Here is a 49,984-nt window from a genome sequence, read left to right on the forward strand (position 1 = left end):
AAAGTGGTGAGGCTCGATATCTTTTGCAATCACAGCAGGAAGAGCTGTTATACCAGCTCTGTTCTTAGCCACAAAATCAACGGCTTGTTGCCATGTACTGACTTGATGTTCATGGCTTATCGATTCATTTTTATCAATGCCTAAATATTTAAGCATTAAGGTACGTGCCCCAGTTCCGCGTTTATAGACGATACCATTCAAGTCTGCCTGTCTGCGTAAATTCTCGATACTCAAATCTGGGTTAGTACTGTGGCTGATTAGCTCATATCCAACTTGATAAATTGTCTCTGAGCGAGTCGCAAATAGATCTCTCTGTGGTAACAATAAAAGTGGCATGGCAATATCAACTTCATTGTTTTGCAGCATTTTGATAAGCCGTGCTTGCGGTACAGTGATTACGTCGTAGTTGCTATCAAGTTGATTGATAACGCAGCTATAGGCTGATTTTAATTCACCGTGAAATTGTTTGCGTGAGTACTTTAATGACTCGCCATTTTCACTTGATATACCAATTGTTATTTTTGCAAAACAAGTGTGAGTGCAAAACAGTACAAACAGGATAAGAGGGGCAGTAATAGAGCCTTTTAAGTCCATTTAATAAATCGAGAGGGTGAAACTTGAGTGAAATTTACCAGTTTAAATAGAACTGGACAAGGTAAGGGGCTTACAGTGCAAATACATAAAAATCTAAGTGTTTTATTGAGGTATTAATTAATTTTCTTAATAAACAAAGGGGTGGAGCTGTAAGTTGGTTGCTTACAGCTCGATTTACCTGATTATAATCCTGCTTTTTTAGCGCGAGCAGTGTGTAGCTTTTTGTAACTTTCGATTAAACGAAGGTGTCTATCTAAGCCCTCAAGTTTCATGCTGGTTTCTGTTAAACCATAGAACATTACATCGCCGTTGATTGAGCCAACGACTGCATCCATCGTTTCTTGACCAAACATACGGGTGAAGCTATGAATGTAATCTTCAATCTCAAGGTCATCGCTGAGTGCAACTTCTAACGTTGCATGCATTGCTTGGTAGAATAGGCCGCGTTCAACAATGGTATTGTCGTTATACTGTAAGAATGCTTCAACAAGCTCCATTGCTGCTTCTAAATCACCAAGTGCTAAGTAAATAAGTAGCTTCAGCTCAAGAATCGTTAACTGACCCCATACTGTGTTTTCATCAAACTCAATGCCAATTAAGGTTATGATATCTATGTAGTTATCTAGTTCACTTTCTTCTAAGCGCTCAACTAAATCCGCAAGTTCATCTTCTGATAAACGATGTAGGTTTAAGATATCTTCGCGGAAGTTAAGTGCTTTATTGGTATTGTCCCAAATCAAGTCTTCCACAGGATACACTTCTGAATAATCAGGCACTAAAATACGGCATGCAGTACCAAGGTCTGAGAACTCAGCAATGTAAGCTTCTTTACCTAAGCTTTCTAAAATACCGAATAAGCTCGCTGTTTCTTCCTCATTGCTACCAGAGAAGTCCCATTCAACAAAATCATAATCGTGTTTAGCGCTGAAGAAGCGCCATGAGATCACGCCAGTTGAATCAATAAAGTGCTCTACAAAGTTTTCCGGTTCAGAAACTGCCATACTATTGAACGTTGGCTTAGGTACATCGTTTAAGCCTTCGAAGCTTCTGCCTTGTAATAACTCAGTTAAGCTGCGCTCTAACGCAACTTCAAAGCTTGGGTGCGCACCAAAAGAAGCAAATACACCGCCTGTTTTAGGGTTCATGAGTGTTACGCACATCACTGGGAACTGACCACCTAGCGAGGCATCTTTTACTACAACAGGGAAACCTTGTTCTTCAAGACCATTAATACCCGCAACAATACCTGGGTACTTGTTTAAAACCTCTTGAGGTACGTCTGGTAAAACAATTTCTTGCTCAATGATTTGGCGCTTAACTGCACGCTCAAAAATTTCAGATAAACACTGTACTTTTGCTTCGGCAAAGTTGTTACCAGCACTCATACCATTACTTAAGAATAAGTTTTCAATTAAGTTTGACGGGAAGTAAACCGTTTCACCGTCTGACTGGCGAACATAAGGAATAGAGCAAATACCACGTTCTTTATTACCAGAGTTAGTATCGATTAAGTGTGAGCCACACAGCTCACCATCAGGATTATAAATTTCACGGGTATAATCATCTAATATGCCCTCTGGTAGAGAGTCATCATCAGTCAGAGCAAACCACTTTTCATTTGGGTAATGAACAAATTCGCTATTGGCAATGTCTTCACCTAAGAATTGATCATTATAGAAGAAGTTACAGTTTAAGCGCTCAATAAATTCGCCCAAAGCTGAGCATAGCGCGCTTTCTTTGGTTGCACCTTTACCATTGGTAAAACACATAGGCGAGGCTGCATCACGAATATGAAGTGACCATACATTTGGCACAATATTACGCCAAGAAGAGATTTCGATTTTCATCCCTAACTCTTCAAGGATGGCCGTCATATTTGCGATGGTTTCTTCAAGGGGTAAGTCTTTACCTAAAATAAAGGTATTACTGTCATCACCTGGTTTTGCCATCAACATTGCTTGCGCGTCTGCTTCGATGCTTTCAACAGTATCGATTTTAAATTCTGGGCCAGTTTGAATAACACGTTTTACTGTACAACGCTCAACAGAACGTAAAATACCCGTGCGGTCTTTCTCAGAAAGGCTTTCTGGTAACTCAACCTGAATTTGAAAAATTTGGTTATAGCGGTCTTCTGGATCAACGATATTGTTTTGCGCCACACGAATACCATCTGTCGGGATATCGCGTGAATTACAATACACTTTAATAAAATAAGCCGCACACAATGCAGAAGATGCTAAAAAGTAATCGAATGGACTAGGTGCAGTGCCATCACCCTTATAGCGAATAGGTTGGTCTGCAATGACAGAAAAATCATCAAACTTGGCTTCAAGTCTGAGGTTGTCGAGAAAATTAACTTTAATTTCCATTAAAAAATTCCACCTTTGTGCGCGTTGTTATCTAAAGCTTTGTTTGCCAGATAAGCGTTTTCAACATAATAGGCGTAATTATCTGCTTTTTCGAAGTAATAGTCTTGGGTAAATCGAAAAAAAACTAATTTTAATGCAATAAGTTTCTGGTTGGGTAAGGAGTAGGCGATAACAAAGCTGTTATCGCTAAAAATTAAACACTCGAACCGCGAATAATTAAACGCGGTGGTAAAAGGGTATTCTCTACATCTTCACCACGAATAAGTTTGAGCAGGTTATCGACCAACATTTGTCCGGCGAGTGTGGTGTCTTGCTGAACGGTGGTAAGTGGTGGATTTACAAAGCTGGCAACAGCAATGTTATCAAAGCCAACAACGTGTACATCATCAGGAACCTTGATTTTTGCTTCTTTCAAGGCGCGAATAGCACCAATAGCAATAAGATCACTGGCGGCAAACAATGAGTTAAAACGAATGTTATTTGCTATGAGGGAACGAGTCGCGTGATAGCCAGATTCTTCTGTCGAAATCGCATTCGCCATTTTACGTTCGTTTAAAGCCACGCCTTTGGCTAAGAATGCATCTTTAAAACCTTGGTAGCGAGCAAAAAACTCAGGGCTATGATCAGAAGCATCACCGATAAATGCACAATCAGTTCTACCGGTTGCAAGTAAATGCTCAGCTGCTAATTTACCACCGCCGTAGTTATCGCAGCTGACCGTTAAATCTGGGCGGTTGTCTACGCTGGCACCCCAACAGACAAACTTAGTGTGTTGGTCAATTAAGGTTTTAAATTTAGGTTGGTAATCAAGGTAATCACCATAACCAAGCAGTATTAAGCCATCTGCACGGTGGCTGTCCTCGTAATCGGCTTGCCAATCAGAGCTGCTCGACTGAAACGATACCAGTAAGTCGTAGCCTTCTTTTGCACAAGCTCTTGTAATACTGCCCAGCATCGCTAAAAAGAAAGGGTTTATCTGTGATTCATCCGAAGTGGGATCTTCAAATAATAACAGGGCGAGGGTACTACTTTGTTGAGTTCTTAAATTACTGGCATTTTTATCAACTTTATAGTTGAGTTGTTTTGCTACCTCATGAACACGTCGACGCGTTTCTTCGTTGACCAAAGGGCTATTTCGCAGCGCGCGAGACACGGTTGACTGCGACACACCCGCATAATGTGCAATGTCAAAAGATGTCGCCTTACCTTTCATATGGTTACCAAATAACAGAAGTAGTAATTGCCATTTTCGGCTATTTAATATTTTTTTCAAGCTATTTGTGACAAGTGGCGTGTGTGTGGCTGTTCTGTACACAGCTAGGCATTTTTTATGCGTATATAAATGCTTTTTCGATACTTAATACGCAGGTTTTATCAATAAATACGTATGCATGCACAAATAATGAAAATTTTTATTGATCCTAATCTGACACCGGTGTCATAATGTCACTGTTTTATCATTTTGTTGTCAAAACGTATTTGGCTGCCCATTCATTTGGGCAGCATTTTTTTAATACAAAAGATAGCTTCTTTGAGGCAATGACCCAAAGTTTAGCAGACACAGTGGCTTTGCCATTGAAAACTAGAACAATAAGCGGCAACTAGCTTAGACAAATAGAGAAAACATCATGAACACACAGACAACTACAGAATTCGCTCCTATTCTTGTTGCCGATATCGGCGGCACTAACGCTCGTTTCGCTTTAATCACTGACTTTAATGCACAAACTAACCAGTTTGTTATCGAGCACAATTTAACTTTTCCAAGTGCAGATTTTGGCTCTTTAGAAAGTGCGATTAACCAGTACTTCAGCCAGATTTCGTTTCTTAAGCCAAGCCGCGCATGTTTAGCGGTAGCAGGCCCGATTAAAGCAGGCCAAGTTCACTTAACAAACCTTGGCTGGCACTTTAACGTTGCAGATTTAAAAGCAGAGTTTTCATTTGAGCAACTTGAAGTAATCAACGACTTTGCAGCATTTGCTTATGCGGCGCCTTATTTAGATGATTCGCAAAATATGGCTGTTAAAGCAGGCCAGGCTGATGAAAATGCGAATATCGCAGTTATGGGGCCAGGTACAGGTTTTGGTGCTGCGTGTTTAGTTCGTACATCACAAGGCAGTGCTGTACTTAGCTGCGAAGCAGGGCACATTACCCTTGCAGCAGTGACAGAGTTAGACCGCCAGTTAATCACTGAGCTTAAAAAGCAGTTAAATCATGTATCTGTTGAGACCGTGTTCTCGGGCCCAGGTATCGCGCATTTATACCGAGCTATGGCAGCGGTAAAAGGTGTTGAAGCAAAGAATCTAGATGCTGCACAAATTAGCGAGCTTGCAACCACTGGTCAGTGTGAAGTCTGTGATGCAACACTCAATCAATTTTGTGACTGGATTGGCAGCGTAGCAGGGGACTTAGCCCTGACATTTGGCGCATTAGGTGGCGTATTTATTGGCGGTGGTATTTTACCTCGCATGCAACAACGTCTATTATCTAGTCGATTTGTTGAGCGTTTTGCAGACAAAGGCATTATGTCGCAATATACTTCACAGATCCCCGTTACGCTTGTAACACAAGACAACATTCCATTCATTGGTGCTGCTGCGTGTATACATGTTAAAAGTAACGCGTAATTAGCAGTTGGATGTAGAGCGGATGAAGAAAGTAACCATCAACAGTGTCGCCAGCTATGCCGGTGTATCGAAAAAAACAGTGTCTCGCGTGCTCAACAATGAGCCTAACGTGAGTGATGCAACGCGCGAAAAAGTACTCAAAGTATTTAAAGAGCTTGATTACACACCAAACCCAATCGCTCGTGGTTTGGCACAAAACCGTAGTTTTATTATTGGTTGCTTGTACGACAATCCGAGTAAAAGCTATATTACCCGTGTGCAAACCGGTGCTTTAGCGGCATGTCATGAGCTTAACTACAACTTATTGATCCACCCATGTGAATTACGCGGCGAAGAATTAATTAGTAACATTGAGCAATTAATTCAAACCTCACGTTTAGACGGCATTGTACTGACCCCACCATTTTCTGATTTTCCTGAACTTGTAAGCTTTTTAAAGTCGAAAAAGATCCCGTATGCTCGCGTCGCATCTGCGGTACTTGAAGACGACTCTATTTCGGTAAGAAGTAACGACGAGCAGGGGGCTTTTGAAATAACAGAGCATCTTATTAAGTTGGGTCATAAAGAAATTGCCTTCATTAAAGGTCACCCTGATCACAGTGCGACAGAGCAGCGTTTTAAAGGTTATCGAAGAGCGCTTGCGTCAAATGGTATTGAGTTTGATGAACGCTTAGTTGAAGAAGGTAACTTCAGTTATCACTCTGGTGTTGATAGTGCCCGTACAATCTTAGATTTAAACCCTCGCCCAACAGCAGTATTTGCATCAAATGATTACATGGCAGCGGCGGTATTAAAGCTTGCTACGCAAATGCAGTTAAGAGTGCCAGATGATATTTCTATTGCTGGGTTTGATAACGCACCAATTGCACGTCATATCTGGCCAGGGTTAACGACCATTGCACAACCAGTTGAAGAAATGACTCAGCAAGCAGTTAAGCAATTGATCACTCATATTGGTGATCCACAAGAGTCGCCTTATCAAGTAACCCTTGAAGCAAAACTCATTACTCGAGAGTCGACAGCAGCAATTAAATAAATTTCATCTTGTTTTTTCACAGTAGCCCGAGAATGAGTGACGCGTTTTCGGGCTTTTTTATTTAGGACTTAAAAATTTCATAAAAACGTTATAAGTAGTTGTTTTTAAGTAAAACAAACCTCAAAGCTTGTCTTGTCTATAGGCCTTTGATAGTGGTACTTCACATGAATTCTACTCATATTCTACTAAAATTAAATTGTTCATTATTTGGTCATTTAAAAAAATTAAACTAAATTTAACAGATAAGGTTGACACCGGTGTCACAGTCATGAGTTAATACAGTGACACCGGTGTCAGGTTGGTTGTGAGAGACAGCCTGTCAGCGTACCTTTGAACGGGTAAATCAAAGTTGCTCAGTACAATTATTTTCGTGGAGTCTGTAATTGTTACTGAGCCTTTATCCTCTAACTATAGAGATGAGTCGAATTTATATGTTGCATCCTCGTATTCAAGAAGTCACCGAACGCGTTATCGAACGCAGTAAAGAGACCCGCCAAGCTTATTTAGAGCGAATCGCGCACGCAAAAAAACAAACAAGAGTTCGTGCTGGTTTAGGCTGTGGTAATATTGCACACGTTATGGCTGCTTGTAGCAGCGATGACAAAGCTCGTTTAAAATCAGACGAGCAACCAAATCTAGCTATCATCAACGCTTATAACGATATGCTTTCTGCGCATGTTCCTTACAAAGACTATCCAGAAATCATCAAAAGCCTTGCCACTAAGTTTGATGCTACAGCACAGGTTGCTGGTGGTGTACCTGCTATGTGTGACGGTGTTACACAAGGCCGTGATGGCATGGAGCTTTCATTGTTCTCGCGTGACGTGATTGCAATGTCTACTGCGGTTTCTTTATCGCATGACGTGTTCGACGGTGTTTTCTGTTTAGGTGTATGTGACAAGATTGTCCCTGGACTTTTAATTGGTGCCTTATCATTTGGTCATTTACCAACGTATTTCTTACCAGCCGGTCCAATGCAATCGGGTATCCCGAATAAAGAAAAAGCACGTGTTCGTCAAAAATTTGCACAAGGCTTAGTAAGCCGCGAAGAGCTTTTAGAAGCAGAAAGCGCATCGTATCACAGTGCCGGTACTTGTACTTTCTACGGTACCGCAAACTCGAATCAAATGTTAATGGAAATCATGGGCCTACATTTACCAGGTAGCTCTTTCATTAACCCTTACACAGAACTACGTGATGGCTTAACAGGTCATGCTGTGGAAACCATGTTAAAGCAGCTAATCGAAACAAAAGATGCTAACTGCCTTGCAGACGTAGTAAGTGAAAAAACAATTATTAATGGTTTAGTTGGCTTGTTATCAACAGGCGGCTCAACAAACCACGCAATCCACCTAGTAGCTATCGCCAAAGCAGCGGGTGTAATCCTTACGTGGAAAGACATGGCTGACTTATCAGAAGTTGTGCCACTTCTTACACGTATCTACCCGAACGGCTCAGCAGATGTGAACCACTTCCAAGCAGCCGGCGGTATGGGCTTCTTAATGAAGCAACTACTTAGCAAAGGTTACTTACATAACGACGTGAAAACGATTGTGGGTGATGGCTTAGAAGCATACACCACAGAGCCAATGCTAGATAAAGATTCATCAGTGATCATGACTAACAGCACTGGCCCAAGCAAAGTTAAATGGGTAGCGTGTCCAGAAAAATCACACGATGAAGAAGTGTTACGTCCGATTGATAACCCGTTTAGCAAGCAGGGTGGTTTACAGCTTCTTACAGGTAACCTTGGTAAAGCTGTTATTAAAGTATCGGCAGTGGCTGAGTCACACCAAGTTGTTTCTGCGCCAGCTAAAGTATTTAGCTCCCAAGGAGAGTTACAAGAAGCGTATAGCCGTGGTGAATTAAACACAGACTTTATTGCTGTAATTAAAGAGCAAGGTCCAAAAGCGAAAGGCATGCCTGAGCTTCACAAATTAACGCCAGTAATGGCAACACTACAAGACCAAGGCTACAAAGTGGCGATTGTGACTGACGGCCGTATGTCGGGTGCATCAGGTAAAGTTCCTGCTGCAATCCACTTAGCACCAGAAGCGGTTGAAGGTGGTGTAATCGCAAAAATTCACGAAGGTGATTTAGTGACGCTTGATGCACCAGCGGGTGTATTGAAAGTACACGTAAGCGATGAAGAATTAGCAAAACGTGAATTACAACTTAGCCAACCAAGCCAAACATATGGTACAGGCCGAGAGTTATTCGCAGGTTTCAGAAATATAGTAAGTAGTGCAGACCTAGGCGCAAGTGCCTTTGGTTTAGAATAATAATACGCCGTTACTGGGCTATGAGGAACAAACAATGAGCATTGAGAAAATTTTATCATCGGCACCTGTGGTACCGGTTGTTGTTATCGAAAAACTTGAAGATGCAGCACCCCTTGCACGTGCGCTTTATAACGGTGGCTTAAAAGCACTAGAAATTACTTTACGTACGCCGATTGCGGCAGAAGCTGTAAAGCTAATGAAAGAAGCCGTACCAGAAGCATACGTTGGCACAGGTACCGTGGTTGATAAAGCGACATTTAATGCATCTGTTGAAGCCGGTGCTGACTTCATGGTTAGCCCAGGTGTAAACGACGAATTATTAGCACTGGCTAAAGAAACTGATATTCCATTTTTACCAGGTTCAGCAACACCAAGTGAAGTAATGAAATTAGCAAGCCATGGCTTTAAGTTCTTAAAGTTTTTCCCTGCAGAAGCAGCAGGTGGCACTGCAATGCTGAAATCAATTGGTGGCCCTTTACCACAAGTAACTTTTTGCCCTACCGGCGGAATTAGCCTTGAAACAGCACCGAACTACCTGGCACTTAAAAACGTAATCTGTGTAGGTGGTACTTGGATGCTAGATAAACAACTTATTGAAAACAAAGACTGGCAAGCCATTGAAGCGCTTGCTCGCCAAGCAAGTGAAGTAAAATAATTAACGGGAGATATTAGAATGATTAATGTTGCAATTAATGGCTATGGACGTATCGGTCGTAACGTATTACGTGCCCTTTATGAGTCAGCTCAAAACAACGAAATCAAAATCGTTGCAATCAACGATTTAGCACCAGCAAATGTTAACGCGCATTTAACTCAATTTGACTCAGTACACGGTCAATTTTCTCAAAAAGTAACACTTGCTGAAAACACCATGCTAATTGGTAATGATGAAATTACCCTTACACAAGAGCGTGATCCAGCAAACCTTCCTTGGAAAGCTCTAAACGTAGATATCGTTTTAGAATGTACTGGTTTATTCACTTCACGTGACGCAGCGGCTAAACACATTGAAGCGGGTGCTAAAAAAGTAATCGTTTCTGCACCAGGCACGGACATGGATGCAACAGTTGTTCATGGTGTTAACAGCGAAGTATTAAACGCTGACAGTAACATCATTTCAAATGCATCGTGTACAACAAACTGTTTAGCGCCAATTGCAAAAGCAATCAACGACACAGTAGGTATCGAGCAAGGTAGCATGACAACAATTCATGCTTACACAAACGATCAAAACTTATCTGACGTTTATCACCCAGACTTATACCGTGCACGTAGTGCAACTCAGTCAATGATCCCAACGAAAACAGGCGCAGCTAAAGCGGTTGGCCTAGTGCTTCCTGAACTTGCGGGTAAACTTGACGGCATGGCAGTACGTGTACCAACAATCAACGTTTCTTTAGTAGACTTAACGTTTGTTGCTAAGCGTGAAACAACTGCAGCAGAAATTAATGAAGTCGTTAAAGCTGCATCAGAAGGTGCAATGCAAGGTATTCTTGAATACAACGAACTACCGCTTGTTTCTATCGACTTTAACCACAATCCTGCGTCTTCAATCTTCGATTCTACCCAAACTAAAGTAGATGGTAAGCTTGTTAAAGTGATGGCTTGGTACGATAACGAGTGGGGTTTCTCAAACCGCATGTTAGACCAAGTTAAAGCGCTAGGTCAGTTCTTATAATAGAACAGTAAAAGTTTAAGCTTTATCCAACAAAGCCACGTTTATCGTGGCTTTTTTGGTTTTTGCTGGATAAAAGCATTTATTCACAGTATCTTGTCTTTAAATATTTTTAGGGACAGATGATGAATAAATTTTTAATACCTTTATGCCTCTTGTTAGTGTCTTGCTCATCAACACAAGATAAAAACCTACCCGATTTTAATATTCCCAAAGATGTGATAACAAAAGCAAAAGACGACTTCAGACGATCTGATGATAAAATTTTATTTATGATGATGGTTAATCAAGCGGGTGATGTAGTCAAAGTCAGTGTATTGGATAATAAGCTGCAAAATAAGCAATTCTTAAATATGTTTAAAAAGAATATGTATAACCTTAAATATCCAAAAGCTCAGCAAGGGGACCCTGAATTTAGAGAATTCATTTTACCATTTGGTGTAAAAACTGAAGTAGAATTCTATGGTTAATCCCAGTTTATGAGGAAATAATGAAAAAAATCTTATTAACTACTTCACTCTTTGTAATGTCGTTACTGCCTAGTTATGCTTCAGCATCAGAAGAAGCTCAGCAACTTGCAGTGTGTTTAACTGATTCACTAAATGGTAAAGAACGGAAAAATCTCGCTAAGTGGATTTATCTGGGTATGTCGACGCATAGTATAATTAAGCCTTTCGCGAACGTTACAGAGCAAGATATGGATGACACTAATCGCTATGTTGGTGCGTTAGTTACGCGTTTATTAACTGAAGACTGTCCAAAGCAAGCTAAGGCGGCGATAGAAGTCGGCGGTCAGGGAGCAATGGAAAACGCATTCGGTATTGTCGGTGAAGTTGCAATGCAAGAGTTAATGGCTGAGCCAAGTGTGGGTAATGCTTTAGGTGCATTTGATAAATACCTTGATCAAGATAAGTTTGATAAAGCATTTCAGTAGTACTAATAAAATTGCATACGAACATATCAGATTCAAAAGGTTGCAATTCTTCAAATGGTAGAATTATCCTTTTGAATATCGAAGGTAACGAACTTTTGTATTCGTTACTTTAGTTTGCTCTAGCAATTTTGCAAAAAATATTATTTTTCAGGTTTTTCTACATGTGAATAGACAGTATCGAGGGAATTCCCATCTTGCACCATATTTCTCTTGTATATCATCATTAGGATAAATCTCATCAAATCTTTCAATTATAAAACCTGACTCAATCAATTTGTTAAAGTAGTCCGACAAAGGTCTGTGGTGATATGGAACATCATAAATTGTATTTTCTTGATCTTTAGTAATTTTAAAAGAAACATTTTTTGTAATTGGAGTTATGTAATTATATTCATTTCCAAAAAAACCTTTATATGAATTATAAAAGCAAGGGTGTGGAATCGAAAAAATAAAACTAGCACCTTTTTTTAAGTGGACTTTTATTGATTCAAAGAAACTAAAAATATCATCAACCACGTGTGCAACAAGATGAGAAAATGCAAGCTCATAAACCTTATCTCTTTTCAAGTCAAAGGAAGTACAGTTAAAAAGCCTTATATTTGTATCTGATAAGACATCCTTTGCTACATTATACATTCCTAATGATGGTTCAATTGCTGTTACACTCAGGCCTATAGTGAATAATTCTTTAGATAGATGACCAGTCCCAGCTCCGACTTCTAGGATCTCAGCTGGTGAAAGCATTTTAATTTGATTTATTAGGAGAGGCTTAAATACTTCATTGAAAGTTAAATCTAATCCAGATTCAATCTGTTCTTTTCGTATTTGTGCAGAATTACACCATCTATGAGGCATGTGATAACTCCTTTGACTTTCTTATTATATCTTTTGCCATCGCTATAATTTGAGGGCCAGAGTTATTGTCAAAAATTGTAATTTCATGATCCGGATGAACACCTCGTGCTATTGCTAATTTTTCAGCCCCACTGCGTTCCCCATTAACTAAAGTAAATCTAGCTTCTGGAGAAAACTTTTCATTTGTGACAATAAAAGTAGCTCCCTTTAAATTATCTACTAGAGGTGTATTAACTTCCTTGGGCGTGATGATTTCAATTCTAATACCATTATCGATTTTCTCTTGGAGAATCTTTAATAATTTCTGATCTCCCGCCAACCAAGATACTCTATTACTGACTATCGTAGCGCTTGTTCCAGTTGATATAAAGCTCTCCATAAATTTAATAGTGTCATTTGGCTCTTTATCTATTTGGCTGTCAGGAAGGTATTTAAGACCTTTCTTTGCTAGAACCAATACTACCGCTACTATTTCTAAGATTACAGAACCTATTAAAAGTTCGAGATGAGGCAATTCATTCTGGTTAGAAAAAAACCATACATATGCTATACCAATAATAGCCATTAGAGCTGTAAGACCAGTAATAGTCAAAAATAAATAAAGAGTTCTCCTTACTAGAGCCTGCATTAACTTTTCTCCTAAGTATTAGTATTTATAACCAAAATGTTCTATATCTTTCTCATAGGCAACTTCAATAAGCTTTTTACTAAAAGGTGTATAATACTTTCTATAATTTTGATGAGTTGACCTGTTTGTATGTGGTAATTTTGCATTAACCCCAATTTTATTGCATACGATACGAAAGTCTTCATTTAATTTTTCAAATTTTCCTACAAAATTAACTGCAATCTTTTCAGAAGAATCACAAATCATATTAAATTGTAAAATTCTTTCCTCAGATACTCTCCATTCTATATATTCATCAAAGCACTCAAATTTTGACATCCAATCATATGCATAATGTTCTGGTCTTTGACGAATATAAAAGTAGTTTGACACCTGAATATCCCAAGGGTTACGTACAAACGAAAAGCTAAAGTACTTACTAAAATTCTCATTCCCGATGTAATTGATTATTTCTTTCAGCGATGCATGCTTTGGGATTTGGGTTTTATCATTGTTAGTGTAATTGGAAAGTGATTTTCGAACACTTGTACCACCCGCTTTCCAAATGTGAACAAAAATAAACTTGTGAGTATTAGATATAAGCATTATTCCCTCTGAAGCAATTGTATTGGCTTAATTCATAAAGCTCTTAGAGAGCCAATTTGTATTTCCTTTTTTATCATCCAATAAGATTTATTATTGATGATCTTGGAAAAATATGTTTATTCAATAGTTACTGTAGAGGGGGTTTTTAACTAATGACATATGAAATTTCCTTTTTATATTCCTTGGTAAGAATTTCTCTTTTTCTTAAAGGTGAGTTAGTTCTTATAAAAATGCTTATTTATATTATTAATCTATTTAAAGCTGTATTGTAAAATAAAATTTAGTGTTAATAACTTAGTCAACTTAAAATTTCATGAGGGTAAGGATGTTTAATAAAATTAAACTTTTATTCGTTAATAAGCTGTATAGGTCAATTGCATTGGTTTTAGTCATTTGGCTGGAATAAAGCTTTATCTGTTAAGGCTAAAAACGCTTTCTTGAACTTTGAAAAACATAGTTTGTGCTATAGGCCAAAGGCTTCATACATTATTACAATGCCTGCATTGGTTATTCATTACCTACCTGAACGAGTTATCGTTATGGGTTTTCTGAGCTTGGTATCAATTTGTTGTGTACACATGTTCGTGATGGCTTAGCGTATATTTGTTCCTAAATTCTTCTGTGTTAAGCTGAAAAAAATTGATAAATGGATTTTTATAGCATGGCACGTCTTTATCATCGGCTATTTAGGGCTGAGCAGTTTTAAGTGGGTGAAGGGATGTTAAAGCAGCAGGTGTTTCCGTTTAACAAGCAAAAATAAACCCTCACAGAGGCTTTATTTATAATTAACGACACTCATAATCGCGAAACTAGCTCAGAAAGGCGAGGGCGTTTGTCTGATTTGAGTCCTAAGCACTCTTGAGCTATGTCAGCAAGCATTTTGGTAATGTCGTTCTGTTCTGTGACTACAGTCAGTAAATCATCGATGAAATAACCAAGGGCACGTACTTCAATGCCTTCTAATAGCAGCTGTTGATTAGGCGTCAGCATTGATAAGTCAGTTGCAGCACCAAAGTCACCAAATAATAACTCGCCATGTGAATTGATCATGCTGTTATGGGCATAAATGTCACCATGGCTTACTTGTTTTTGATGCAAATGGGCAAGGGTACTTGCCATTTGCTTGACGATTTTTAGCACCATTTCTGGCGCGTACTGGCAGTTGTCTTCGAATGTGTCTCGGGTACAAGTTGCAAGGGAGGGCGGCAAACCAAGATTCGTGAACTCTTTACTGATAAGCTCCATCACTAAACCAAGTTGTATCTCTTCATCAACATAGCCTAATGCTTTAATGAGATTTGGATGCTCACTTCAATGTTGATTCCTTTGGGCTAAAAGGTAAAAGGCCAACTGGGTTGGCCTTTTTAATTAAAACTGTGCGTTGTGGTAAACGTTTTGTACGTCGTCACAGTCTTCTAGCATGGCTAAAAAGCGTTCCATGACTTCAACGTCTTCACCTTCAATGGGGGCTTCTACTTGCGGCACAAAAGCAATTAGATCTTCGTGGAAATCAGTAATTCCCATTTCTTCAAGTGCTGTACGGGTATTGTTGTACTCAGTATGTGGAGCGAATACAGTCACTTTACCGTCTTCAACTTCTACATCTGTTACATCAACATCAGCCATCATTAGTGCTTCTAAAACAGCCTCGTCATCATCACCATCAAATACAAAAATAGCGAGGTGATCAAATAAGTGTGATACTGAGTTTTGCGCACCAATTTTTGCATTCGCTTTTGTAAAACAAACACGTACGTCAGCAAAGGTACGTTTGTTGTTGTCGGTTAAACAGTCAACAATGATCATACAGTTGCCCGGGCCGTAACCTTCGTAGCGAGTTGCTACGTAATCTTCGCCGCCACCGCCTTTGGCTTTATCGATTGCACGCTCGATTACATGCGTAGGTACTTGGTCTTTTTTAGCTCGCTCAATTAAGCGACGAAGCGCTAAGTTGCCATCGGGATCAACACCACCATTCTTAGCGCAGATATAAATTTCTTTTCCGTACTTTGAATAAACTTTGGTTTTTGCACCCGCAGTTTTTGCCATTGAGTCTTTTTTGTTTTGATAAGCTCTGCCCATCTGCGTGTTGCCTTTTTGTTATAGATAAAAATAAAGCGGTTATTCTAATCATTTAAACTACTAGTTAACAGTGTTTATTCTTCGCTTTGCTGTAACTGCCACATTCGTGCGTATTCACTATTCGCTGCAAGCAGTTGATGGTGCTGACCTTGCTCAACAACCTGTCCTTGTTTCATAACAATAATTTTGTCTGCGTCAGTAATTGTTGATAAACGATGCGCAATGACTAAGCTGGTATGTCTTTGTGCAACTTCACGCATCGCGCTGAGAATGGCTTGTTCTGAATGCGAATCTAGCGCCGATGTTGCCTCATCAAATAATAAAATGGGTGAACCCTTTAAAATGGCTCTGGCAATTGCAATGCGTTGTTTTTCACCGCCTGATACTTTTAAACCGCGTTCACCAACAAGGGTTTTATCGCCTTTATCTAGGCTGGCGATAAATCCATCTAAATGGGCAAGGCTTATGGCTTGATCAATTTCATCTTCGCTTGCCGTTGGATTTCCGTAAGCGATGTTTTCGCGAATGCTGGTATTAAATAGCACGGTATCCTGCGGTACGATGGCAATTGCTTGGCGCAAACTTTCAAGTGTCACTGTGTTGATTGCTTGCTCATCGATATAAATTTTACCTGCATCAACATCATAAAAACGGTAGAGCAGGCGGCTTAGAGTACTTTTACCTGCGCCACTGGCACCCACAATCGCCACTTTGCTGCCAGAAGTAACCTCAAAGCTTAAGTTATTTAAAATTGGCCTTTGTTTGTCGTAACTAAACGACACATTTTCAAATCGAATAGCAGCTTTGGTTGCATTTAATGGTTTTGCATCTTTGTCATCGCTAATGGCGGCTTTTCGATTTAACAGCCCCAGCATATTTTCAAGGTCAGTCAGCGCACGGCGTATCTCACGATAAACAAAACCTAAAAAGTTAAGTGGTAAAAATAACTGGATCATATAAGCATTGATCATTACAAGCTCACCTATTGTCAGCTCTTTATTGACCACTGAGCTGGCACCGAGCCACATTAGCGCTGTTATAGCCGTGGCTATAATAAGTGCTTGTCCTGAATTAAGCGCAAGTAATGATAAACGATTTTTAAGCCTTGCTTGCTCCCATTTAGCTAAAAAGCCGTCGTAGGTGCTCGCTTCATAGTGTTCATTGTTGAAGTACTTAACGGTTTCGTAATTTAGTAAGCTGTCGATTGCACGGGTGTTTGAGTTGTTATCGGCAGCATTTGCTTCACGAATAAATCGGTTACGCCACTGAGTTACAATCACAGTAAAAGCAATGTAACTAGCAACCGCAATTAATGTGACCAGTGCAAACCAAGGTGAAAACAAGGTTGCAAAAATAATGGCTACTGTGATTATTTCAAATAGGGTTGGCACAATATTAAACATCAAAAAGCGCATTAAAAAGCTGAGGCCACTTGTGCCACGCTCTATATCGCGACTGATACCGCCTGTTTGCCTGTCAAGATGAAAGGCAAGTTCTAAACTATGCAAGTGTTTAAATACTTTTAAGCCAATATGGCGCATTGCGTGCTCAGTAACACGGCCAAATAACGCATCGCGTACTTCACCAAAAAATACACTGGCAAAGCGCAGCAAACCATAAGCGATCAGCAAGGCAATAGGAACGCTTAATAGCGGGTTGATACTCGCATCAACCGCGTCAATTATTTCTTTTAGTGCCCAAGGCATCAGCAATGTGGCGCCTTTTGCAGCAATAAGCGCTAAGACGGCTAAAATAACCCGGCCTTTAAAGGTCATTAAATAGGGCCAGAGTGTTTTTATGCTTTGTGATAGGTTCATTGCATCAGGCGATCTCGTCACCTGTTCTTTGCGGCTCATTCCACGCATGGGGGTCTCTTAAAAATCAATTTGATAAAAATAGGCAAAAGCTTTCGTGTTTTAGGCAAGTGTAATTTGTTAATTTACCTCTATACTGAATGCATTATACACAAGCGCATTAGCAAATTAGTTAAATGCATGAGTAAAACACGAAGAAAACTAAGGAGTAAGCATGAAAACCGTCGGTTATGCAGCACATGATTCTGAAAAACCATTAGAGCCGTATCATTTTGAACGCCGTGCACTTCGTGATGAAGATGTATCAATTGAAATTCTATATTGTGGCGTGTGCCATTCAGACTTACACACCGCAGAAAACGACTGGGGCTGGACTCAGTACCCAGTGGTACCAGGCCACGAAATCGTTGGTCGCGTCCTTGAAGTAGGCAGCGGCGTTACTAAATATAAAGTGGGCGATAATGTTGCTGTGGGTTGTATGGTTGATAGCTGTTTAAGCTGTGATCAGTGTCATAACGGTGAAGAGCAGTTTTGTCGCGAAGGTATGGTAGGAACTTACTCAGGACAAGACCGCATTAGTGGTGAACTCACTCAAGGTGGTTATTCAAAACACATTGTGGTGCGTGAAGAGTTTGTACTAAGTGTGCCTGAAGGCTTAGACCTTGCTAAATGTGCACCAATTTTATGTGCGGGTATCACAACCTATTCGCCACTACGCACTTGGAATGTCGGCCCTGGTAGCCGTGTTGGTGTGATTGGTTTAGGTGGTTTAGGGCACATGGCAATTAAAATCGCAGCTGCAATGGGTGCACATGTTACGGCGATTAGCCGTAGTGATAAGAAAAAACAGCAGGTTTTATCTTATGGCGCAAAAGATTTATTGGTATCGAGCGATGAAGATGCCATGCAAGCGCATGCAAATCAATTTGATGTGATCATTAACACTATTCCGGTAAAACACGACTTTACGCCGTATATTCCGCTTTTAGATATTGATGGTACGCAAGTATTGGTTGGTCAAGTAGGTGAGCTTGAAGAGACTAACTCAGTGCCATTATTAATGGGGCGTCGCCGTGTTGCATGCTCATTGATTGGTGGTATAGCGCAAACTCAAGAAATCTTAGATTTCTGCGCGTTACATAATATTTTACCTGAAGTTGAAATGATCAAAATGGACCAAATTAATGACGCTTTTGATAAGTTAAAGCAAGGTGATATGGCCTCACGCTTTGTTATCGACATGTCATCATTAGAAGTTTAACAAAGTTAAATTACTAAGCGGGCCTAATTAGGCCCGCTTTTGTTTTAGTCACTTTTATTTAAGTAATACCTTGTGTTTTATTTTTTTACCCCCATTATACCCACGGTATCTACTTAATTTATTGGTCAGTTCTTGTTACGGTTTTTTTCAGTCATTATCTTGCTATTTACTGTGTTCTTTAGCGCACAGAGCATGGCTATGCCTGACACTCACTCACACTTTGCTGCGACGAAATTGTTCCAAGTCGAGCTGACTAAAACCCCAGTTATTTCCCAAACTCATACAGTTGAACATCCTAAACCGGTAGAGCCATCGGGGTTTGATACCTTAGTGCCGCGTTTAACTGCCAGTAATTCATCATTATTTCTTTATCACAGTCAGGTTGATCCTGATTACGAGCTATTAATTGAATTCTTTGCTGAAGACTGGAGAAAAGAGCACTTTTTAGCGCCGCCAGGTGCTGTGCGTATGATCCCATGGTTTGCATTAGCCACTCAACGTAAATCCCGCATTAGTGGTTGGAAAGACGCTAATCTTTTGTACAAAGCCAATACGACCTACCATAGCTAAACGACTTCCTTCGTTACTTTTTATTTTTTGGAATTAAATTTTTACCGGCTGACAATGCCGGAAGGAAGTCATGTATGTCACATAAATCTAAGCCGGCGCTATGGCGTCGACTAAAAATGAGTTATGTCGCTATGATAGCGGCGTGTATTTTATTAGCGGTTAGCGCACTACCTAACCTTTACCCTAACAAATCTTGGTTGCACATTAGCTTGCCAGATCAAACAGTGACGCTGCAAAGTGTGACAACGTCACTAAATCAACACGGTTTTGAAGTGACTGAAGCCAATGATAGCCAAGCAAAACTGGCTATTTTATTAGCTGAGCCGACTCAAAGTGCCAATGCGCTGAGTTTTATAAAAACGCAATACCCTCAGCTAGAGGCTAAAATTGTTGAGCATGCGACAAGCCCTCAATGGCTTCAGCAGCTGGGTCTCTCACCGATTAAGTTGGGACTCGACCTAAATGGTGGGGTGTTATTTGTGCTTGATGTTGACCTAGATAAAGCAATGCAAGAGCACTTAAACAGTGTGTATCAACAAACTAAATTGACGCTTCGTAAAGACAAAATTCGTGGGATCCGTGCAAGTGAAGTAAAAGAAGGGGTTGAACTACAAATTTTACCAAGTGGCGAGGATCAACTTGCAGGACTTGTCTCAACGTTACAAGCTCAATTCAAAGGCCTGATGGAAACTAAATCAACAACGAATAACCTAACCACGGTATTACTGCATTTTAATGAGCAAAGCCAAAACGAATTCAATAAACAAGTTATGGCGCAAAGTTTAACAACCCTGCGTGGTCGCATTGAAGAGCTTGGTATCACTGAGGCGGTAACGCAAAGACAAGGTAAGCAGCGCATTCGCATTGAGTTACCTGGTGTGCAGGACCCATCAGAAGCGAAACGTATTATTGGTGCAACTGCGACCCTCGATTTTTATCAGGTCGTCGAAGTAGGTGGTAAAGCGTTTAATGTACAAGGCGGTGGCGTTGTTAATTTAAATCCGATGGCTATTTTTTCAGGTGATCACATTAATAATGCCAGTGTTGGCAAAGATGAATGGGGCAAGCCTTTAGTTCAGCTCAGTTTAGATTCGCAAGGTGGCGATGCGATGTCTACTTTTTCGAAGCACAACATAGGTAAGCCAATGGCCACGGTGTATTCGGAATACTCACGTGATGCAAATGGCGACGTTGTTAAAAAAAGCGAAGTGATCAATGTGGCAAACATTGCCCAGCATTTAAGTTCTCGTTTTAGCATTACTAATATGAAAAGCTCTCAAGCAGCCTACGATTTAGCGCTTTTACTACGCGCAGGGTCGCTCACAGCGCCAGTGACAATCGTTCAAGAACAAACCATAGGCCCAAGCTTAGGCAGTGAAAACATTGAGCACGGTTTAGCTGCGTTAATGCTGGGTATTGGTATTACCCTTGCGTTTATGGCGCTTTGGTATCGTCGCTTAGGGCTGATTGCCAATATTGCTTTATTGCTTAATCTAACGGCTTTAGTTGGTTTAATGTCGTTATTGCCGGGGGTTGTGCTGACCTTACCGGGTATTGCAGGGCTTGTTCTGACGATAGGGATGGCAGTTGATACCAATGTGATTATCTTTGAGCGAATAAAAGAAGAGAAGCGTAAAGGTCGACCTACATATCAAGCGATTGAACAAGGCTATAACCAAGCATTTACGACCATTTTTGATGCCAATGTGACTACGATGATCACGGCAATTATTTTATACGCCATTGGTTATGGGCCGGTGAAAGGCTTTGCAATCACGTTAGCGCTTGGGCTATTAACCAGTGTCTTTACTGGCGTTTATATTTCAAAAGCGCTTAGCCAAACACTCTACATTAAACTAACTAATTTGACGGGGGCTAAAGCATGAGCTGGTCAACATTAACTACAGCGAGTAAAGCACGCGTTTTAGGGCTAGTTCTAAGCTGTGTTTTAGTCATCGCGAGCCTAGGTGTTTTATCTGTAAAAGGACTAAACTTTGGCCTTGATTTTACAGGTGGCTACATCACTGAAATCAACACAACGTCAGTCACGACAATTGCTGATTTAAAGGCAAAGTTAAGCCCAGAGGTTGCGAGTAAATTAGCTATCAGTAAAGCGGGTGAATATCACTTTGTTTTAAGAGAAGCACCAGAGGCTAGCAAAGCGAGTACTTGGCAAGCAGAGCTGAATGAGCAAGGCGTCGACTATAGCGTATTATCTAGCTCATTTTTAGGCTCACAAGTGGGTGATGAGCTTTTTGAACAAGGCTGTTTAGCTTTATTTGCAGCGCTGATTGCAATTATGGTTTATCTTGCCGTGCGCTTTGAATGGCGACTCGCAGTAGGTTCGGTGGTTGCACTGTTACATGATTTAATCTTAGTGCTTGGCTTGTTTTCCTTACTTGGGCTTGAGTTTAATTTAACCGTGCTGGCGAGTTTACTGGCTATTATTGGCTATTCATTAAATGACTCAATTATTGTTGGCGACAGAGTCAGAGAGCTTTTACGTATTCAGCCAGACAATCAACGCATTAACACCCATGTTGTGATTAACGATGCAATTGGTTCTACCTTAACACGTACGTTGATCACCTCAGGCACAACACTTGCGACCATTGCCTGTATTTGGTTGCTTGCTGGTGCTGCATTAACGGGCTTTGCCATTGCGTTATTTGCAGGCATTGTGGTGGGAACCTTCTCATCGATTTGTATCGCCGCTACCTTGCCGCAGTTATTGGGGTTAAGTTCAGAAAATTACACCCAAACACTGGATGATAAAACCAAAGCCTATATGGATATGCCGTAAGTCAGTTTTATAACTTACTTTCATCAGCCGCTATTTTTCCATAGAATAGCGGCTTTTCTGTTTTAACTGCTTTGATATGAATAAAACACACGTAATTGAACATTTACGCTTTGCGCTAGAGGCACAACTGCAAAACGCCAAAGCAGCGGCAAAAGCGGCTCATGACGCTGCAACTCACGAAGAAAGTGTCGCTGAAACTCAATACGATACCTTGGGTTTAGAGGCTGCTTATCTAGCGCAAGGGCAAGCTGAGCGAGTTAATGAATGCTACCGTGACATACAAGCATTCAATACAGTGTTTAAAGAAAGCGAATTTAATAAGGTTCGTGAAGGTGCATTAGTGTGTCTTACCGATGAGAAAGATAACGCCAAATGGTTTTTTATGGGCCCAAGTGCTGGTGGCTTAGAGGTCACCGTAAAAGAGCAACCGATTTATGTTGTAACCCGAGAAGCGCCGTTAGGTAAGCAATTGATTGGAAAGTGCCTTGATGATGAAGTTGAACTCTCTATTGCTGGCAAAAAACAGTTGTACGCCATAGAACAGTTAATTTAATTATTGGTATTTTTAATCAGTAAATTTCATCTTCAAGTAAAAAATATCTCGTTGGTCACAAAGCAAAAAAACCTCTATAAATCACATCAAGCTTAAGGCTTATACCAATACGCTTAATTCCCAATTATTGCGTATTGGTATTTCAAGCACCCATCTAGTTAAGTGAAGTTTAGCCTCATGCGTTCACTTAATTGGCTGGGTGTTTTTCATTTTATCTATGGCTTAATTTAGGAAAAGTCGTGTTTAAAACCTTGATTGTGGTTGATAACAATGAGCAACGTATTGCTCAAAATTTCGAAAATGTCATTACCTTTGACACCTACTTACGTGATTACCCAAAACATAATGAGCCAAAAACACGCATTTTAAACTTGTGTGATACAGGGCAGTATTTAAGTAAAGGTTATTATTGTTCTTTGCTTGCTGAAGCAAGAAAGCACCAGGTATTACCAAGTGTAAAAACAATTAATGCGCTACGTAGCGATGAATACAGCACGCGTCATAAAGCGCTTGCTGGTGGCACTGTATTTTTTGGTCACACAGATAAAGAACAGCAAAGTAAAGCAACCAAAGCATTATTCTCGCAATATCCTGCGCCTATTTTGGTGTGTGATGAGCAAGGTGTTGTAAAACAAGGCACAATTGCATCATTAGATGACACAGGCTTTACGGAGTTTGTAAAACAACTCAGTAGCTTTACTGAGTCTGTATGGCGTATTCACGATAAAAAACGTCGTTACCGTTGGGATATGGCTATATTGGTTGATCACCAAGAAAAGGTGCCGCCAAGTGATAAAGATGCCATTGCTAAATTTATAAAAGCAGCCGCTAAGCACGGTATTTATGCTCAAGCACTGACATTTGATGAAATTACCAATATTGCACAATTTGATGCGTTATTTATTCGTCAAACCACAGCCATCGACCATCCAACCTATCGTTTAGCGAGTAAAGCACAAAGCTTAGGGCTAGTGGTCATTGATGATGCAGAATCGATACTGCGCTGTTGTAATAAAGTGTATTTGCACGATGCCTTTAATTATCAAAAAGTGCCGAGTTTAAAAACTCACGTTGTGGCTGATACAAGTGAAGAGACAATTGAAATTTTAGAAGCAAACTTCAGCTACCCACTGGTATTAAAAATGCCAGAAGGTTCTTTCTCAAAAGGCGTATTTAAAGTTACCAATCGTGATGAGTTAGTTGCTAAGTTAACTGAGCTGTTTGAGTTCAGTGCACTGGTGCTTGCGCAAGAGTACATGTACACCGAATACGACTGGCGTGTCGGGGTGTTAAATGGCCGTGCAATTTATGCGTGTCGTTATTTAATGGCCCGTAATCACTGGCAAATTTATAACCATGATGCAAAACGCTTCTTCTCAGGTGGTTTTGAGACCTTGCCAACCTTTGAGCTACCTAAAGTGGTACTTGATGCAGCATTAAAAGCCTGTAAAACAGTGGGTAAAGGTTTGTATGGTGTTGATGTTAAAGAGCATCAAGGTAAAGCATACGTGTTAGAAGTGAATGACAACCCAAGTATCGACCATAAAGTCGAAGATGCCTATTTAGGTGATGAGCTTTATATGATCATTATGGATGAGTTTAAACAACGCCTAGAAGCACGAGGCCGCGGTTAATGAACGCATCTGTTTGTCAAATCCGCTTTGCACAGGCCACGGATTTGACAGCTCTTGTAGCCATTGAAGAGCAAAGCTTTAGCCAAGATAGATTAAGTAGCCGTAGTTTAAAACGCTGGATCAGCGCAACTCACGGCTTATTGATGGTGGCTGAAGTAGATAATCAACTAGTTGGTTATGGTTTAGTGTGGTGTCACAAAGGGACGCGCCTTGCCCGGTTATATTCACTGGCGGTTTTGCAATCGCAGCAAGGCAAAGGGATTGCTTCACAGATACTTCTTGCGCTTGAAAATGAAACGGCTAAACGGGGCCGTTTATACATGCGCTTAGAAGTTGCGGTAAACAACCAATCAGCAATTCGCTTATATGAAAAACTGGGTTATCAGGTGTTTGGTCATTACAGTGATTATTATGATGACCATAGTGATGCCCATCGAATGCAAAAAAACATTCGTCGTAATATCGAATTTAATGCTGATAAACACACGCCTTGGTACCAGCAAACTACCGAATTTACCTGTGGCCCAGCGGCGTTATTAATGGCAATGTCATCATTGAATGATACCGCAATGAGCCAACTCAAAGAGCTGGATATCTGGCGTGAAGCCACGACTATTTTCATGACTTCAGGGCATGGCGGTTGTCACCCTCTAGGGTTAGCACTTGCAGCAATGAAACGTGGTTTTAAAGCCGATGTTGTTTTAAATACCCGTGATACCTTGTTTATTGATGGTGTAAGAAGTGAAAAGAAAAAAGCCATTTTGCATACCGTACACAATCAGTTTGTAGCCGAAGCGATAGCTGCAAAACTGCCAGTACGCTATCAAGAGTTAACCTTGGCTACCATTGAAGATTGGCTTGCTGAGGGTAAAGCGGTGGTGTTATTGATCAGCACTTATCGATTTGATGGTAAAAAGTCACCCCATTGGGTGTGTGTAACGCATATTGATGAGCATTGCTTGTATGTGCATGACCCGTTTTGTGAAAACGAAAAACAATTGGCGATTGATTGTCAGCATGTACCAATAGCCAAAGCCGATTTTAGCAAAATGGCTAGTTTTGGCTCATCACGGCTCAGTACAGCGATGGCCTTTTATTTATAATTTTGATTGTTAGTTTGATTTGGAAGTGCAGTGACACTGAGTAGTTTATTTGATATTGCCCCTTATTCTTGGTCAGCAATTGGTAGCGCCGCTTTTTGCGGCGCAATTATTGGTATGGAGCGTCAATTACGTGGTAAACCTGTGGGTATTCGAACTTCAGCGCTCATTGTGTTGGGTACTTATTTGTTTCTATCAACAGCGTTTATGTTGCATGGCGAAGATATTGATCATTCACGTGTAGTTGGCCAGATCATTACTGGTATCGGCTTTTTAGGTGCAGGGGTGATGCTTGCAAAAGATGGTGCGGTAGTTGGTGTAACATCTGCTGCAACGATATGGGTATTAGCATCAATTGGTGTTGTTATTGCCACCGACAACTTACTAGCTGCAATAAAACTATCGGTGCTGGTGGTGGGTATTTTATATGGCGTAGATGTACTTGAAGCTAAGTTTAAGAGCTTAGGGCGCGGTGTACATGCCCGTGTAAAACGTTATTCAAAGTTGTATTATCGAAAAGAAAAGTGAAGTCTATGAACCGTTTTCCTGCAATGCTGAATATGCTTATCAAAAATGGCTATGCCATAACAGGCTATGAAGACAGAGGCAGCCCACAAACTAGTAAGATTTTATTTACGAAAGACATTTAAACTTATTAGCTTACTTTGGCAAACTAATTAAAAAATGGGCGCCTACATCACTTTCTTGTACGCAAATATCGCCTTGCAGTTGTTGGCTAACTATTTTCTTCGCTATGCTGAGGCCAAGCCCTATACCTGATTGGTTGTTTTTACCTTTATAAAATGGGGTGAAAATTGAGCTTAGTTCAGTGCTGCTGATACCGGTGCCGTTATCTGTGTAGTGAATTTTTAACACCTCATCAAAATCAAAAATATCAATTTCTATTAAAGGATCTGTAATATTGTTGAATGCATGCTCAATTGAGTTTTGCAATAGAATAAACAGCACTTGCTTGAGTAAGTCTATATCAACTTCAAATTGGTTATGCGGGTTTTGATAATTAATATCTAATTTGATATCGCGATGTTTTATTTGCTCTTCTAAGTGCTTATACAATGACTCAGAGAGTTGCTCTAACGTCATGATTGTTTTACTTGATTGTGATTTGGTATACAACAAATCTTGTAAAATACGTATCTTATAAGCAGATGAAGTTAAGTTCCTGTCAAGTAGTTCATTGGTATTTATCAGTGTCTCTAAAGTATTTTGCAGTGCTTGTTGACTAAGCTGTTTTTTTATCAGTCTGGTTTGTGTTTCTTTGACAGCAAGCCGGGTAACATCAACTGCTGTAATACAGTTACCAAGTGGTGTGTTGAGCTCGTGGGCTATTCCTCTAATTAAAGTGGCCAGTTCAGCAAATTGTTGTTGTTCAAACGCTTGTTTTTGCTGATGCAATAATTTCAGTTGGGTTTCGAAGCTTTGCTTAATGGTTTCGAGTAGCTTTATCACGGACTCGTTGTATTCATGGGGTTTGCTATCAAGGATACAAATTGTGCCAAATGGGGTGGTGTCTCCTGCACATATTGGCAAACCTAAATAAGAAATCATATTAAGCTTGATATCAGGGTTTTCTTTCCAGTCTTCATCAATAAGTGCGTTGGGAATATTCAGTAATTTTTGGGTTTTTACGACATGTTCGCAATAAAGGCCTGAGTCATCTAGCTCTTCACTGTCACCAATTCCATAAGGGTTATCTTGGTTATCGTTTTTTGAAAACACACTAATAATATTATTTTCTACCTTCATTACTAAGGCGACGGGCACATCAGCAAACAAGGCTAAAACTTCGAGGGTTTTATTCCAACTTTGCACTAACTCATCATAATCAAGCTGATACATTTTTAGACTCAAACAAATACCTATACAACTGACTAAAAGCTTAGTAATAATTTTTAATTCAGCAACTTAAATATGATTAATCTGACCTTGGCTTAGAACATTTCCGGCATTTTAGCTTTATCCAAATAGTTTTCGTCTAACGACTTTGCGATATTCACTAGGTGTTTGTGAAAGCACTTTCTTGAATACCCGGGTTAAGTGACCTTGGTCGTTATAACCAACTTCCAGTGCAACTTCTTGAATAGACAAATTTGAAGAGGCTAATAACTCTTTTGCAGTTTGTACCCGCAACTGTTGCCAATACTCCACAGGAGTTTGGCTGGTGGCTTGGCGAAAACGGCGAGTAAAAGTACGGTAGCTTAAACTAAATTGTGCTGCAATTTCTTGCAGAGTCAGTTCAGAGGTTAAATTGTTTTTTAGCCAAAATTGAATTTGTGCGATGAGTTCATCTGGGTGTTTATCGACGGCACCCTCAAGGTAGCGCTGATCTTCATAGGGCTTACGAATTTCATGGGAGAAATTACGCTCAACATGTTGTGCCGCTTCTCGTCCGTAATATTGACTAATAATATGCACAATAACATCGGCAAGGGCATTTAAACTCGCAACTGTATACATGCGCTCAGACTGTGTGATGAAAAAGTCAGGCTTAAGCTGCACTTTAGGGTAGTCACGTTTAAATTGCTCTGCGTAATGCCAGTGAGTGGTAGCAGGGTGGCCATCCAATAAGCCTGCTTCTGCAACTAAACAATTACCAGTGCCTACACCAATGATATGACTGCCTTGTTGCCAAGATTCACCGAGCCAGTTCACCAAACTTTGTTGTTTGCTCACCACAGGACGCGGGTTTCGCCAAATCCCAGGCACAATAATCAAGTCACTAACAGGCGCTGTGACGGTTTCGCAATCGGGCATAATTGAAAGCCCAGTACGATTAGGGATCGCTTTTAAACTACTTGCCACTAAATTGATGTTTAGAGGTTTAAATTCGTTCTGCTGACGATGGCTTTTTGCAAAGGCCTCACCAGCTCTGAGCATTTCGATAGGCAGGGTTAAACTGGTTATTAATAAATGAGGATAAACCAAAATACTAATTTCAATGGCTTTTACTTGTTGAAGTTTCGTCACTCAAATTGCTCCGACCAGTTGTTTTTGGCCTGTTGTGCATGTTATTTGGCTATTTAAGCATAAAGCGTGTTAATTAATCCATTTAAACTTGGCTTAATTCTCATAACACGTTTTCTCAAGGTTTTTTATGACAGCATTACCCGTTATTGTTGGTATGGGTGGTATTAATGCCGCTGGCCGCACTTCTTTTCATCAAGGTTATCGTCGTATCGTGTTAGACAGCTTGGACGCTAAAGCCCGTCAGGAGACATTTTTAGGCTTAGCGACATTAATGAACTTAGTCACTCTTACTGAAGGTGTACTTAAAGATGCCCAAGGCAATACCATTGCCGAATCAGACATCGAAGCTAAGTTCGGTGAAGAAATTTTAGCTGGCACACTTATTCGTAAAATTGAAAAAAACCACTTCGATGTGGATGCGACTCCATGGCAGCAAAGAATGACGTTAACAGCGTCAGGTGAACAGCAGATTGTTTTTGAAACGCGCCGCCGTGATTTACCAACTCCAGTACCAAGTGCTTGGCAGGTTGAAGAATTAACTGATAAAAAAGTTAAAGTCACAATTAGTGCTGATCTTGCTATTAAACATGACAGTACGCGCGATAATCCAATTAAAGCGGCCGGTCAATTACCAACAGGTTTTGAACCTTCGGCTATGTATAACAGCCGTTATCAACCAAGAGGCTTGCAAGCGACTATCTTTGCCGCAACCGATGCGATTCGTTCGACAGGTCTGCCATGGCAGCAGGTAATGAATAGCGTTGAGCCTGATCAAATTGGCACTTACTCAGCTTCTGTGGCTGGTCAAGTTGATGATGAAGGATTTGGTGGACTTATTCGTGCGCGCCAGCAGGGCGACCGTGTGAGTACAAAACAGCTTGCACTTGGCTTAAACACCATGTCGACTGACTTTATCAATGCTTATGTAACAGGCAATGTGGGCACAACCTTTACTACATCAGGTGCATGTGCAACGTTTTTATATAACCTGCGTGCAGCTGTAAACGATATTCAAGCGGGTCGTACGCGTGTAGCTATTGTGGCGTCTGTTGAGTGTGCTATTACACCCGAAATCGTTGAAGGTTTTGGTAATATGAGCGCACTTGCAAATGAAGAGGGCCTAAAGCGCCTTGATAATACAGATGTGGTTGATCATCGCCGTACCAGCCGTCCATTTGGTGAAAACTGTGGTTTTACAATTGGTGAAGGCGCACAAGTTGCTATATTAATGGATGATGCATTGGCATTAGAGTTAGGCGCTGATGTGTTAGGCAGCGTTGCAGATGTGTTCGTCAATGCCGATGGTATTAAAAAATCAATTACAGCCCCGGGCCCAGGTAACTACATCACGATGGCAAAATCTGTTGCACTAGCAAACAGTATTGTTGGCCAAGAGGCGGTACAAAAGCGTAGCTTTATTTTGGCACATGGCTCAAGTACACCACAAAACCGCGTAACAGAATCACTGATCTATCATAAAGTGGCAGAAACATTTGCAATTGATAATTGGAAGGTTGCTGCGCCTAAAGCGTATGTTGGCCATACCATTGCTCCAGCTAGTGGTGACCAATTAGCTATGGCATTAGGTGTGTTTAGTCACAATATTATGCCGGGTATTACGACAATCGATAAAGTGGCAGATGATGTGTATAGCGAGCATTTAGACATTCGTACTGAACACTATCAATGTGATGCAATGGATATTGCCTTCATTAACTCAAAAGGCTTTGGTGGTAATAACGCAACGGCGACTGTGTTATCACCGGCAATTACATTAAAGATGCTTGCAAAGCGTCATGGTGATGAGGTTATGGCGCAATATCAAGACCGTCATACTCAGGTAGCCAAAGCGCAAGCTGACTATCAACAACACGCTGATTTAGGTCATTATGAGCTAATTTATCGTTTTGGTGATGGCCTAATTGATGAAAATGGCATTGAAATTAGTGAAGATTCAATGACAATCCCAGGTTTTGATAAAAAAGTTTTATTATCAAAACCAAACCCTTACCAGGATATGTTTTAAGATCAAGGCATGTTTAAGCACATTCTTGACAGCAAGGCGCTTTTAAAGCGCCTTTTTTAGTGCTATAAATGTTCCTATCTAAGGGATTTGGAGCCATTATCATGATTAAATTCACTAAACTCGCAGCACTTTGTTCACTTATCGCATTACCAACACACGCTTTAGCGCGAGACGTCAATGACTTAGGTGTTGATGTTCAAGCTGCTACCTCTGCCTATATTGTTAAAAATTCAAACAAACGTTACCCAGGTAGTTATAACGGCTCTCGTCTAGAAGGCTGGGCATTAATGTCTTATGTGGTTGATACACAAGGTAAGGCAAAAGACATTGAAGTGATCATGGCATCTGATACTCGGGGTAGTGAAGAAAATGCAGAGAAATACTTAACCAACTTAGAGTTTGCACCTGCCACAAAAGAAGGCAAAACCGTAGAAGGGGGTTACCTGTTTTCATTTGAAGTAGGTAAGTATTTTAATGGTTACTCAAATGATAAAGCGAGCCGTGGTTTTATTAATGAATACGATGAAATCAATAAAATGCTGCAAGCAAAAGAGTTTAAAAAAGCTGAGCAAGCATTGGCTGAGTTATATAAAGACCATACTAAAAACACCTCTGAACAAGCATTATTTGCATGGTTGAAAAGCCAATATTATTATCATCAACAGCAATGGTTTGGCTTTGATGAGCAGTTGTCTGTAGCCTATTTACTGCGAGCTAAGTTACCAACAGATATACAATATTTAGTCGCTAAAAGTGCTCTACAATGGTACAGCTTCAAGGGCGATTTTAATCTTGCTTACAATGCTATTTATGCGTTAGATAATATCGAGGGTAAACAGTTTTCAGAAGAAAACAAACTTGCCACTATCAAGCAAATTGATGACCTATTGGCGCGAACACCGCAGATTAATTCACAAATCAATGTTTCAAAAGATAAGCTGTCATATTTATCTTTATCTCGCGGTTCAATCAAAATTGAAGGCGCGAGCGATGTTTCTAAATTACAGATCCGCTGTGCAGATCAAGTCATTGACCTTGAAGCAAGTGAATCGGTTAATTATGTCATTGATGAGCAAAGCAGACGTTGCGGTTTATTAGTAAAATCTGCAAGCCCTGCTGAGATTAAAGTTAAACAAACTGGCTATGCCATAGTTAACTCAAAATATGACGCGAGTTAATTGTTTACTTTAAGCGCTTAACATATCTTAGTGTTACGAAATTAATCAACGCCATTAAAAAGGCGATTTCGTAACGACTAAATGCCACAGCAATGCCAATAAGTCCCATGTTCCAAATACTGGCTGCTGTGGCTGTTCCATAGGTAGAGTTTTTGTTCTTCAAAATGGCGCCACCGCCAATAAAACCAATACCCGTGATAATCCCTTCGAGTACTTTTGATTCTGCCTCTGAACTTGTTAAAACAGACATGCCCACTAATGCATAACCACATGATGCAACAGCGACTAATGGAAATGTTCGTAGACCTGCACCATTACTGGTTTTTTCTCGATCAAAAGCCATTGGAAGGGCAAGTAAATAGGCAATACCTAGATGAATTAAATTATCGAGAATTTCGTACCAATCAATATTAAAGTCCATGCTTTGTTCCTTGCTATAAAGATTATGATAGTTTTGCAATTTCAATACCCGATCAGCAAATTAAATAAAATGAGGAAACTAGGGACATGTAGCCGGGTATTTAAAAACATGCCTTGCTATAATTTGCGATTTTTACGCAGTGCTATGTCATTTTTTCAGCCTTTTGGCTGTTTGAATTTCAGCCATGCTAACAGTATGCTAAACACGCTGACAAAATAGGCTTCACATTGAAACATTCCATCTCCTCTCTTGAAAAAACCGCGCTTGCACTGTGTATGTTTGGTGCACTGATTGCTGTGATTTTGCCTGATGTTATCACTGAGCAAGTTCAGCCGTTTGTACAAATGCTGTTAAAATGGAGTGGTAGTAGCTTTTTCTTATTGGTGAACTTTTTATTGTTTGCCATCATTATTTTAGCCATTAGCCCACTCGGTAGCCGTAAAGTAGGTGGTGAGCAGGCTGTTGTTGAGTATTCAAACTTTGGCTGGTTTGCCATGTTGTTTGCAGCAGGAATGGGCTCTGGCTTGGTTTTTTGGGGCGTAGCAGAGCCTGCGTTACATTCTCTCGACCCACCACTTAAACAAAGCTTATATCCAGATAGACTAGCCAGTAGCCTCGCTTTAACCCTAGTGAATTGGGGCGCTCATGCTTGGGCACTTTATGCTGTATTTGCGTTAGTGCTTGGGGGATTAACACAATACAGTGGGAAGTCAGGAGATATTTGTGCCCCTGTTTTAACTGCGCTCGGTAATCGCATTGATAAGTCTGCAAAATTTACTGTGTCGTTTATTGTAAAGTTAATTGCGATAATCGCTATTTTTTTTGGTGTCGTCGGCACCATAGCAAACTCGACTTTACTGATCAGTAAAGGTGTTGAAATAGAGTTGGGGGTTACTTCAACTTTATTAGTGGGTTCATTAATCGTTTGTTTGTTAGCAGTTATTTATTCGCTGTCGGTTAAATTTGGATTACGACGCGGGGTACAGTCACTAAGTATATTTAACGTACTTCTAGCATTTAGTCTGCTTTTTTGGTTGCTACTAGTTGTGCCAATTGAGCCTATTATAAAGATTGCTTTAGATGGAACCGGCTACTATTTACAGTTGCTTGCAACTGGCACTTGGCAATTTGATAGCCAATTAAAAGCGCCGGACTGGGCGGCTCATTGGACATATAACTATTATTTTTGGTGGTTAGCGTGGGGGCCATTTGTTGGTGTGTTCCTAGCCAAAATTAGCCAGGGGCGTAAAGTTTGGCAATTTATTTTGGCGGTTGTGTGTATTCCAACTTTAGTGACTATTATTTGGTTTGCGACCTTTTCGGGGGCAGCAATTGAATGGGATAGACTTAACCAAGCGGGCATTTTAGTTGCTATAAAACAAGATTACAGCCAAGGCTTATTTGTATTTTTTAATCAACTAGACTGGCAAGGAACCGTGTTTATTTGGTTAAGCTTATTACTACTGTTGATATTTGTTGCCACATCCGCTGACTCTGCGATTTTAGTCATAAGAGAGCTGGTTGACTCTGAGCAAAGTAACCGTGTGACACTCTACGCATGGTGTCTAGCACTATTCATATGTAGCTTTGCATTATTGCTGCTACAAGATGAGCCATTAAATCGCAGCGTTGCAATTCTAGGCGCTTTACCTTTCTTGTTAATATTCCTATTGCAGTTAGTTGGGTTTCTAAAAGAGTTTATTCGCGATATTTGTGATTAGTCTACAGTTTTTTACAGTTAAATTACCCGTTTGTTATTATGCTTAGAAAATAAGCTTAAGTGTATTGGAGGACCGATGCTTAAATCTTTGTACGTAATACTATCTCTTAGTTTACTCAGTGGCTGTACTGCAGTTGGCTTAGTTGCAGATGGAATTGGCGGGCGCGCTAGTCAAGCACAGCCGGCAAGCGCTTATGCAGATATAAAAGATAATGACCGAGTTAACTATGGCATGACTATGACGATGCTAGGTTATGAAATCGACAAAGCGATTATTGAAGGCCTAGAGAATGGTAGCAAAGATAAGGATGTTGAGCTTAAATGTCGTCAAATTAGTCGCGCAGTAAAAGAATGTGTTGAGGTTAAAGCTGAGCCAAAAAAAAGACCTACGTTAATGGATAGTTTTAACAATGAAGATTAGCTTTTCAAAACTTGTTATTTGCTTAGTTAGCTACCAATTAGTGGGGTGTACAGTGGCGGGGTCAATAGTCGATGGCTATGCAAAAAACTCACAACCAACAAATCTTGCAACTACAAATGCAAATCAAACTAACAGTACTGTAACCGATGCTGAAGGCTTTTCATTCGCAAAGTTAGGCTTTGAAATTGATAGCGCTGTTATTGGTTTACTCAAACCAAAAGAACAACAACCGCAATTAGTTTGCAGGCAAATTACACGTAGTATTAAAGAGTGTGAGGAAGTTAAGCCCCCACACTAAAAATTAAGTATTAATCACAGATACTTTTGATGAAACATCAGGTGTTCGTCAATAAAGCTGCTGATAAAGAAGTAACTATGATCATAACCCGCGTGCATGTTGATCTCAGCTGGGTAATCTTTTTCGTTTACGACAGCAAATAAGTTCTCAGTTTTGAGTTGCTCAGTTAAGAAGTTATCGGCCTCACCTTGATCAATACGCATCGGTAAATAATCATCAGCGACGGCATTTTTCATTAATTCACAGCTGTCGTATTCAAGCCAACTTGCTTTATCACTACCTAGGTAATTACTGAACGCTTTTTCACCCCAAGGGCAATTAATCGGGTTCACAATCGGGCTAAAAGCACTGGCGCTGACGTATTGTTTAGGGTTTTTAAGTGCAATCATCAATGCGCCGTGACCACCCATAGAATGACCAGCAATGGCTTTTTTGGTCGTCACAGGGAAGTGCGCTTCAATAAGTGCAGGTAACTCAGAAACCACATAGTCGTACATGTTGTAGTGCACATTGTAAGGCGCTTGAGTCGCATTGACATAAAAACCAGCACCTTGACCAAAATCGTAGTTTTCGTCGTCAGGCACATTTTCACCGCGCGGGCTAGTATCTGGAGCGACAATCGCAATACCTAGTTCAGCCGCTTTTTTAAATGCTCCGGCTTTTTGCATAAAGTTTTCATCTGTACAGGTTAAACCTGACAACCAATACATCACTGGCACTTTATTCGTTTCGCTGGCACCTGGCGGTAAAAAAATCGCAAAGCGCATAGCACAATGTGTGCTGCTAGCTTGGTGGGTATATTGTTTATGCCAGCCACCGCTGACTTTTGTTGAGCTTATGTTTTCTAGCATAACCAAATCCTTGAAACAAAGGCGCTAGGTATCAACCTAGCGCTAAATTAAAGATTAATAATGAATAACTGAGCGGATGCTCTTACCTTCGTGCATTAAGTCGAAAGCTTCATTGATATCTTCAAGTTTCATGGTGTGTGTGATGAAATCGTTTAACGCAAACTCACCGTTCATATAGCGCTCAACAATCTCTGGTAATTCAGAGCGACCTTTAACGCCACCAAATGCACTACCGCGCCATACACGACCTGTTACTAGTTGGAAGGGACGAGTAGAGATCTCTTGGCCTGCACCTGCAACACCAATGATTACTGATTCACCCCAACCTTTGTGACAACATTCAAGAGCAGAGCGCATTACATTAACGTTACCGATACATTCAAATGAGAAATCAACACCGCCGTCAGTCATTTCAACGATAACTTCTTGGATTGGTTTGTCGAAGTCATTTGGATTGATTAAATCAGTTGCACCTAGTTTAGTAGCAAGATCAAACTTACTGGTGTTGATATCAACACCAATGATACGGCTTGCACCCGCCATTTTTGCACCGATAATCGCCGATAAACCGATACCACCTAAGCCAAAAATAGCGACTGTATCGCCTTTTTGAACTTTTGCTGTTTTAGTAACAGCACCCATGCCGGTTGTTACACCACAACCAAGTAAACAAATTTCTTCAAGAGGCGCTTCTTTGCTTACTTTAGCAAGTGAAATCTCTGGTAATACAGTGTACTCAGAGAAGGTAGAGCAACCCATGTAGTGATAAATTGGTTGACCATCTTTATAGAAACGCGTTGTGCCATCAGGCATTAAACCTTTACCTTGCGTTTCACGTACCGCAGAGCATAAATTTGTTTTGCCCGATTTACACATTTTACACTCGCCACATTCAGCAGTGTAAAGAGGAATAACATGATCGCCTACTTCAACATGTGTTACACCTTCACCTACGGCTTCAACAATACCGCCACCTTCATGGCCAAGGATTGCTGGGAAAATACCTTCAGGGTCTTCACCAGATAAAGTAAATGCATCGGTATGACAAACACCTGTAGCAACAATCTTTACAAGCACTTCGCCTTTTTTAGGCATCATTACATCCACTTCTTCAATTGATAGTGGTTGATTTGGACCCCAAGCGATAGCCGCTTTTGATTTGATAAAATCAGTCATAACGTTCCCTTATAGTTGTTGGAAGTAAGTATTAAACTTAGTCTATTTTATTTGTTTCTCAATGAATGATAATCTTCGTTTTATTAAAACACTTTTACAGTATGGTAATAATGAATCGTTGGCACGGAATTGATGAGTTTTTAGCGGTAGCAGAAACAGGCAGTTTTACAAAAGCAAGTAAACTACTGGGTATGTCAGTGGCCCATGTAAGCCGGTATGTGAGTCAATTAGAAGAGCGATTAAACACACAATTGTTAACCCGAACAACCCGTAAAGTGGTGCTAACGCAAGAAGGGCAGGTGTTTGCGCATCAAACTAAACAATTACAGCATGCCATGGATGATGCCACGGCACTGCTTGCAGAGCAGCAACTGACACCAAAAGGTAGTATAAAACTAACAGCTCCTGTGATGTATGGTGAAAGTTTCATCATGCCTGCGGTACATTCGTTTATGCAAAAGCACCCAGATATTGAAGTGATCAGCCATTTAAGCAATGAACAAGTCAATCTACTAGAAGATGGGTATGATCTCGCTATTCGCCTTGGTCATTTAAAAGATTCATCTTTAAAAGCACGGCGCATTAGTCAGCGCAGGCTTGTTATTTGTTGTAGCCCTGAATATATCAATAAATTCGGCCAACCACACAGTGTGAGTGAATTACATCAGCACAATTGCCTGATTGGTAATAACAGTTACTGGCGGGTAAAAGAGCAGGGCCAAGACAAGCACATCAAAGTGGCTGGATGTTTAGCCTGTAACAGTGGTTGGGCATTGGTTGACGCTGCAATAAAAGGGTTAGGCATCGTGCAATTACCAGATTACTATGTCAATGAACACCTAGCCGATGGCAGGTTGACTGCTGTTCTTTCGAATGTTGCACCGGCACCTGAAGGGGTATGGGGGGTGTATCCACCAAGGCAGTTTATCGCAACCAATGTAAAAGCATTACTTGACCATTTGGTTGCTACTGTTCAAGTATCAGATTTATAATTATTTTTTACAATTTCGCGCATCCCATGCTAGCTAAATCTATGCTAATATGAGCGCATATTTAGCCCTTGGAATACCCATAATTTATTATGTTTCAACCTGTTAGCCTTTTTATAGGGCTGAGATATAGTCGCTCCTCAAAGGGCAATGCCTTTATCTCATTTATTTCATTTTTCTCTATCGCGGGCATTGCTATTGGTTTAATGGCCTTGTTTACAGTCAGCTCAGTAATGAATGGCTTTGAAAATAACCTTAAAACCAACATGCTTGGTTTAATTCCCCATATTGAAGTATCAGCCGAAGATAATTCGAAAGAAACCATGTTGCAGTTAAAGCAGCAACTAGCAAATTCTCAAGATGTTAAACAAGTTAACCTATACCGCCATGGCGAAGCCATTTTACAAACTAACCAAGATTTGCACGGCGTATTGTTACAAGGCCTTTATGATGAAGGAAGCTCCATCTATAACGTAAAAGATAAAATTGTTGCCGGCAATTGGTCACAAGTGATGGACAGCAACTACCATATTGCAATTAGCCGCTACTTGAGCCGCAAATTGGGTATTTCTCTTGGGGATAAAGTACGGGTGATCATGCCTAATGCCAGTTCGTATACCCCACTTGGTCGAGTACCGAGTCAGCGCTTGTTTACCGTTGCTGCCCTGTATGAAACACAGTCTGAAATTGATATGTCATTGGCATTTACCAGTGGCTATTCGTTAGGCAGAGTTTTAAAACTAGCAAAATCAGCAGCACCCAATTTGAGTGTATCGCTTTATGAACCATTTGCTGTTGAGCAAGTATTGCAATCTCAGTTAGCTATTTTAAACGATTACACTGTGACTGATTGGCGAGCTAGCCAAGGCACATTATTTGCCGCTGTGGCAATGGAAAAGCGCATTATGTCGATGTTACTTGGCTTAATCGTGCTCGTTGCAGTGTTTAATATCGTTTCAGCATTAACCATGATGGTCAGCGAGAAGCAAAGTGAAGTCGCTATTTTACAAACACTGGGCTTAACTCCGTTACAAGTACAGCATGTGTTTATGATCCAAGGCTTATATAACGGCCTTATCGGTACCAGTATTGGTGCGTTACTTGGTGTGCTATTAAGTAGCAACATTAATGAATTATTGAATATGTTAGGCATCAATTTACTAGCGGGCGTGAGTTTACCCGTTAAATTTGATGTTATGAGTTTGAGTTTTATTGCCGCAGGGAGTATTGCGATGAGCTTTTTAGCTACCTTGTATCCTGCCAGAAAAGCTGCAAAAGTGAATCCAGCAGAGGTATTACGTTATGAGTGATTTAGTTATCAATTGTCAGCAGTTAAATAAAGTATATCAAGATGGCGATAACGAGGTTGCGGTATTAAAAGGGGTTGATTTAGCACTTAATCAAGGCGAAATGCTAGCTGTTGTAGGGAGCTCTGGCTCAGGAAAAAGTACCTTATTGCACATATTAGGCACCTTAGATAACGAAAGCTCAGGCAAGGTTGAAATTAAAGGTCAGCAGGTTTCTAAATTAAACCGTAAACAACAAGCCAGTTTCAGAAATGAAAATTTAGGTTTCATTTATCAATTCCATCATCTATTAATGGAATTTACTGCCATTGAAAATGTTGCAATGCCATTATTAATTAAAGGCTTAAGCGCAAAAGCGGCAACCGAAAAAGCCCGTCACATGCTAGATAAAGTAGGGTTATCTCATCGCAGTGAACATAAACCTTCGGCGTTATCAGGTGGTGAGAGGCAGCGGGTTGCAATAGCACGTGCATTAGTAACCGAGCCTGCTTTGGTGCTTGCCGATGAACCAACCGGTAACTTAGATAAACAAAACGCAATTAAGATTTACGATTTAATTAAAGAATTAAATACTAGCTTAAAAACCAGTTTTGTTGTGGTAACCCATGATTTAGAACTTGCAGATAAACTAGGCAAAATTGCCTATTTAGATGATGGTAAACTCGCAATTAAAGAGTCTCAGCATGTTGCTTAGTGCCTTTATTTCAAAACGCTTTCGTGCCCATAGTGGCCAAAAAGACGGACAAAATGGTTTTGTTAGTTTTATCGCTAAAGCATCGACAATCGGCATACTTTTAGGTGTCGCTGTGCTAATTGTTGCTTTATCAGTTATTAATGGTTTTGAGCAGCAGCTAGTACATCGCCTTTTATCGGTTGTACCTCAGGTTGAATATGTTGCCCCTAACAAACCAATCAGTAATTGGCAGTCAAAAGTTGCTCTACTACGCTCTCAAGCCGGTGTAACAGGTGCTGCGCCGTTTATTAGTGTCAACGGCATGGCGCAATATAAAAGTGAGTTAAAAGCAGTTGAAGTGCGTGGTGTAAGCCCTGAATTTGAAAACCAAGTGTCGGCGTTAAACCAATTCACAGAAGGGCGCTTAGTTAGCCAGCTACAACAAGAAGATGTGCTTTTAGGCCAACAAATCGTTAACCGATTGGGCCTTAAAATTGGCGAACCAGTTACCTTATTAATCCCACAGATAAACCAGCAAAGTAACACTTTATTGGCTCCAAAGCGTGTTAGCTTGAATCTTGCGGGTATTATAAAAATGGGTGGCCCAATTGATGAAACAGCGGCTTTCATTCGCCTTGATAAAGCGCAAAGCGTGTTGAGTTTTGAGCAAAACCAAGTAACTGGTTTACGATTACAAGTAGCTGATGTGTTCGCGGCCCATCAAACAGCGATGCGTGTTGGGCAAGTTATACCAGATTATGTCTATGTATCGAGTTGGTTTAGAACTCAGGGTAGCTTATATCAAGATATTCAAATGGTTCGTACTATTGTGTATATCGTGGTGTTTTTAATAATTGCGGTAGCGAGTTTTAATATTGTTTCGTCTTTAGTGATGGAAGTACGTGAAAAACAGGCAAACATCGCAATTTTAAAAACCATGGGCGCACAAGATAGCACCATTTTAGCAACCTTTGTGATGCAAGGTTTTACACAAGCTTTAATTGGTGTGATCTTAGGCACAGTTATCGGTGTAATGCTTGCGTTAAACATCAGTGAACTGTTCACTTGGGCAAGTAACTTATTTGGCGATAACCCGTTACAAGGGGTTTATTTTATTGAGTTTTTACCCAGTAAATTAGTTTGGCAAGATATTGTTATCACGGTGATTGTTACCTTTGTTCTCGCTATTTGGGCTACCTTATATCCTGCGTGGCAAGCAACCCGAGTTGACCCTGCAAAAGTACTGGGTAATTAAGGAGTGTTTATGGATAAGCAAAGGATTATCGATTTCTGGTTTAATGAATTAGGACCAGAAGCTTGGTATCAGCAATCAGATGAAGTTGAATCAGCAAGCTGAGCAATTGTTTAAAGGCATGAGTAATTATGAATTTGAACTAAAGCACAAAGTGATTATTGATAGGTTTGGTCGCTACCCACATCGCAATAAAGTTTTAGGTCGTGAATCAACCCCTGAAGAGCTGCAATTTTTAACAGAGCCTAACTCTTCTTTCTGAGTTGATTGAATAGTACGCAAGTAAATTTAAATGCTCTTTGATTGCCCGTAAACACTTGCACAGCGCCATTTTAAACCTTAAAGTGTCAGAAATGTTGTAAAAGAGTAACCACCATGGAACAAAAACAAGCAAGACCATTAACACCAGAAGAACAAGCCGAAGCGCAAAAACAAAGTGTTATTTGGCAAAGAGAATGTTTCCAAAATGCACAAAAGCATTTAGCTGAAAAAGGCGTTATTCCGCAAACTGTTGTAGAAAAAGAAAGCCGTTTTATTGCCCCATTAGTAGCGATTTGGAAATTTAAAGCACAAAACGGTAAGAGCTATTGGGTGATCACCGGTCGTTTACCTACCGATCACGCTGAAGCAAGTGCAGCAAACAATGCACGTGAAGTATTACGTTATTTCTCTATGCAGTGGCAGATGAAGGCTGATCAGCTAATGCAATCAGGTGCGGTAGATAAAACTAAAGTTGATTTTGCTAACCTGTTAATTAACCGTGCTCACGGTTTATATGAGCTATTTGAAAAAGAAGAAATGTGGCAAAACGAGCCTGCATAACTTCTAATAAAAAAGCTGAATAATGTTATTCAGCTTTTTTAATTAACATATACCTTAATGCACCAAAGTGAATGGCCGCGTATCAAACTGCTTAATAGGGCAGAGCATTCGTTGCCTTGGAATACCAGCCTCCATAAATACTAAGCCATCAGCCGAAAAGCCATTTCGTTTAAATCTATCTACTTCGTTCAATATGCAATTAATGCTGACGCAATCACAGCCTTGCTTTTCAGCCATGCCTACTAAGTAATTCAATAATGATTTGTAAACCGAACGGTTACGATGCTCAGGTAAAACGGCAATACGGCCAATGAGGCCATCACTACATAAACGCCCGGTTGCAACCGGGCATTTACACTCATCTGTAACGAGTACGTGGTGTGCTGTTTTATCTAGGTGATCAAACTCTATGTGTTTAGGGATATGTAATTCGCATACAAATACCCGTTCTCGGATTTGTTGTAAGAGTTCCTTGTCGATACTCCATTCAACTTCATCTATATGATAGCCCATAAACACACGCTCCTAACAAAACCAAACACCCTCATTTAAAAGTGTAGTAAAGGTTTTCAAGAAAATGTGATTATTTTTTGAACTATTTATATCAGCAGAGGTCAAGCAGGTTTGATCTGTGAGCTTTGTTATTAATTCAAGGTCAGTTAAATCATGCATATAATTAACACCATTAATACTTAAAAGTATTTTATCGTCAATTACTTGATAAATGGCACGGGTACCACCTAAACGCTCAAAAACAACGTCTTCATCTTTGAGTAAGTCATTTACGTCATCTAGTGTATATGGCTCCTCTAAAGGCGCTAAATCCATGTCATGTTTTGGCTGACTCATACTGTTACCAAGCCAAGTCTTGAATACTGCGTCATCATTAATCGCAGCAATCATAAGTTGCTTTACTTTTTCCGCTTCAGTTTGGTTAAGTTCACCTTTAGATGAACGCAACTTAAGCTCTGCATCACCATATCGTTGATTACCAAGCTCAGTATCGATGAGGTGATCGGCAAATTGTGATAATAAATCGCGTTGGTTTGGCGCTCTAAAACCCACAGAGTAATTAAGTGCATTTTCAACTGCGTAACCTTCATGTGGGCAACCCGGTGGAATATAGAGAATATCTCCCGGCTCTAACACACAGTCGATCACGGCAGGAAATTGCTCAACTTGTAACAGGCTCTTATTTTGTGCAAATTGCTTTAAGTTCGCATCAGGTAAACCAACTCGCCAGTGGCGTTTTCCTTCACCTTGAATAATAAACACGTCGTATTGATCTAAATGCGGACCCACGCCACCACCCGGGGTAGAGTAGCTGATCATTAAATCATCGATACGCCAGTTTGGAATAAAGCGAAATGGCTCAAGTAGTTGCGCTGCATCGCTATGCCAATGGTCAACTGCTTGCACCAGTAATGTTGAGTGCTTTTCAGTTAGCAAGCTAAAGTCTTCAAAAGGACCATGGTATGCTTGCCAATCATCTGAGTGATTGGTCACAATACGTGATTCAATGCTTTCCTCCATGGCAAGACCGGCCAATTCTTCGGGCTCAATCGGATCTGCAAAATCCTTGAAGCCTTGCTTTATAAGTAATGGTTTTTTCTGCCAATACTCAGCTAAAAATTGCTCTTGGGTTAATGAATTGATGGTTAATTGATACATAACGTGACCTAAGCGAATTGATATAAAAAAAGCGAAAGGAAGGCCTTTCGCTTTTTTAAGTCTTAATTTGAATTTAAGCTAAGTTGTCGATGAACTCAACAGCACGACCAATGTAATTAGCCGGAGTTAATTTTTTCATTTCTACTTTTGCTTCTTCAGGTAACTCAAGACCATCGATGAAATCAGCCATGATTTCTTGGTTTACGCGCTTACCACGAGTAAGGTCTTTAAGTTTTTCATATGGCTTTTCGATACCATATTTACGCATAACCGTTTGGATTGGCTCTGCTAGTAATTCCCAGTTTTGGTCTAGTTCTGCTAATAAACGCTCTTCGTTTACTTCAAGCTTGCTAACACCTTTTAATGTCGCTTGGTAAGCGATAAGTGTGTAGCCCATACCAACACCTAGGTTACGTAACACTGTTGAGTCAGTTAAGTCACGTTGCCAGCGAGAAACAGGTAGTTTTTGCGCAAGGTGAGTAAAGATAGCGTTAGCAATACCTAAGTTACCTTCAGAGTTTTCAAAATCAATCGGGTTTACTTTGTGAGGCATAGTTGATGAACCAATCTCACCTGCGATTGTTTTTTGTTTGAAGTGGTTAAGTGCAATGTAGCCCCAAACGTCACGGTCAAAATCAAGTAATACAGTGTTGAAACGTGCAACTGCATCGAATAACTCAGCAATGTAATCGTGTGGCTCGATTTGTGTTGTGAACGGGTTGAATGTTAAACCTAGGCTCGTTACGAACTGCTCAGCGTGGCTGTGCCAATCGTAATCTGGGTATGCACTTAGGTGAGCGTTGTAGTTACCTACAGCACCGTTGATTTTACCTAACATTTCTACGTTAGCAATTTGGTCACGTTGACGCTTTAAGCGCATGTAGACGTTTGCAAACTCTTTACCCATTGTAGAAGGGGTAGCTGGTTGACCGTGGGTACGTGTCATCATTGCAACTGACTTGTACTCAACTGCTTTTTCTTTTAATGCATTTAGAAGTTGGTCACAGTATGGAAGTAATACTTTGTCACGCGCTTCGGTAAGCATTAAACCGTGAGACAGGTTATTGATGTCTTCTGAAGTACATGCAAAGTGAATGAATTCGTTAACTGCGTTAAGCTCTGCGTTATCAGCTACTTTTTCTTTAAGTAGGTATTCAACTGCTTTTACGTCATGGTTAGTTGTGCGCTCGATCTCTTTAACGCGTGCTGCATCAGCTTCGCTAAAGTTATCAACAATGGCATTAAGTAAAGCATTAGCCTCGTCGCTAAATGCCGGTACTTCTTTGATTGCGCTAGCTGCAGATAAAGCTTGTAACCAACGAACTTCAACAGTTACACGGTATTTGATTAAACCAAATTCGCTGAAAATACTGCGTAGTTCCGTGGTCTTGCTGCCATAGCGACCATCTACCGGAGAGATAGCGGTTAACGCTGAAAGCTCCATAATGACTCCTAAATTGTCTAGTTTGAACGATAATTAAATTGATTGTTTAGCAATGGCGAGGATTTTTCTTTTTGCAAAGAAAAAGTGACGGCGTTTACCGCCCATTTGTCGCCATAACACGGCACTACGAATTCCGGCCAATAATAGGGCACGAATTTTGTTTTGCGTGAGCTGCTGTTTTAATAACTCTGGCTTGCCATACACTTGAATACGATGCCCAAGGGGGCTTAGCACCGATGAGTAAATATCAGCAAGCGCTGCTACTACAGTATCATCTGTGATAGCAAAGTGGTCGAGGCGACGTTTAACATCATCAATGCGACGACCTAATTCATTTAAGCTGTTTTGTTTTGAACTTAATGCACGTTCTAATTGCATTAAACCACCCACATATTTTACGATTTCGACGTCTTTGTCTGCGCCGGCAGAAAGCTGTGCAATCAAAATGCGATAGCCTTCACGTAAATTATGTTTACCCTGATACACGTCTTCAGGGCTATTTGGTGATGTTTCGACAATACAGTTTAGTAATTTTTCTAATTCGTGATCACTGCCTTGGCCAAATTGCGCAACTTTTTGTACTTGTTTAGCAACTTGACACATGGCAGCTAAAGCCATGACTTGGTGCTCTGTCATTATTTGATCACCGAATCAATAATACCACCACCTAAACAGACTTCGTCAGCGTAGAATACGGCTGATTGGCCCGGTGTCACTGCTTTTTGTGGCTCATCAAATAATACGCGTGCCATACCATCTTCACCAACAAGTAAAGTACAGCTGATATCTTCTTGGCGATAACGAGTTTTAACAGTACAGCGTGTGGTCCCTTTAGGGCCTTCGCGGTCAACCCAGTGAAGCTGGTTTGCATTTAAACCATTGCTGTACAGGCGAGGGTGGTCTTTACCTTGACCAACTACTAATACGTTACGATCAACGTCTTTATCAACTACATACCAAGGTTCACCCGAACCTTCTTTCATGCCGCCAATTAATAGACCTTTACGTTGACCAAGTGTGTGGTACATCAAGCCTTCGTGCTCACCCACTTCATTGCCATCGGTATCTTCAATTTTACCTGGCTGTGCTGGTAAGAATTTTTGTAAGAAGTCTTTAAATTTACGCTCACCAATAAAACAGATACCGGTACTGTCTTTTTTATCGTGAGTGATTAAGTCTTGCTCTTCAGCGATGCGGCGTACTTCAGGCTTAGCAATATCGCCAACAGGGAAAAGTGTTTGCGCAATATGCTCATGGCTTAGAGTGTATAAGAAATAGCTTTGATCTTTGTTGTCATCAAGGCCACGACACATTACAAATTTATCACCGCGCTTTTCACGGCGAACATAGTGGCCAGTAGCGATGTAATCAGCACCAAGTGCTTGTGCTGCAAATTCTAAAAATGCTTTGAATTTGATTTCTTTATTACACATGATGTCTGGGTTTGGTGTACGGCCTGCCTTGTACTCTGCTAAAAAGTATTCAAACACGTTGTCCCAGTATTCGGCTGCAAAATTTACAGTGTGAAGCTCAATACCTAGCTTATCGCACACAGCTTGTGCGTCTTGTAGGTCTTCAGCTGCAGCGCAATATTCATCATTATCGTCTTCTTCCCAGTTTTTCATGAACAGGCCTTCAACTTGATAGCCTTGTTGCTTTAATAAATACGCTGATACAGAAGAATCAACACCGCCGGACATACCCACGATGACTTTAATGTGACTATTTTCGCTCATAATATTCGCTGTCATTTTTTAACTGCTATGGAAAGGCCGATATTATATACCCAAACCACCTCAAGATGCGAGTTTCAGTTGGAATTAAAAGCGATTTAGGCAAGGCATTGATTGCAAGTAATAGTGGTTTGGGCATAGCAAACTTTTAGACACCCAAACCAGCCAAAATCACAGTGGTTATTGGTAAATCAAACTAAGTGGGTAGGCTTTACCAGCTAAATGATCTTCAATGCATTTTAAAACCAGAGGGCTTCTAAGCGGCAGGCTTTTAATTTGCTCAAGGCTAAACCAATCTGCGCTAAGAATGTCATCATCTTGGGGAGATGGTTCAAATAGCTCTGGGCTATTAAAAGCAAAGCTAAAACGCATATAGTGAACGCCATTTGCGGCATGCAAATTATAAATGCCAACAAGGTGACTGGCATTAAGGCTAATGCCTGTTTCTTCAATAAGTTCGCGATGAGCTGCTTCTGCTAAGGTTTCATTGGCTTCTAGATGACCCGCAGGCTGGTTATAGCAAATATCACCTGTGTGTTTATCGCGCTCTTTAACAAGTAAAAATTTGTCTTGGCATGTGACGATGGCGGCCACTGTGACATTTGGTTTATGCATCAGGGTTGTTCACTACTTTAAACTGGCCATTCTCTAATCCATCAAGGGTATAGTTACCAATGCTGTAACGAATTAATCGCAAAGTAGGGAAGCCAACATGCGCTGTCATACGGCGAACTTGGCGATTACGGCCCTCAGTGATAGATATTTCTAACCAACTGGTTGGTATGTTTTTACGCTCGCGAACGGGCGGGGTACGTGGCCAAATTGACGGCTCGTCAATACGCCTAACCTTGGCAGGCTTGGTCATTCCATCTTTAAGCTCTACGCCTTTGTTAAGTGCAAAGATAGCCTCATCAGTAACATCACCTTCTACTTGCACCCAATAAGTTTTAGCTGTTTTTTTATTGGGTTCAGTGAGTGTGTGTTGTAATTTACCGCAGTTGGTAAGGAGCAACAGTCCTTCGCTATCTCTATCTAAGCGTCCTGCTGCATACACATCTTTAATAGTAATAAAGTCGGCAAGCGTTTTACGGTTTTGGTCATCGGTAAATTGGCAAAGCACATCAAATGGTTTGTTAAATAGCACCACTTTTCGCTGCTCAGGGCTAATTGCTTTTTTAACTTGGCGTTTTTGAGTCGGCCTTGAATAAGTTCGTCCGCTGCTGCGACGTGGTTTGCTATTGGCTTTATTAACCATTAAATACACCTAGCCGGTTTAGGTAAACCTGCAATTTTAGTCGCTTGCTTTGCTGGGCCTTTAGGGAATAGCTTATACAAATACATGCTATTACCTTTTTCTTCACCTAGCTTTTGGGCCATTGCTTTGACCAGCATGCGTATTGCAGGGCTGGTGTTGTACTCTACGTAAAAATCACGCACAAAATGCACAACTTCCCAGTGCTGCTCACTTAAGGTAATGTTCTCTTGCTCAGCAATAATGGGTGCAAGATCTTCACACCAATCGTTTGAATCAAGTAAATACCCTTGTTTGTCTGTTTCTATCTGTTTGTTATTAAATTCAAGCATGGTTTACCAAGTAATCGTGTTTTTTGCGTTTAAAGTCATTTCTACAAACTGCGCGTAGTTTATTGCGATATCGCCTTGATTAAATGAAATATCACGGGCTGCAGCATCTTCTTCAAGTAAATGAATTGCTGAAGAGAACTGCTTAAACTGCATGTTGTTATAACAAGCGTCACTAACAAGAAGTACTGTATCTTGCGAAGAAATTAAATTTGCCAACATATTATTGCAATAGTGAGCTAAGGGTTTTGAAAAAATATGCAAGGTACTCATAAGGTCACCACTTGATGCTGTTGGCTAATTAAGTCTCGCTGTTGCTCAAAGTTAGCTACTTTAACATCGATAATCAGACTATCTTCTGAAAGGTTAAAATCCATCAACGACTTTTCACATACATATATGTTTTCAACATCGTATAACTCAAGGGTTTTAATGGTTTTAAAATAGTTTTTAATGCCAAGTTGCTCTGGTTGTTGATTTTTTTTCAAAGCTAAAACTGCCTCACCACTTAGAAGCCAACTAATGTTTTGTTCAATAGCGGCAAAAATTAGTGTCGTGTCGAGTGATTCACGAATATGTTGATCGTCAAATGGGCTATGTTGGCTTATTACTAAAATGTTTTTCATTTAAATTGCACCCATTTATCCGCTTCACTGACAAGCATCGCAAATTCTGCAAGCCCAGCGACGGTAAACACGCCTGTGTTATCGATATCTAAGCCACGCTTTTCAGCAGCAGTGACACATAGCAGTAGAGGGATCTCTTGCTCACTTAACGACTGCCACAAACGATTAATTGGAAGCTCGTCGCTGGCAAGATCTAAATGGTTACTTGCGTGGTAAACACCAGCTTGATAAAGAAAGATAGCTGCAATTGAGTGACCAGAGTCAAGACAGGCCTGTGCAAATTTAATTAGCCGTTGAGTTGTGTCGTGATCGGTCGGCGCGGTATGAAGAGAAAGTACAAATTGTGCCAAAACGCATCCAATAAAAAAGCCCCTAGAAAGGGGCTATTTTAGCAGAACTATTTAATTAGTCATCACTTGCACCAAGTAGGTGAAGAAGAGACGTAAATAAATTATATACGTTCAGGTATAAAGCAACTGTTGCGCGGATGTAATTAGTCTCGCCGCCATTAATGATACGGCTAGTGTCAAATAAGATTAATCCAGACATAATTAGTACAACAGCGGCATTGATAACCATAAAGGTAATTGAGCTGCCAATAAATAAGTTAACTAGGCTTGCAATAATCACCACGATTAAACCCACAGTTAAAAAGCCACCCATAAATGAGAAGTCTTTTTTAGTGGTAAGCGCATAAGCCGACAAACCAAAGAAGATTAACGCAGTAGAGCCTAACGCTTGCATAATAAGCATAGGGCCATTTGGCATTGCAGCGTAGTAGTTAAGCATTGGACCAAGTCCTGCGCCCATTAAACCTGTGAAAACAAATACCCAAGCAACACCTGAAGCACTGTCAGCCTTTTTGTTAACAACAAAAAGCACACCAAGTGAAATCAAGCTAAATACTAACCCCATAAAATAAGGTAGATTCATTGCCATTGATATACCTGCTGTCACTGCGCTAAATGCTAGTGTCATCGCCAGTAAGAAATAGGTATTCTTTAAAACTTTATTGGTTTCAATAGTCGACATTACCGGTCTTGCAGTATTGTACGATTGATTAAACGCCATTGTTAGAGCTCCTTTAAATGAACTTATACGTTCGTTAGTTCCAATTATTAAACTGAACTAAGCCTATCAAGAGTTATATATTTGGGCAAACTATTGTGGATCAATAGACAAGATAAATAATCGAAAAGTTCAATGTTGCGCACAATCTAAACGCTGTTGTACTAATGCTGAGCAAATTAATTGTTTTTTAATCACTTAAACAGTTTTTTGAAAAAAAAGCTTCACAAGCACGGCCGCTTTATCTATTATGCACGCCGTCGGAGAGATGGCAGAGTGGTCGAATGCACCGGTCTTGAAAACCGGCAGGGGTTTGTAGCCCCTCTAGGGTTCAAAT

The 49,984-nt window shown here is 40.4% G+C and carries 50 protein-coding genes and 2 pseudogenes (1 of these 52 running past the window's edge); 26 read left to right on the top strand and 26 right to left on the bottom strand.

Annotated elements, in window-relative coordinates; genetic code table 11:
- The 3 genes from HUS62_RS11060 to HUS62_RS11070 all read right to left on the bottom strand — a co-directional run.
- On the bottom strand, positions 1 to 594 hold the 5' portion of the coding sequence (locus tag HUS62_RS11060) for a hypothetical protein (RefSeq protein ID WP_175079555.1). Its footprint begins 126 nt before the window's first position; the window shows 594 of its 720 coding nt (coding positions 1–594); its start codon is at positions 592 to 594; its stop codon lies beyond the left edge, outside the window.
- A 182-nt stretch (positions 595 to 776) separates the two neighbouring features.
- Positions 777 to 2,963 (bottom strand): OsmC domain/YcaO domain-containing protein, encoded by a 2,187-nt coding sequence (locus HUS62_RS11065; RefSeq protein WP_175079556.1) that lies wholly within the window; start codon positions 2,961 to 2,963, stop codon positions 777 to 779.
- A 193-nt stretch (positions 2,964 to 3,156) separates the two neighbouring features.
- Positions 3,157 to 4,176 (bottom strand): LacI family DNA-binding transcriptional regulator, encoded by a 1,020-nt coding sequence (locus HUS62_RS11070; RefSeq protein WP_055198756.1) that lies wholly within the window; start codon positions 4,174 to 4,176, stop codon positions 3,157 to 3,159.
- A gap of 415 nt (positions 4,177 to 4,591) precedes the next feature.
- Here HUS62_RS11070 and glk point away from each other — a divergent pair, with 415 nt between their 5' ends.
- From glk to HUS62_RS11105, 7 genes are all read left to right on the top strand, one after another.
- On the top strand, positions 4,592 to 5,590 hold the full coding sequence (gene glk, locus HUS62_RS11075) for a glucokinase (protein WP_175079557.1): 999 nt from the start codon (positions 4,592 to 4,594) through the stop codon (positions 5,588 to 5,590).
- Positions 5,591 to 5,612: 22 nt separating this feature from the next.
- The gene (locus tag HUS62_RS11080; RefSeq protein ID WP_054561637.1) at positions 5,613 to 6,626 is read left to right on the top strand and encodes a LacI family DNA-binding transcriptional regulator; all 1,014 of its coding nucleotides are present in this window, start codon (positions 5,613 to 5,615) and stop codon (positions 6,624 to 6,626) included.
- A gap of 431 nt (positions 6,627 to 7,057) precedes the next feature.
- On the top strand, positions 7,058 to 8,908 hold the full coding sequence (gene edd / locus HUS62_RS11085) for a phosphogluconate dehydratase (protein ID WP_062564509.1): 1,851 nt from the start codon (positions 7,058 to 7,060) through the stop codon (positions 8,906 to 8,908).
- A 34-nt stretch (positions 8,909 to 8,942) separates the two neighbouring features.
- A complete protein-coding gene (locus tag HUS62_RS11090) occupies positions 8,943 to 9,563 on the top strand; it encodes a bifunctional 4-hydroxy-2-oxoglutarate aldolase/2-dehydro-3-deoxy-phosphogluconate aldolase (RefSeq protein ID WP_175079558.1) in 621 nt (206 codons plus the stop codon).
- 18 nt (positions 9,564 to 9,581) lie between these two features.
- Complete coding sequence (gap, locus tag HUS62_RS11095; RefSeq protein WP_054551438.1) at positions 9,582 to 10,586, top strand: type I glyceraldehyde-3-phosphate dehydrogenase; 1,005 nt, start codon at positions 9,582 to 9,584, stop codon at positions 10,584 to 10,586.
- A 122-nt stretch (positions 10,587 to 10,708) separates the two neighbouring features.
- Complete coding sequence (locus tag HUS62_RS11100) at positions 10,709 to 11,053, top strand: hypothetical protein (protein ID WP_138600582.1); 345 nt, start codon at positions 10,709 to 10,711, stop codon at positions 11,051 to 11,053.
- Between the two features lie 20 nt (positions 11,054 to 11,073).
- Positions 11,074 to 11,517, top strand: a complete 444-nt coding sequence (locus tag HUS62_RS11105) for a hypothetical protein (protein WP_062564507.1) — start codon at positions 11,074 to 11,076, stop codon at positions 11,515 to 11,517.
- A 147-nt stretch (positions 11,518 to 11,664) separates the two neighbouring features.
- On the opposite strand, the gene HUS62_RS11110 is transcribed toward HUS62_RS11105, so the two are convergent.
- The 6 genes and pseudogenes from HUS62_RS11110 to HUS62_RS11135 all read right to left on the bottom strand — a co-directional run bounded on the left by HUS62_RS11110 (position 11,665) and on the right by HUS62_RS11135 (position 17,484).
- Positions 11,665 to 12,372 (bottom strand): bifunctional 2-polyprenyl-6-hydroxyphenol methylase/3-demethylubiquinol 3-O-methyltransferase UbiG, encoded by a 708-nt coding sequence (locus HUS62_RS11110; protein WP_175079559.1) that lies wholly within the window; start codon positions 12,370 to 12,372, stop codon positions 11,665 to 11,667.
- Positions 12,362 to 13,000 carry a hypothetical protein gene (locus HUS62_RS11115; RefSeq protein WP_175079560.1) on the bottom strand — a complete coding sequence of 213 codons (639 nt, stop codon included), beginning with the start codon at positions 12,998 to 13,000 and terminating at the stop codon, positions 12,362 to 12,364. Before HUS62_RS11115 ends, HUS62_RS11110 begins: the two co-directional genes overlap by 11 nt.
- Positions 13,001 to 13,018: 18 nt before the next feature.
- Complete coding sequence (locus HUS62_RS11120; RefSeq protein WP_175079561.1) at positions 13,019 to 13,585, bottom strand: sulfotransferase family 2 domain-containing protein; 567 nt, start codon at positions 13,583 to 13,585, stop codon at positions 13,019 to 13,021.
- Between the two features lie 795 nt (positions 13,586 to 14,380).
- Positions 14,381 to 14,881, bottom strand: a pseudogene (locus HUS62_RS11125) (protein kinase domain-containing protein); the annotation flags it as partial.
- A 72-nt stretch (positions 14,882 to 14,953) separates the two neighbouring features.
- Positions 14,954 to 15,667 (bottom strand): YebC/PmpR family DNA-binding transcriptional regulator, encoded by a 714-nt coding sequence (locus HUS62_RS11130; protein ID WP_054561631.1) that lies wholly within the window; start codon positions 15,665 to 15,667, stop codon positions 14,954 to 14,956.
- 74 nt (positions 15,668 to 15,741) lie between these two features.
- Positions 15,742 to 17,484, bottom strand: coding sequence for an ABC transporter ATP-binding protein/permease (locus HUS62_RS11135; protein WP_175079592.1), 1,743 nt, complete (start codon positions 17,482 to 17,484; stop codon positions 15,742 to 15,744).
- 211 nt (positions 17,485 to 17,695) lie between these two features.
- Between HUS62_RS11135 and HUS62_RS11140 the strand changes: the two genes are divergently transcribed.
- The 8 genes from HUS62_RS11140 (at position 17,696) to HUS62_RS11175 (ending at position 25,930) form a co-directional block, all read left to right on the top strand.
- Positions 17,696 to 18,742: an NAD(P)-dependent alcohol dehydrogenase gene (locus tag HUS62_RS11140; RefSeq protein ID WP_175079562.1), complete on the top strand. Its 1,047-nt coding sequence runs from the start codon at positions 17,696 to 17,698 to the stop codon at positions 18,740 to 18,742.
- Between the two features lie 198 nt (positions 18,743 to 18,940).
- Positions 18,941 to 19,312, top strand: coding sequence for a hypothetical protein (locus tag HUS62_RS11145; protein ID WP_175079563.1), 372 nt, complete (start codon positions 18,941 to 18,943; stop codon positions 19,310 to 19,312).
- A 74-nt stretch (positions 19,313 to 19,386) separates the two neighbouring features.
- Entirely contained in the window at positions 19,387 to 21,198 is a 1,812-nt protein-coding gene (gene secD / locus HUS62_RS11150) for a protein translocase subunit SecD (protein ID WP_175079564.1), read from the top strand.
- Complete coding sequence (gene secF, locus HUS62_RS11155) at positions 21,195 to 22,115, top strand: protein translocase subunit SecF (RefSeq protein WP_175079565.1); 921 nt, start codon at positions 21,195 to 21,197, stop codon at positions 22,113 to 22,115. The genes secD and secF overlap by 4 nt, the downstream gene beginning before the upstream one ends.
- Positions 22,116 to 22,191: 76 nt before the next feature.
- Entirely contained in the window at positions 22,192 to 22,668 is a 477-nt protein-coding gene (locus tag HUS62_RS11160; protein ID WP_175079566.1) for a transcription elongation factor GreAB, read from the top strand.
- A 239-nt stretch (positions 22,669 to 22,907) separates the two neighbouring features.
- On the top strand, positions 22,908 to 24,302 hold the full coding sequence (locus HUS62_RS11165) for a RimK family protein (protein WP_175079567.1): 1,395 nt from the start codon (positions 22,908 to 22,910) through the stop codon (positions 24,300 to 24,302).
- Complete coding sequence (locus HUS62_RS11170) at positions 24,302 to 25,405, top strand: GNAT family N-acetyltransferase/peptidase C39 family protein (RefSeq protein WP_175079568.1); 1,104 nt, start codon at positions 24,302 to 24,304, stop codon at positions 25,403 to 25,405. The genes HUS62_RS11165 and HUS62_RS11170 overlap by 1 nt, the downstream gene beginning before the upstream one ends.
- Before the next feature lie 30 nt (positions 25,406 to 25,435).
- Positions 25,436 to 25,930 carry an MgtC/SapB family protein gene (locus HUS62_RS11175; RefSeq protein WP_054551426.1) on the top strand — a complete coding sequence of 165 codons (495 nt, stop codon included), beginning with the start codon at positions 25,436 to 25,438 and terminating at the stop codon, positions 25,928 to 25,930.
- 132 nt (positions 25,931 to 26,062) lie between these two features.
- Here HUS62_RS11175 and HUS62_RS11180 read toward each other — a convergent pair whose 3' ends face one another.
- Complete coding sequence (locus tag HUS62_RS11180; RefSeq protein WP_175079569.1) at positions 26,063 to 27,274, bottom strand: GAF domain-containing sensor histidine kinase; 1,212 nt, start codon at positions 27,272 to 27,274, stop codon at positions 26,063 to 26,065.
- Positions 27,275 to 27,379: 105 nt separating this feature from the next.
- Positions 27,380 to 28,390 carry a GlxA family transcriptional regulator gene (locus HUS62_RS11185; RefSeq protein ID WP_175079570.1) on the bottom strand — a complete coding sequence of 337 codons (1,011 nt, stop codon included), beginning with the start codon at positions 28,388 to 28,390 and terminating at the stop codon, positions 27,380 to 27,382.
- A gap of 127 nt (positions 28,391 to 28,517) precedes the next feature.
- Between HUS62_RS11185 and HUS62_RS11190 the strand changes: the two genes are divergently transcribed.
- The gene (locus HUS62_RS11190; RefSeq protein WP_175079571.1) at positions 28,518 to 30,416 is read left to right on the top strand and encodes a beta-ketoacyl synthase; all 1,899 of its coding nucleotides are present in this window, start codon (positions 28,518 to 28,520) and stop codon (positions 30,414 to 30,416) included.
- Positions 30,417 to 30,517: 101 nt separating this feature from the next.
- Positions 30,518 to 31,594, top strand: a complete 1,077-nt coding sequence (locus HUS62_RS11195; RefSeq protein ID WP_175079572.1) for an energy transducer TonB — start codon at positions 30,518 to 30,520, stop codon at positions 31,592 to 31,594.
- A gap of 4 nt (positions 31,595 to 31,598) precedes the next feature.
- Here HUS62_RS11195 and HUS62_RS11200 read toward each other — a convergent pair whose 3' ends face one another.
- Positions 31,599 to 32,015, bottom strand: coding sequence for an MgtC/SapB family protein (locus HUS62_RS11200; RefSeq protein WP_054561617.1), 417 nt, complete (start codon positions 32,013 to 32,015; stop codon positions 31,599 to 31,601).
- A 227-nt stretch (positions 32,016 to 32,242) separates the two neighbouring features.
- Here HUS62_RS11200 and HUS62_RS11205 point away from each other — a divergent pair, with 227 nt between their 5' ends.
- From HUS62_RS11205 to HUS62_RS11215, 3 genes are all read left to right on the top strand, one after another.
- Positions 32,243 to 33,736, top strand: a complete 1,494-nt coding sequence (locus HUS62_RS11205; RefSeq protein WP_258536771.1) for a BCCT family transporter — start codon at positions 32,243 to 32,245, stop codon at positions 33,734 to 33,736.
- A gap of 75 nt (positions 33,737 to 33,811) precedes the next feature.
- The gene (locus HUS62_RS11210; protein ID WP_175079573.1) at positions 33,812 to 34,156 is read left to right on the top strand and encodes a hypothetical protein; all 345 of its coding nucleotides are present in this window, start codon (positions 33,812 to 33,814) and stop codon (positions 34,154 to 34,156) included.
- Between the two features lie 52 nt (positions 34,157 to 34,208).
- Complete coding sequence (locus HUS62_RS11215) at positions 34,209 to 34,454, top strand: hypothetical protein (protein WP_175079574.1); 246 nt, start codon at positions 34,209 to 34,211, stop codon at positions 34,452 to 34,454.
- A 14-nt stretch (positions 34,455 to 34,468) separates the two neighbouring features.
- Here HUS62_RS11215 and fghA read toward each other — a convergent pair whose 3' ends face one another.
- Both fghA and HUS62_RS11225 read right to left on the bottom strand, forming a co-directional pair.
- Entirely contained in the window at positions 34,469 to 35,305 is an 837-nt protein-coding gene (gene fghA, locus HUS62_RS11220; RefSeq protein WP_130167173.1) for an S-formylglutathione hydrolase, read from the bottom strand.
- A 54-nt stretch (positions 35,306 to 35,359) separates the two neighbouring features.
- Positions 35,360 to 36,481: an S-(hydroxymethyl)glutathione dehydrogenase/class III alcohol dehydrogenase gene (locus tag HUS62_RS11225; protein ID WP_135924871.1), complete on the bottom strand. Its 1,122-nt coding sequence runs from the start codon at positions 36,479 to 36,481 to the stop codon at positions 35,360 to 35,362.
- 110 nt (positions 36,482 to 36,591) lie between these two features.
- Between HUS62_RS11225 and HUS62_RS11230 the strand changes: the two genes are divergently transcribed.
- The 6 genes and pseudogenes from HUS62_RS11230 (at position 36,592) to HUS62_RS11255 (ending at position 41,524) form a co-directional block, all read left to right on the top strand.
- Positions 36,592 to 37,473, top strand: coding sequence for a LysR family transcriptional regulator (locus HUS62_RS11230; protein WP_175079575.1), 882 nt, complete (start codon positions 36,592 to 36,594; stop codon positions 37,471 to 37,473).
- A gap of 89 nt (positions 37,474 to 37,562) precedes the next feature.
- Complete coding sequence (locus HUS62_RS11235) at positions 37,563 to 38,780, top strand: lipoprotein-releasing ABC transporter permease subunit (RefSeq protein ID WP_062564488.1); 1,218 nt, start codon at positions 37,563 to 37,565, stop codon at positions 38,778 to 38,780.
- Entirely contained in the window at positions 38,773 to 39,471 is a 699-nt protein-coding gene (gene lolD, locus HUS62_RS11240) for a lipoprotein-releasing ABC transporter ATP-binding protein LolD (protein WP_175079576.1), read from the top strand. Before HUS62_RS11235 ends, lolD begins: the two co-directional genes overlap by 8 nt.
- A complete protein-coding gene (locus HUS62_RS11245; protein ID WP_175079577.1) occupies positions 39,461 to 40,705 on the top strand; it encodes a lipoprotein-releasing ABC transporter permease subunit in 1,245 nt (414 codons plus the stop codon). The genes lolD and HUS62_RS11245 overlap by 11 nt, the downstream gene beginning before the upstream one ends.
- Positions 40,706 to 40,829: 124 nt before the next feature.
- Positions 40,830 to 40,964, top strand: a pseudogene (locus HUS62_RS11250) (DUF924 family protein); the annotation flags it as partial.
- A 113-nt stretch (positions 40,965 to 41,077) separates the two neighbouring features.
- Positions 41,078 to 41,524, top strand: a complete 447-nt coding sequence (locus HUS62_RS11255; protein ID WP_054561606.1) for a DUF4826 family protein — start codon at positions 41,078 to 41,080, stop codon at positions 41,522 to 41,524.
- Between the two features lie 54 nt (positions 41,525 to 41,578).
- Here the strand turns inward: HUS62_RS11255 and HUS62_RS11260 are convergent, their stop codons facing one another.
- From HUS62_RS11260 to HUS62_RS11315, 12 genes are all read right to left on the bottom strand, one after another.
- Complete coding sequence (locus HUS62_RS11260; RefSeq protein ID WP_175079579.1) at positions 41,579 to 42,037, bottom strand: GNAT family N-acetyltransferase; 459 nt, start codon at positions 42,035 to 42,037, stop codon at positions 41,579 to 41,581.
- Between the two features lie 12 nt (positions 42,038 to 42,049).
- Positions 42,050 to 43,195 (bottom strand): cupin domain-containing protein, encoded by a 1,146-nt coding sequence (locus HUS62_RS11265; RefSeq protein ID WP_175079580.1) that lies wholly within the window; start codon positions 43,193 to 43,195, stop codon positions 42,050 to 42,052.
- A gap of 73 nt (positions 43,196 to 43,268) precedes the next feature.
- Positions 43,269 to 44,639 carry an adenylosuccinate lyase gene (gene purB, locus HUS62_RS11270; protein WP_054561603.1) on the bottom strand — a complete coding sequence of 457 codons (1,371 nt, stop codon included), beginning with the start codon at positions 44,637 to 44,639 and terminating at the stop codon, positions 43,269 to 43,271.
- Between the two features lie 33 nt (positions 44,640 to 44,672).
- Positions 44,673 to 45,275, bottom strand: coding sequence for a high frequency lysogenization protein HflD (gene hflD / locus HUS62_RS11275; RefSeq protein WP_175079581.1), 603 nt, complete (start codon positions 45,273 to 45,275; stop codon positions 44,673 to 44,675).
- The gene (gene mnmA, locus HUS62_RS11280; protein WP_058585134.1) at positions 45,275 to 46,375 is read right to left on the bottom strand and encodes a tRNA 2-thiouridine(34) synthase MnmA; all 1,101 of its coding nucleotides are present in this window, start codon (positions 46,373 to 46,375) and stop codon (positions 45,275 to 45,277) included. Before mnmA ends, hflD begins: the two co-directional genes overlap by 1 nt.
- 177 nt (positions 46,376 to 46,552) lie before the next feature.
- Positions 46,553 to 46,987: an NUDIX hydrolase gene (locus HUS62_RS11285; protein ID WP_175079582.1), complete on the bottom strand. Its 435-nt coding sequence runs from the start codon at positions 46,985 to 46,987 to the stop codon at positions 46,553 to 46,555.
- Entirely contained in the window at positions 46,980 to 47,627 is a 648-nt protein-coding gene (locus HUS62_RS11290; protein WP_175079583.1) for an rRNA large subunit pseudouridine synthase E, read from the bottom strand. The genes HUS62_RS11285 and HUS62_RS11290 overlap by 8 nt, the downstream gene beginning before the upstream one ends.
- Complete coding sequence (locus HUS62_RS11295; RefSeq protein WP_175079584.1) at positions 47,627 to 47,956, bottom strand: TusE/DsrC/DsvC family sulfur relay protein; 330 nt, start codon at positions 47,954 to 47,956, stop codon at positions 47,627 to 47,629. Before HUS62_RS11295 ends, HUS62_RS11290 begins: the two co-directional genes overlap by 1 nt.
- A 3-nt stretch (positions 47,957 to 47,959) precedes the next feature.
- On the bottom strand, positions 47,960 to 48,175 hold the full coding sequence (locus HUS62_RS11300; protein ID WP_258536772.1) for a DsrH/TusB family sulfur relay protein: 216 nt from the start codon (positions 48,173 to 48,175) through the stop codon (positions 47,960 to 47,962).
- A gap of 47 nt (positions 48,176 to 48,222) precedes the next feature.
- Positions 48,223 to 48,579, bottom strand: a complete 357-nt coding sequence (gene tusC / locus HUS62_RS11305) for a sulfurtransferase complex subunit TusC (RefSeq protein ID WP_058585115.1) — start codon at positions 48,577 to 48,579, stop codon at positions 48,223 to 48,225.
- Positions 48,576 to 48,929: a sulfurtransferase complex subunit TusD gene (gene tusD, locus HUS62_RS11310; RefSeq protein ID WP_175079586.1), complete on the bottom strand. Its 354-nt coding sequence runs from the start codon at positions 48,927 to 48,929 to the stop codon at positions 48,576 to 48,578. Before tusD ends, tusC begins: the two co-directional genes overlap by 4 nt.
- Positions 48,930 to 48,984: 55 nt before the next feature.
- The gene (locus HUS62_RS11315) at positions 48,985 to 49,650 is read right to left on the bottom strand and encodes a Bax inhibitor-1/YccA family protein (RefSeq protein ID WP_175079587.1); all 666 of its coding nucleotides are present in this window, start codon (positions 49,648 to 49,650) and stop codon (positions 48,985 to 48,987) included.
- Positions 49,651 to 49,984: the final 334 nt, after the last annotated feature.

It is taken from the genome of Pseudoalteromonas sp. 0303 (genome assembly GCF_013349995.1).
In the GTDB taxonomy this organism is placed as follows: Bacteria; Pseudomonadota; Gammaproteobacteria; order Enterobacterales; family Alteromonadaceae; genus Pseudoalteromonas.

What these genes read in the sequence shown, in the direction of transcription:
- HUS62_RS11245 (WP_175079577.1), top strand. Translation starts at nt 39,461, where the DNA reads ATGTTGCTTAGTGCCTTTATTTCAAAACGCTTTCGTGCCCATAGTGGC.
- secD (WP_175079564.1), top strand. Translation starts at nt 19,387, where the DNA reads ATGTCACATAAATCTAAGCCGGCGCTATGGCGTCGACTAAAAATGAGT.
- HUS62_RS11100 (WP_138600582.1), top strand. Translation starts at nt 10,709, where the DNA reads ATGAATAAATTTTTAATACCTTTATGCCTCTTGTTAGTGTCTTGCTCA.
- HUS62_RS11285 (WP_175079582.1), bottom strand. Translation starts at nt 46,987, where the DNA reads ATGCATAAACCAAATGTCACAGTGGCCGCCATCGTCACATGCCAAGAC.
- edd (WP_062564509.1), top strand. Translation starts at nt 7,058, where the DNA reads ATGTTGCATCCTCGTATTCAAGAAGTCACCGAACGCGTTATCGAACGC.
- HUS62_RS11225 (WP_135924871.1), bottom strand. Translation starts at nt 36,481, where the DNA reads ATGACTGATTTTATCAAATCAAAAGCGGCTATCGCTTGGGGTCCAAAT.
- HUS62_RS11190 (WP_175079571.1), top strand. Translation starts at nt 28,518, where the DNA reads ATGACAGCATTACCCGTTATTGTTGGTATGGGTGGTATTAATGCCGCT.
- HUS62_RS11090 (WP_175079558.1), top strand. Translation starts at nt 8,943, where the DNA reads ATGAGCATTGAGAAAATTTTATCATCGGCACCTGTGGTACCGGTTGTT.
- HUS62_RS11230 (WP_175079575.1), top strand. Translation starts at nt 36,592, where the DNA reads ATGAATCGTTGGCACGGAATTGATGAGTTTTTAGCGGTAGCAGAAACA.
- HUS62_RS11300 (WP_258536772.1), bottom strand. Translation starts at nt 48,175, where the DNA reads ATGTTGGCAAATTTAATTTCTTCGCAAGATACAGTACTTCTTGTTAGT.
- HUS62_RS11255 (WP_054561606.1), top strand. Translation starts at nt 41,078, where the DNA reads ATGGAACAAAAACAAGCAAGACCATTAACACCAGAAGAACAAGCCGAA.
- HUS62_RS11200 (WP_054561617.1), bottom strand. Translation starts at nt 32,015, where the DNA reads ATGGACTTTAATATTGATTGGTACGAAATTCTCGATAATTTAATTCAT.
- HUS62_RS11065 (WP_175079556.1), bottom strand. Translation starts at nt 2,963, where the DNA reads ATGGAAATTAAAGTTAATTTTCTCGACAACCTCAGACTTGAAGCCAAG.
- HUS62_RS11210 (WP_175079573.1), top strand. Translation starts at nt 33,812, where the DNA reads ATGCTTAAATCTTTGTACGTAATACTATCTCTTAGTTTACTCAGTGGC.
- mnmA (WP_058585134.1), bottom strand. Translation starts at nt 46,375, where the DNA reads ATGAGCGAAAATAGTCACATTAAAGTCATCGTGGGTATGTCCGGCGGT.
- HUS62_RS11110 (WP_175079559.1), bottom strand. Translation starts at nt 12,372, where the DNA reads ATGCCTCATAGATGGTGTAATTCTGCACAAATACGAAAAGAACAGATT.
- HUS62_RS11145 (WP_175079563.1), top strand. Translation starts at nt 18,941, where the DNA reads ATGCCTGACACTCACTCACACTTTGCTGCGACGAAATTGTTCCAAGTC.
- HUS62_RS11115 (WP_175079560.1), bottom strand. Translation starts at nt 13,000, where the DNA reads ATGCAGGCTCTAGTAAGGAGAACTCTTTATTTATTTTTGACTATTACT.
- secF (WP_175079565.1), top strand. Translation starts at nt 21,195, where the DNA reads ATGAGCTGGTCAACATTAACTACAGCGAGTAAAGCACGCGTTTTAGGG.
- HUS62_RS11135 (WP_175079592.1), bottom strand. Translation starts at nt 17,484, where the DNA reads ATGAACCTATCACAAAGCATAAAAACACTCTGGCCCTATTTAATGACC.
- HUS62_RS11105 (WP_062564507.1), top strand. Translation starts at nt 11,074, where the DNA reads ATGAAAAAAATCTTATTAACTACTTCACTCTTTGTAATGTCGTTACTG.
- gap (WP_054551438.1), top strand. Translation starts at nt 9,582, where the DNA reads ATGATTAATGTTGCAATTAATGGCTATGGACGTATCGGTCGTAACGTA.
- HUS62_RS11260 (WP_175079579.1), bottom strand. Translation starts at nt 42,037, where the DNA reads ATGGGCTATCATATAGATGAAGTTGAATGGAGTATCGACAAGGAACTC.
- HUS62_RS11290 (WP_175079583.1), bottom strand. Translation starts at nt 47,627, where the DNA reads ATGGTTAATAAAGCCAATAGCAAACCACGTCGCAGCAGCGGACGAACT.
- lolD (WP_175079576.1), top strand. Translation starts at nt 38,773, where the DNA reads ATGAGTGATTTAGTTATCAATTGTCAGCAGTTAAATAAAGTATATCAA.
- hflD (WP_175079581.1), bottom strand. Translation starts at nt 45,275, where the DNA reads ATGACAGAGCACCAAGTCATGGCTTTAGCTGCCATGTGTCAAGTTGCT.
- tusC (WP_058585115.1), bottom strand. Translation starts at nt 48,579, where the DNA reads ATGAAAAACATTTTAGTAATAAGCCAACATAGCCCATTTGACGATCAA.
- HUS62_RS11170 (WP_175079568.1), top strand. Translation starts at nt 24,302, where the DNA reads ATGAACGCATCTGTTTGTCAAATCCGCTTTGCACAGGCCACGGATTTG.
- HUS62_RS11130 (WP_054561631.1), bottom strand. Translation starts at nt 15,667, where the DNA reads ATGGGCAGAGCTTATCAAAACAAAAAAGACTCAATGGCAAAAACTGCG.
- HUS62_RS11160 (WP_175079566.1), top strand. Translation starts at nt 22,192, where the DNA reads ATGAATAAAACACACGTAATTGAACATTTACGCTTTGCGCTAGAGGCA.
- HUS62_RS11295 (WP_175079584.1), bottom strand. Translation starts at nt 47,956, where the DNA reads ATGCTTGAATTTAATAACAAACAGATAGAAACAGACAAACAAGGGTAT.
- HUS62_RS11235 (WP_062564488.1), top strand. Translation starts at nt 37,563, where the DNA reads ATGTTTCAACCTGTTAGCCTTTTTATAGGGCTGAGATATAGTCGCTCC.
- HUS62_RS11070 (WP_055198756.1), bottom strand. Translation starts at nt 4,176, where the DNA reads ATGAAAGGTAAGGCGACATCTTTTGACATTGCACATTATGCGGGTGTG.
- HUS62_RS11140 (WP_175079562.1), top strand. Translation starts at nt 17,696, where the DNA reads ATGAAAACCGTCGGTTATGCAGCACATGATTCTGAAAAACCATTAGAG.
- HUS62_RS11265 (WP_175079580.1), bottom strand. Translation starts at nt 43,195, where the DNA reads ATGTATCAATTAACCATCAATTCATTAACCCAAGAGCAATTTTTAGCT.
- glk (WP_175079557.1), top strand. Translation starts at nt 4,592, where the DNA reads ATGAACACACAGACAACTACAGAATTCGCTCCTATTCTTGTTGCCGAT.
- HUS62_RS11195 (WP_175079572.1), top strand. Translation starts at nt 30,518, where the DNA reads ATGATTAAATTCACTAAACTCGCAGCACTTTGTTCACTTATCGCATTA.
- purB (WP_054561603.1), bottom strand. Translation starts at nt 44,639, where the DNA reads ATGGAGCTTTCAGCGTTAACCGCTATCTCTCCGGTAGATGGTCGCTAT.
- HUS62_RS11315 (WP_175079587.1), bottom strand. Translation starts at nt 49,650, where the DNA reads ATGGCGTTTAATCAATCGTACAATACTGCAAGACCGGTAATGTCGACT.
- fghA (WP_130167173.1), bottom strand. Translation starts at nt 35,305, where the DNA reads ATGCTAGAAAACATAAGCTCAACAAAAGTCAGCGGTGGCTGGCATAAA.
- HUS62_RS11080 (WP_054561637.1), top strand. Translation starts at nt 5,613, where the DNA reads ATGAAGAAAGTAACCATCAACAGTGTCGCCAGCTATGCCGGTGTATCG.
- HUS62_RS11120 (WP_175079561.1), bottom strand. Translation starts at nt 13,585, where the DNA reads ATGCTTATATCTAATACTCACAAGTTTATTTTTGTTCACATTTGGAAA.